The organism is Kitasatospora sp. NPDC093806 (assembly GCF_040683335.1).
Taxonomy (GTDB): Bacteria; Actinomycetota; Actinomycetes; order Streptomycetales; family Streptomycetaceae; genus Kitasatospora.
Genome location: NZ_JBFBDO010000005.1, coordinates 57,672 through 112,206, shown reverse-complemented (window position 1 = coordinate 112,206; position 54,535 = coordinate 57,672). Strand labels below are relative to the sequence as shown.

General features: G+C 70.0%; 63 protein-coding genes (2 of these 63 only partly in view). 10 read left to right on the top strand and 53 right to left on the bottom strand.

Annotated elements, in window-relative coordinates; translation table 11 throughout:
- Positions 1-897: the 5' portion of an alanine racemase gene (alr, locus tag AB0N76_RS05770; protein WP_363553503.1), read on the bottom strand. Its footprint begins 345 nt before the window's first position; the window shows 897 of its 1,242 coding nt (coding positions 1-897); it begins with the start codon at positions 895-897; its stop codon lies beyond the left edge, outside the window.
- A gap of 397 nt (positions 898-1,294) precedes the next feature.
- A complete protein-coding gene (locus AB0N76_RS05765) occupies positions 1,295-2,800 on the bottom strand; it encodes an NAD(P)H-hydrate dehydratase (protein WP_363553501.1) in 1,506 nt (501 codons plus the stop codon).
- Between the two features lie 179 nt (positions 2,801-2,979).
- On the opposite strand from AB0N76_RS05765, the gene AB0N76_RS05760 reads away from it, so the two are divergent.
- Positions 2,980-3,528 carry a Uma2 family endonuclease gene (locus AB0N76_RS05760; RefSeq protein WP_363553593.1) on the top strand — a complete coding sequence of 183 codons (549 nt, stop codon included), beginning with the start codon at positions 2,980-2,982 and terminating at the stop codon, positions 3,526-3,528.
- A gap of 41 nt (positions 3,529-3,569) precedes the next feature.
- Here AB0N76_RS05760 and glmS read toward each other — a convergent pair whose 3' ends face one another.
- Positions 3,570-5,426 (bottom strand): glutamine--fructose-6-phosphate transaminase (isomerizing), encoded by a 1,857-nt coding sequence (glmS, locus tag AB0N76_RS05755; RefSeq protein WP_363553499.1) that lies wholly within the window; start codon positions 5,424-5,426, stop codon positions 3,570-3,572.
- Between the two features lie 99 nt (positions 5,427-5,525).
- On the opposite strand from glmS, the gene coaA reads away from it, so the two are divergent.
- Positions 5,526-6,521: a type I pantothenate kinase gene (gene coaA, locus AB0N76_RS05750; protein WP_363553497.1), complete on the top strand. Its 996-nt coding sequence runs from the start codon at positions 5,526-5,528 to the stop codon at positions 6,519-6,521.
- 63 nt (positions 6,522-6,584) lie between these two features.
- Here coaA and glmM read toward each other — a convergent pair whose 3' ends face one another.
- The 41 genes from glmM to rfbB form a co-directional block, all read right to left on the bottom strand.
- A complete protein-coding gene (gene glmM / locus AB0N76_RS05745; RefSeq protein ID WP_363553495.1) occupies positions 6,585-7,949 on the bottom strand; it encodes a phosphoglucosamine mutase in 1,365 nt (454 codons plus the stop codon).
- A gap of 169 nt (positions 7,950-8,118) precedes the next feature.
- On the bottom strand, positions 8,119-8,622 hold the full coding sequence (gene rpsI / locus AB0N76_RS05740) for a 30S ribosomal protein S9 (RefSeq protein ID WP_363553493.1): 504 nt from the start codon (positions 8,620-8,622) through the stop codon (positions 8,119-8,121).
- A 46-nt stretch (positions 8,623-8,668) separates the two neighbouring features.
- Positions 8,669-9,112, bottom strand: a complete 444-nt coding sequence (gene rplM / locus AB0N76_RS05735; protein ID WP_030055846.1) for a 50S ribosomal protein L13 — start codon at positions 9,110-9,112, stop codon at positions 8,669-8,671.
- A 210-nt stretch (positions 9,113-9,322) separates the two neighbouring features.
- Positions 9,323-10,996, bottom strand: coding sequence for an ATP-binding cassette domain-containing protein (locus tag AB0N76_RS05730; protein ID WP_363553491.1), 1,674 nt, complete (start codon positions 10,994-10,996; stop codon positions 9,323-9,325).
- 42 nt (positions 10,997-11,038) lie between these two features.
- Positions 11,039-11,947, bottom strand: a complete 909-nt coding sequence (gene truA / locus AB0N76_RS05725; RefSeq protein ID WP_363553489.1) for a tRNA pseudouridine(38-40) synthase TruA — start codon at positions 11,945-11,947, stop codon at positions 11,039-11,041.
- 97 nt (positions 11,948-12,044) lie between these two features.
- Positions 12,045-12,530 carry a 50S ribosomal protein L17 gene (rplQ, locus tag AB0N76_RS05720; protein ID WP_363553487.1) on the bottom strand — a complete coding sequence of 162 codons (486 nt, stop codon included), beginning with the start codon at positions 12,528-12,530 and terminating at the stop codon, positions 12,045-12,047.
- 125 nt (positions 12,531-12,655) lie between these two features.
- Positions 12,656-13,678, bottom strand: coding sequence for a DNA-directed RNA polymerase subunit alpha (locus AB0N76_RS05715; protein ID WP_030232516.1), 1,023 nt, complete (start codon positions 13,676-13,678; stop codon positions 12,656-12,658).
- Between the two features lie 130 nt (positions 13,679-13,808).
- The gene (rpsK, locus tag AB0N76_RS05710; RefSeq protein ID WP_030232513.1) at positions 13,809-14,216 is read right to left on the bottom strand and encodes a 30S ribosomal protein S11; all 408 of its coding nucleotides are present in this window, start codon (positions 14,214-14,216) and stop codon (positions 13,809-13,811) included.
- Positions 14,217-14,288: 72 nt separating this feature from the next.
- Complete coding sequence (gene rpsM, locus AB0N76_RS05705) at positions 14,289-14,669, bottom strand: 30S ribosomal protein S13 (RefSeq protein WP_030259703.1); 381 nt, start codon at positions 14,667-14,669, stop codon at positions 14,289-14,291.
- A 176-nt stretch (positions 14,670-14,845) separates the two neighbouring features.
- A complete protein-coding gene (rpmJ, locus tag AB0N76_RS05700) occupies positions 14,846-14,959 on the bottom strand; it encodes a 50S ribosomal protein L36 (RefSeq protein WP_003956441.1) in 114 nt (37 codons plus the stop codon).
- A 33-nt stretch (positions 14,960-14,992) separates the two neighbouring features.
- The gene (infA, locus tag AB0N76_RS05695; protein ID WP_003956442.1) at positions 14,993-15,214 is read right to left on the bottom strand and encodes a translation initiation factor IF-1; all 222 of its coding nucleotides are present in this window, start codon (positions 15,212-15,214) and stop codon (positions 14,993-14,995) included.
- Positions 15,215-15,395: 181 nt separating this feature from the next.
- Positions 15,396-15,824 carry a large conductance mechanosensitive channel protein MscL gene (mscL, locus tag AB0N76_RS05690; RefSeq protein WP_363553485.1) on the bottom strand — a complete coding sequence of 143 codons (429 nt, stop codon included), beginning with the start codon at positions 15,822-15,824 and terminating at the stop codon, positions 15,396-15,398.
- Positions 15,825-15,954: 130 nt separating this feature from the next.
- The gene (gene map, locus AB0N76_RS05685; protein WP_363553483.1) at positions 15,955-16,794 is read right to left on the bottom strand and encodes a type I methionyl aminopeptidase; all 840 of its coding nucleotides are present in this window, start codon (positions 16,792-16,794) and stop codon (positions 15,955-15,957) included.
- A gap of 144 nt (positions 16,795-16,938) precedes the next feature.
- On the bottom strand, positions 16,939-17,592 hold the full coding sequence (locus tag AB0N76_RS05680) for an adenylate kinase (protein WP_363553481.1): 654 nt from the start codon (positions 17,590-17,592) through the stop codon (positions 16,939-16,941).
- Positions 17,592-18,902: a preprotein translocase subunit SecY gene (secY, locus tag AB0N76_RS05675; protein ID WP_363553479.1), complete on the bottom strand. Its 1,311-nt coding sequence runs from the start codon at positions 18,900-18,902 to the stop codon at positions 17,592-17,594. The genes AB0N76_RS05680 and secY overlap by 1 nt, the downstream gene beginning before the upstream one ends.
- A gap of 333 nt (positions 18,903-19,235) precedes the next feature.
- Positions 19,236-19,691, bottom strand: coding sequence for a 50S ribosomal protein L15 (rplO, locus tag AB0N76_RS05670; RefSeq protein WP_363553591.1), 456 nt, complete (start codon positions 19,689-19,691; stop codon positions 19,236-19,238).
- Complete coding sequence (rpmD, locus tag AB0N76_RS05665) at positions 19,691-19,873, bottom strand: 50S ribosomal protein L30 (protein ID WP_363553477.1); 183 nt, start codon at positions 19,871-19,873, stop codon at positions 19,691-19,693. The genes rplO and rpmD overlap by 1 nt, the downstream gene beginning before the upstream one ends.
- Positions 19,873-20,496: a 30S ribosomal protein S5 gene (gene rpsE, locus AB0N76_RS05660; RefSeq protein WP_363553475.1), complete on the bottom strand. Its 624-nt coding sequence runs from the start codon at positions 20,494-20,496 to the stop codon at positions 19,873-19,875. The genes rpmD and rpsE overlap by 1 nt, the downstream gene beginning before the upstream one ends.
- Before the next feature lie 48 nt (positions 20,497-20,544).
- Positions 20,545-20,928, bottom strand: coding sequence for a 50S ribosomal protein L18 (gene rplR, locus AB0N76_RS05655; protein ID WP_030232494.1), 384 nt, complete (start codon positions 20,926-20,928; stop codon positions 20,545-20,547).
- Positions 20,929-20,931: 3 nt separating this feature from the next.
- Positions 20,932-21,471, bottom strand: a complete 540-nt coding sequence (gene rplF / locus AB0N76_RS05650; protein WP_363553473.1) for a 50S ribosomal protein L6 — start codon at positions 21,469-21,471, stop codon at positions 20,932-20,934.
- Positions 21,472-21,493: 22 nt separating this feature from the next.
- On the bottom strand, positions 21,494-21,901 hold the full coding sequence (gene rpsH, locus AB0N76_RS05645; RefSeq protein ID WP_363553471.1) for a 30S ribosomal protein S8: 408 nt from the start codon (positions 21,899-21,901) through the stop codon (positions 21,494-21,496).
- A gap of 284 nt (positions 21,902-22,185) precedes the next feature.
- A complete protein-coding gene (locus AB0N76_RS05640; protein WP_030393303.1) occupies positions 22,186-22,371 on the bottom strand; it encodes a type Z 30S ribosomal protein S14 in 186 nt (61 codons plus the stop codon).
- 4 nt (positions 22,372-22,375) lie between these two features.
- The gene (rplE, locus tag AB0N76_RS05635; RefSeq protein ID WP_030300393.1) at positions 22,376-22,945 is read right to left on the bottom strand and encodes a 50S ribosomal protein L5; all 570 of its coding nucleotides are present in this window, start codon (positions 22,943-22,945) and stop codon (positions 22,376-22,378) included.
- Complete coding sequence (rplX, locus tag AB0N76_RS05630) at positions 22,945-23,256, bottom strand: 50S ribosomal protein L24 (protein WP_030055828.1); 312 nt, start codon at positions 23,254-23,256, stop codon at positions 22,945-22,947. The genes rplE and rplX overlap by 1 nt, the downstream gene beginning before the upstream one ends.
- Before the next feature lie 15 nt (positions 23,257-23,271).
- On the bottom strand, positions 23,272-23,643 hold the full coding sequence (gene rplN, locus AB0N76_RS05625; protein ID WP_030393301.1) for a 50S ribosomal protein L14: 372 nt from the start codon (positions 23,641-23,643) through the stop codon (positions 23,272-23,274).
- A gap of 102 nt (positions 23,644-23,745) precedes the next feature.
- A complete protein-coding gene (gene rpsQ, locus AB0N76_RS05620; RefSeq protein ID WP_030055826.1) occupies positions 23,746-24,018 on the bottom strand; it encodes a 30S ribosomal protein S17 in 273 nt (90 codons plus the stop codon).
- Positions 24,018-24,242 (bottom strand): 50S ribosomal protein L29, encoded by a 225-nt coding sequence (gene rpmC, locus AB0N76_RS05615; RefSeq protein ID WP_363553469.1) that lies wholly within the window; start codon positions 24,240-24,242, stop codon positions 24,018-24,020. The genes rpsQ and rpmC overlap by 1 nt, the downstream gene beginning before the upstream one ends.
- On the bottom strand, positions 24,242-24,661 hold the full coding sequence (gene rplP, locus AB0N76_RS05610) for a 50S ribosomal protein L16 (RefSeq protein ID WP_030393299.1): 420 nt from the start codon (positions 24,659-24,661) through the stop codon (positions 24,242-24,244). The genes rpmC and rplP overlap by 1 nt, the downstream gene beginning before the upstream one ends.
- A gap of 5 nt (positions 24,662-24,666) precedes the next feature.
- On the bottom strand, positions 24,667-25,494 hold the full coding sequence (gene rpsC, locus AB0N76_RS05605; RefSeq protein WP_363553467.1) for a 30S ribosomal protein S3: 828 nt from the start codon (positions 25,492-25,494) through the stop codon (positions 24,667-24,669).
- Positions 25,494-25,841, bottom strand: coding sequence for a 50S ribosomal protein L22 (gene rplV, locus AB0N76_RS05600; RefSeq protein ID WP_045304593.1), 348 nt, complete (start codon positions 25,839-25,841; stop codon positions 25,494-25,496). Before rplV ends, rpsC begins: the two co-directional genes overlap by 1 nt.
- A 50-nt stretch (positions 25,842-25,891) precedes the next feature.
- The gene (gene rpsS / locus AB0N76_RS05595) at positions 25,892-26,173 is read right to left on the bottom strand and encodes a 30S ribosomal protein S19 (RefSeq protein WP_030055821.1); all 282 of its coding nucleotides are present in this window, start codon (positions 26,171-26,173) and stop codon (positions 25,892-25,894) included.
- Between the two features lie 11 nt (positions 26,174-26,184).
- Positions 26,185-27,021 carry a 50S ribosomal protein L2 gene (gene rplB / locus AB0N76_RS05590; protein WP_363553465.1) on the bottom strand — a complete coding sequence of 279 codons (837 nt, stop codon included), beginning with the start codon at positions 27,019-27,021 and terminating at the stop codon, positions 26,185-26,187.
- Between the two features lie 36 nt (positions 27,022-27,057).
- Positions 27,058-27,381, bottom strand: coding sequence for a 50S ribosomal protein L23 (gene rplW, locus AB0N76_RS05585; RefSeq protein WP_093861719.1), 324 nt, complete (start codon positions 27,379-27,381; stop codon positions 27,058-27,060).
- Positions 27,378-28,055: a 50S ribosomal protein L4 gene (gene rplD / locus AB0N76_RS05580; protein ID WP_045937810.1), complete on the bottom strand. Its 678-nt coding sequence runs from the start codon at positions 28,053-28,055 to the stop codon at positions 27,378-27,380. Before rplD ends, rplW begins: the two co-directional genes overlap by 4 nt.
- 4 nt (positions 28,056-28,059) lie before the next feature.
- Positions 28,060-28,707 (bottom strand): 50S ribosomal protein L3, encoded by a 648-nt coding sequence (gene rplC, locus AB0N76_RS05575; protein WP_360184161.1) that lies wholly within the window; start codon positions 28,705-28,707, stop codon positions 28,060-28,062.
- Between the two features lie 14 nt (positions 28,708-28,721).
- Positions 28,722-29,030: a 30S ribosomal protein S10 gene (gene rpsJ, locus AB0N76_RS05570; RefSeq protein ID WP_012785157.1), complete on the bottom strand. Its 309-nt coding sequence runs from the start codon at positions 29,028-29,030 to the stop codon at positions 28,722-28,724.
- Positions 29,031-29,490: 460 nt separating this feature from the next.
- Complete coding sequence (locus AB0N76_RS05565; RefSeq protein WP_363553463.1) at positions 29,491-31,293, bottom strand: hypothetical protein; 1,803 nt, start codon at positions 31,291-31,293, stop codon at positions 29,491-29,493.
- Between the two features lie 261 nt (positions 31,294-31,554).
- A complete protein-coding gene (locus tag AB0N76_RS05560; RefSeq protein ID WP_363553461.1) occupies positions 31,555-32,331 on the bottom strand; it encodes a glycosyltransferase family 2 protein in 777 nt (258 codons plus the stop codon).
- Positions 32,328-32,729, bottom strand: coding sequence for a DUF2304 domain-containing protein (locus tag AB0N76_RS05555; protein ID WP_363553459.1), 402 nt, complete (start codon positions 32,727-32,729; stop codon positions 32,328-32,330). Before AB0N76_RS05555 ends, AB0N76_RS05560 begins: the two co-directional genes overlap by 4 nt.
- 92 nt (positions 32,730-32,821) lie before the next feature.
- A complete protein-coding gene (locus AB0N76_RS05550; RefSeq protein WP_363553457.1) occupies positions 32,822-34,123 on the bottom strand; it encodes a hypothetical protein in 1,302 nt (433 codons plus the stop codon).
- Positions 34,120-35,094 (bottom strand): dTDP-glucose 4,6-dehydratase, encoded by a 975-nt coding sequence (gene rfbB, locus AB0N76_RS05545; protein ID WP_363553455.1) that lies wholly within the window; start codon positions 35,092-35,094, stop codon positions 34,120-34,122. The genes AB0N76_RS05550 and rfbB overlap by 4 nt, the downstream gene beginning before the upstream one ends.
- 106 nt (positions 35,095-35,200) lie before the next feature.
- On the opposite strand from rfbB, the gene rfbA reads away from it, so the two are divergent.
- The 5 genes from rfbA (at position 35,201) to AB0N76_RS05520 (ending at position 40,089) form a co-directional block, all read left to right on the top strand.
- Entirely contained in the window at positions 35,201-36,076 is an 876-nt protein-coding gene (gene rfbA / locus AB0N76_RS05540) for a glucose-1-phosphate thymidylyltransferase RfbA (protein WP_363553453.1), read from the top strand.
- Entirely contained in the window at positions 36,073-36,672 is a 600-nt protein-coding gene (rfbC, locus tag AB0N76_RS05535) for a dTDP-4-dehydrorhamnose 3,5-epimerase (protein ID WP_363553451.1), read from the top strand. Before rfbA ends, rfbC begins: the two co-directional genes overlap by 4 nt.
- A gap of 153 nt (positions 36,673-36,825) precedes the next feature.
- Positions 36,826-37,728, top strand: coding sequence for a glycosyltransferase (locus tag AB0N76_RS05530; protein ID WP_363553449.1), 903 nt, complete (start codon positions 36,826-36,828; stop codon positions 37,726-37,728).
- Positions 37,729-37,806: 78 nt separating this feature from the next.
- Entirely contained in the window at positions 37,807-38,763 is a 957-nt protein-coding gene (locus tag AB0N76_RS05525) for an NAD(P)-dependent oxidoreductase (protein ID WP_363553447.1), read from the top strand.
- A 105-nt stretch (positions 38,764-38,868) separates the two neighbouring features.
- On the top strand, positions 38,869-40,089 hold the full coding sequence (locus AB0N76_RS05520) for an acyltransferase (protein ID WP_363553445.1): 1,221 nt from the start codon (positions 38,869-38,871) through the stop codon (positions 40,087-40,089).
- Here AB0N76_RS05520 and AB0N76_RS05515 read toward each other — a convergent pair.
- The 9 genes from AB0N76_RS05515 to AB0N76_RS05475 form a co-directional block, all read right to left on the bottom strand.
- Entirely contained in the window at positions 40,073-40,540 is a 468-nt protein-coding gene (locus tag AB0N76_RS05515) for a GtrA family protein (protein ID WP_363553443.1), read from the bottom strand. The genes AB0N76_RS05520 and AB0N76_RS05515 overlap by 17 nt on opposite strands.
- A gap of 18 nt (positions 40,541-40,558) precedes the next feature.
- Complete coding sequence (locus AB0N76_RS05510; RefSeq protein ID WP_363553441.1) at positions 40,559-42,970, bottom strand: hypothetical protein; 2,412 nt, start codon at positions 42,968-42,970, stop codon at positions 40,559-40,561.
- Positions 42,971-43,066: 96 nt separating this feature from the next.
- Positions 43,067-44,014, bottom strand: coding sequence for a glycosyltransferase family 2 protein (locus AB0N76_RS05505; protein WP_363553439.1), 948 nt, complete (start codon positions 44,012-44,014; stop codon positions 43,067-43,069).
- Between the two features lie 262 nt (positions 44,015-44,276).
- A complete protein-coding gene (locus tag AB0N76_RS05500) occupies positions 44,277-45,473 on the bottom strand; it encodes an acyltransferase (RefSeq protein WP_363553437.1) in 1,197 nt (398 codons plus the stop codon).
- A gap of 208 nt (positions 45,474-45,681) precedes the next feature.
- Positions 45,682-46,875: an elongation factor Tu gene (gene tuf / locus AB0N76_RS05495; RefSeq protein ID WP_313764195.1), complete on the bottom strand. Its 1,194-nt coding sequence runs from the start codon at positions 46,873-46,875 to the stop codon at positions 45,682-45,684.
- Positions 46,876-47,070: 195 nt separating this feature from the next.
- Positions 47,071-49,176 (bottom strand): elongation factor G, encoded by a 2,106-nt coding sequence (gene fusA / locus AB0N76_RS05490; RefSeq protein WP_363553435.1) that lies wholly within the window; start codon positions 49,174-49,176, stop codon positions 47,071-47,073.
- Between the two features lie 39 nt (positions 49,177-49,215).
- Entirely contained in the window at positions 49,216-49,686 is a 471-nt protein-coding gene (gene rpsG / locus AB0N76_RS05485; RefSeq protein WP_030055803.1) for a 30S ribosomal protein S7, read from the bottom strand.
- Between the two features lie 2 nt (positions 49,687-49,688).
- On the bottom strand, positions 49,689-50,060 hold the full coding sequence (gene rpsL, locus AB0N76_RS05480; RefSeq protein WP_014144289.1) for a 30S ribosomal protein S12: 372 nt from the start codon (positions 50,058-50,060) through the stop codon (positions 49,689-49,691).
- A gap of 449 nt (positions 50,061-50,509) precedes the next feature.
- Complete coding sequence (locus AB0N76_RS05475) at positions 50,510-51,136, bottom strand: DUF1707 and DUF4190 domain-containing protein (protein WP_363553433.1); 627 nt, start codon at positions 51,134-51,136, stop codon at positions 50,510-50,512.
- 291 nt (positions 51,137-51,427) lie between these two features.
- On the opposite strand from AB0N76_RS05475, the gene AB0N76_RS05470 reads away from it, so the two are divergent.
- The 3 genes from AB0N76_RS05470 to AB0N76_RS05460 all read left to right on the top strand — a co-directional run.
- Entirely contained in the window at positions 51,428-52,243 is an 816-nt protein-coding gene (locus tag AB0N76_RS05470) for an ABC transporter ATP-binding protein (protein WP_363553431.1), read from the top strand.
- Positions 52,240-53,895 carry a transporter gene (locus tag AB0N76_RS05465; protein WP_363553429.1) on the top strand — a complete coding sequence of 552 codons (1,656 nt, stop codon included), beginning with the start codon at positions 52,240-52,242 and terminating at the stop codon, positions 53,893-53,895. Before AB0N76_RS05470 ends, AB0N76_RS05465 begins: the two co-directional genes overlap by 4 nt.
- A gap of 213 nt (positions 53,896-54,108) precedes the next feature.
- Positions 54,109-54,535, top strand: partial view of a DUF2786 domain-containing protein gene (locus AB0N76_RS05460; protein WP_363553427.1) — the 5' portion only. It continues 872 nt past the right edge of the window; the window shows 427 of its 1,299 coding nt (coding positions 1-427); the start codon lies at positions 54,109-54,111; its stop codon lies off the right edge, out of view.

The following is a 54,535-nucleotide window of genomic DNA, read 5'->3' as shown; positions in this document are numbered from 1 at the left end:
CGGGACCAGGCCCAGCGTGGTCGGGCCGGGGGTGGTGTAGTGGTGGCCGTAACTGACGCCGTGCCCGCCGGGGACGTGCTTCACCAGGGCCAGCCGGGCGGTCAGCGACATCACCGGGCGCAGGCCGAAGTCGGCCGGCGAGCCGACCTCCGGGACCGGCGAGAGCCCGTACATCGCCAGGCCGGTGCGGACCATGTCGAAGTGCGACTGCGGGAGCAGCAGGGTGGCCGGCGAGTTCGCCAGGTGGCGGACCTCGGGGCGCAGGCCGGCCGCCTCGGCGACGGCCAGCGCGACGTGGAAGGCGTCCAGCTGGGCCTGGATGGAGGGGTGGCCGGGCTCGTCGGCGGCGGCGAAGTGCGACCAGACGCCGACCACGGTCAGCAGGCCGTCCAGTTCGGCGCGGCGGGCGGCGGCGACCAGCTCGGGCCAGTCGTGCGGCTGGCAGCCGTTGCGGCCCAGGCCGGTGTCGGCCTTCAGGTGGACCCGCGCCGGCAGGCCGGTGGCGCGGACGGCGGCGAGCAGCTCGTCCAGCGCCCACCGGCCGCTGACCGAGATGTCGAGATCGGCGAAGAGGGCCTCGTGCCAGGGGCCGCCGGGGGTCCACAGCCAGCAGAGGATGCGGGCCTGGTCGGGGCGGATGCCTCCGGCGCGCAGGGCGAGCGCCTCCTCGGGCGTCGCGGTACCGAGCCAGCCGATGCCTGCGGCGACCGCCTCGCGGGCACACCGGACCGCGCCGTGGCCGTAGGCGTCCGCCTTGACCGCGGCCATCACCGTGGTCCCGCCGATGCGCTCGCGCAGCGCGTCGAGGTTGCCGCGCAGGGCGGCGAGATCGATGGTCGCCTCGGCCCGCGCTCCTTCGGTGAGCGTGGCCATCACGGTCGTCTTCGCAGTTGTCATCAGGGTCAGTCTCCCAGACGTCCCAGGGTCCTCGCCGAACGGCCCGTCGGCACGCCGCCCCACACCACCCACCACCCCCTACCGGACGCCCACGAAGAACCCCCGGTTCCATCCCACCCATCCAGGGGGAAATATGCAGACCGGTCTACATACTCCACCGTTCGCATCCGCGCACAGGAAGTCGGCCCCGCCGACTTCCTGCTCCGAAACTCCCCGCCCCGCCTTGCCCGGGCGCGAAAATATGCAGACCGGTCTACTTAATCGATGCCCTCCGGGAGCCCCCGTGCACAGGAAGTCGGCCGGTCCGACTTCCTGTGCACGCCCACACGCCCCACACGCCCCACACCGCACCCGCCGCTCCACACCGCACCGACTATGTAGACCGGTCGGTATATTCCTACTCCGCCGGCGGCGCCGAGCGGACGTCGTTCCAGGCGGCCGGGAGGGCGGCGGCCACCTCCAGGGCGGTGAGGGGGGCGCCGGGAGTGCCGGCGGCGTGGCGGGCCGCGAGGCCGTGCAGGTAGGCGGCCACCGAGGCGGCGTCCAGCGGGGAGAGGCCGGCGGCCAGCAGGGAGCCGGCCAGTCCGGCCAGGACGTCCCCGCTGCCGGCCGTCGCCAGCCACGAGCTGCCGGTCGGGTTCACCCGCACCGGGCCACCCGGATCCGCGATCACCGTGGTGGACCCCTTCAGCAGCACCGTCGCCCGGTACGCCGCCGCCAGCCGGCGCGCCGTGGCCAGCCGGGTCGCGGCCGGCTCGTCGGCGGCCGGCGGGCGGGCCGCATCACCGGACGCCGGTCCGGCCGCCCCCGCCAGCAGCCACGCCGCCTCCCCCGCGTGCGGGGTGAGCAGCGTCGGCGCCGTCCGCCCGGCCAGCGCCCGCGGCCCGAGCCGGGCCAGCTCGGTCAGCCCGTCCGCGTCGACCAGCACCGGCACGTCGCTCGCCAGCGCCTCCGCCAGCGCCCGCCCCGCCCCCTCGCCGCCGCCCGGTCCGACCACCCAGGCCTGCACCCGCCCCGCCCCGGCCGGCCCGCCCTCGGTGACCAGCGCCTCCGGGAACCGCCGCACCACCTCCTCCGCCGCCGTCCCCACGTACCGCACCGCCCCCGCGCCCCCGCGCAGCGCCCCGGCGACCGCCAGCAGCGCCGCCCCCGGGTAGCGCGCCGACCCGGCCGCCACCCCCACCACCCCGCGCCGGTACTTGTCGCTCTCCGCCCCCGGCACCGGCAGCAGCCCGGCCACCTCCGCGTGCTGCAGCGCCGCGACCCCGGCCGGCGGCAGCTCCAGCCCGATCCCCACCAGCTGCACCACCCCGGCGTACGAGGCACCCGGGTCGATCAGCAGCCCGGGCTTGTACGTGCCGAAGCACACCGTCACGTCCGCCCGCAGCGCCGCCCCCGGGACCTCGCCGGTGTCGGCGTCCACCCCGCTGGGCACGTCCACGGCCACCACCACCCCGGCCCGGTCGGCCCGCGCGTACGGCTCGGCCTCCGGCCGCAGTCCGCCGCGCCCGCCGATGCCGACGATGCCGTCCAGCACCAGGTCCGCGCGCGAGAAGTCGGCCAAGCCGGCTTCCCGCTCCAGCACCACCCGCCCGCCCGCCGCCCGCAGGGCCGCGAGCCCCCCGGCATGCGCCCGCGCGGGCGCGAGCAGCACCGCCGTCACCCGCGCCCCGCGCCGGGCCAGCGCGGCCCCGGCGTACAGCGCGTCACCCCCGTTGTCCCCGCTGCCCGCCAGCACCACCACCCGGCTGCCGTACACCCGGCCGCGACGGCGCGTCAGCAGCCGCGCGCAGGTCGCGGCGAGCCCGACGGCGGCCCGCTGCATCAGGGTGCCCTCCGGCAACCGGGCCATCAGCTCGGCCTCGGCGGCCCGGACGACTTCGACGCGATGGGCGTGACGCATGCGGGGACTCCTTCAGCGGTCGGTTACCGCCGACGCTAGCCCGCGTCACCGCCCCACGGGGGCCGGGCCTGCGGCACACTTTCGAGTGACAACCACTTCGATCCCCCACCGGTGTCGGTCCGGATGCCTACCGTATGGCTCGGCACGGACCCACAGGAGGGAGAAGGGCCATGGTCGCCATGCCAGCTGTCGAGCACCCGCTGGGCGAGGACAGCCTCCTCCAGGCGTTCCTGGAGCTGGACACCCCGCTGGGAAGCAAGGCCGAATTCATCGAAGGGGAGATCGTCGTGACCCCACCACCGGACGGCGACCACGAGGACGCGCTCGCACGGTTCGGCCGTGTCATCGCGCGGGAGGCCGCCGAGGAGCTCTACGTCAGCGGAGGAAAGGGGCTGATCACGCCCAAGGGTCGCTTCGTTCCCGACGCGACCGTCGCTCCGGTGGGGCATTTCCGGGCGCAGGAGCCGTGGGCGCCCACCACGGGCATCGCGCTCGTCGCCGAGGTCACCTCGACCAACCCGCACAAGGACCGCGAGCCCAAGCGCAGGGGCTACGCCGCCGCAGGAATCCCCTGCTACCTGCTGATCGACCGCAGCGAAGGCACGGTCACTCTGTTCACCAACCCCGAGGACGACGACTACGCCACCCGGACCAAGGTCGAGTTCGGCAAGTCGATCGACCTCCCCGCCCCCTTCTCCTTCACCCTCGACACAGGGCCCCTGCGGTAGGACGCAGCCACCGCAGGGGCCCCGGGACGGAGCGGGTCCGACTACTCGACGGTGACCGACTTGGCCAGGTTGCGGGGCTGGTCGACCTCGTGGCCCTTGGCCGTTGCCAGCTCGCAGGCGAAGACCTGCAGCGGCACCGTGGAGACCAGCGGCTGCAGCAGGGTCGGGGTGACCGGGATGCGGATCAGGTGGTCGGCGTACGGGACGACCGCCTCGTCGCCCTCCTCCGCGATCACGATGGTCCGCGCACCGCGGGCCCGGATCTCCTGGATGTTGGAGACGATCTTGTCGTGCAGGATCGAGCGCCCGCGCGGCGACGGGACGACCACGACGACCGGCAGCCCCTCCTCGATCAGCGCGATCGGCCCGTGCTTCAGCTCGCCGGCCGCGAAGCCCTCGGCGTGCATGTAGGCGAGCTCCTTGAGCTTGAGCGCGCCCTCCAGGGCCACCGGGAAGCCGACGTGCCGGCCCAGGAACAGCACCGAGCGCGCGTCCGCGAGCGAGCGGGCCAGCTCGCGCACCGGCTCCATGGTCTCCAGCACCTGCTCGACCTGGCGCGGCGCGTCACCGAGCTCGCGGATGACGGCGAGGATCTCGTCGCCCCACTTGGTGCCGCGCACCTGGCCCAGGTACAGCGCCACCAGGTAGCAGGCGACCAGCTGGGTCAGGAACGCCTTGGTCGAGGCGACGGCGACCTCGGGCCCGGCGTGGGTGTACAGCACCGCGTCGGACTCGCGCGGGATGGTGGAGCCGTTGGTGTTGCAGATCGCCAGCACCTTGGCGCCCTGCTCGCGCGCGTGCCGCAGCGCCATCAGGGTGTCCATGGTCTCGCCGGACTGCGAGATGGCGATGACCAGCGTGCCCGGGCCCATGATCGGGTCGCGGTAGCGGAACTCGGACGCGACCTCGACCTCGCACGGGATCCGGGTCCAGTGCTCGATCGCGTACTTGGCGATCATGCCCGCGTGGAACGCGGTGCCGCAGGCGACGATGACGACCTTGTCGACCGAGCGCAGGTCGGCGTCGGAGATCCGCAGCTCGTCGAGGGTGAGCCGGCCGTCGGTGCCGATCCGGCCGAGGAGGGTGTCGGCGACGGCCTTCGGCTGCTCGGCGATCTCCTTGAGCATGAAGTAGTCGTAGCCGCCCTTCTCGGCGGCCGAGGCGTCCCAGTCGACGTGGTACTCGCGCACGTCGGCCGCGGTGCCGTCGAAGTTGGTGACGGTGACCGCGTCCCGGCGCAGCTCGACGACCTGGTCCTGGCCCAGCTCGATCGCCTCGCGGGTGTGCGCGATGAACGCGGCCACGTCGGAGGCGAGGAAGTTCTCGCCCTCGCCGCGCCCGACCACCAGCGGCGAGTTGCGACGGGCGCCGACCACCACGTCGGGCGCGTCGGCGTGCGCCGCGACGAGGGTGAACGCGCCGTCGAGGCGGCGGCAGACGATCCGCATGGCCTCCGCCAGGTCACCCTCGAACACCTCGCCGAGCAGGTGCGCGACGACCTCGGTGTCGGTCTCCGAGCGCAGCGTGTGGCCGCGCTCGGCCAGCTCCGCGCGGAGCTGGGCGAAGTTCTCGATGATGCCGTTGTGGACGACCGCGACCTTGGCGGCGTCGTCCAGGTGGGGGTGGGCATTGGCGTCCGTCGGGCCGCCGTGGGTGGCCCAACGGGTGTGGCCGATGCCGGTGGTGCCGCCGGGAAGAGGGGTCTCGGCGAGCGACTTCTCCAGGTTGGCGAGCTTTCCGGCCCGCTTGTCGGTGGCGAGGCTCCACTGCCCGTCGGAGCCCTGCACCTGCACCGCGACACCGGCGGAGTCGTAACCCCGGTACTCCAGTCGCTGCAGGCCTGCGATTACTACGTCAAGGGCGGGCTGGGAGCCCACGTATCCAACAATTCCGCACATGCGTGCCAGCATAAGGGCGCTCGGAACGCCCCTTTCGCACGGTTCGCCCACGGGCCGTGACCGACACCACAGCCACCGTGAACGGCGCTACGGCTCACAATGGAGCATGTGCTGACCGAACTCTGTACGCGGGGCGCCGCCACGCCCGGCCCGTCCCCGTCCCCCTACGTGGACCTCAGCCGGGCCGAGTGGAGCGCGCTGCGCGAGCGTACGCCGCTGCCGCTGACGGCCGAGGAGGTGGAACGGCTGCGCGGTCTGGGCACCGCCCTCGACCTGGACGAGGTCCGTGACGTCTACCTGCCGCTGTCCCGGCTGCTGAACCTCTACATCCACGCCACGCACGACCTGCGCGGCGCGCTGGGCACCTTCCTGGACACCCCGGACACCGAGCGGACCCGCACCCCGTTCATCATCGGCGTGGCCGGCTCGGTCGCCGTCGGCAAGTCGACCACGGCCCGGCTGCTGCAGGCCTTGCTGGCCCGCTGGCCGGAGCACCCCCGGGTCGAACTGGTCACCACCGACGGCTTCCTGCTGCCCAACGCGGAGCTGCGCCGGCGCGGCCTGATGGCCCGTAAGGGCTTCCCCGAGTCGTACGACCGGCGGGCGCTGATGCGCTTCGTCGCGGACGTGAAGGCCGGCAAGGAGCGGGTGACCGCCCCGGTCTACTCGCACCTGGTGTACGACATCGTGCCGGGCGAGCGGCTCACCGTGGAGCGCCCGGACATCCTGATCGTCGAGGGCCTGAACGTGCTCCAGCCGGCCCTGCCCGGCACCGACGGCCGCACCCGGCTCGCGGTGGCCGACTACTTCGACTTCTCGATCTACGTCGACGCCCGCACCGACGACATCGAGAGCTGGTACCTGGACCGGTTCCGCAAGCTGCGGCACACCGCCTTCCAGGACCCGAACTCCTACTTCCGCCGCTTCACCGAGGTCCCGGAGGAGGAGGCGATGGAGTACGGCCGCCAGGTGTGGCGCACCATCAACCGGCCGAACCTGCTGGAGAACGTGCTGCCCACCCGCGGCCGGGCCACCCTGATCCTGCAGAAGGGCCAGGACCACAAGGTCCGCCGGGCACTGCTGCGCAAGCTCTGAGCACAGGACGGAGAAGGCCCCCGCCGCGCGAACCGCGCGACGGGGGCCCCGGAGGAACCGGGCTCAGCCCAGGTACGTCCGGACCGCCTCGGCCAGCCGCTCGGCGACCGCCTGCGCCTGCGCCTCGTCGGCGGCCTCGACCATCACCCGGACCAGCGGCTCGGTGCCCGACGGGCGCAGCAGCACCCGGCCGGTGGCGCCCAGCTCGGCCTCGGCCGCGGCGACCGCGGCGCCCAGCTCCTCGCTGGTCTTCACCCGGCTCTTGTCGACGCCCTTGACGTTGATCAGGACCTGCGGCAGCCGGGTCATCACGGCGGCCAGGTCGGCCAGCGGCTGCTTGGTGGCGGCCAGCCGGGCACCGAGCATGAGGCCGGTCAGGGTGCCGTCGCCGGTGGTCGCGTGGTCCAGCAGGATGACGTGGCCGGACTGCTCGCCGCCGAGCGCGAAGCCCTGCTCCTTCATCGCCTCCAGCACGTAGCGGTCACCGACGGCGGTCTCGATCAGCTCGATGCCCTCGCGCTCCATGGCCAGCTTGAAGCCCAGGTTGGACATCACGGTGGCGACCGCGGTGTTGCGGCGCAGCGTGCCGGCCTCCTTCATGGCGACGGCCAGGATCGCGATGATCTGGTCGCCGTCGACCTCGTCGCCGGCCGCGTCGGCGGCCAGGCAGCGGTCGGCGTCGCCGTCGAGGGCGATCCCGAGGTCGGCGCTGTGCTCGCGCATCGCGGTCCGCAGCCGGTCCAGGTGGGTGGAGCCGACGCCGTCGTTGATGTTGAGGCCGGTGGGCTCGGCGCCCAGGGTGTGGACGACCTCGGCGCCGGCCCGGGCGAAGGCCTCGGGGGCGACGTAGGCGGCCGCGCCGTGCGCGCCGTCGATGACGACCCGGATGCCGTCGAGGCGGTTGGGCAGCACGCCGATCAGGTGGGCGACGTACTTGTCGAAGCCCTCGGTGTACTCGCGGACCCGGCCGACGGCGGCGCCGGTGGGGCGCTTCCACTCGTCGCTGCCGACGGAGTACGTCCGGTAGTGGGTCTCGATCGCGTCCTCGATCCGGTCGTCCAGCTTGTGGCCGCCGCGGGCGAGGAACTTGATGCCGTTGTCCGGCATGGCGTTGTGACTGGCGGACAGCATCACGCCGAAGTCGGCGCCGAGCACGCCGGTGAGGTAGGCCACCGCCGGGGTGGGCAGCACACCGACCCGCAGGACGTCGACTCCCGCGCTGGCCAGGCCGGCGATGACCGCGGCCTCCAGGAACTCGCCCGAGGCGCGCGGGTCGCGACCGACCACCGCGACCGGCCGGTGGCCGTCGAAGGCCCCCGCCTCACCGAGCACGTGCGCCGCCGCGACCGACAGCCCGAGCGCCAGCTCGGCCGTCAGTCCTTCGTTGGCCACACCGCGTACGCCGTCCGTACCGAAGAGTCGTCCCACTGTCCCGTCCTCCATCGCCGCAATGCCTTGCAGTGAATCCGATCGAATCCCCGGCCTCCGCACAATGGCCGGGGAGCACGACGCCCCGGAGTACACGAGGTACTCCGGGGCGTGAGAGCGCATCCAGGGGTGTGCACCACCAGGGCGGTACGCACCCCCGGGGGCGCAATTAGCGCTTGCTGTACTGCGGCGCCTTGCGGGCCTTCTTCAGACCGGCCTTCTTGCGCTCGACGGCGCGGGCGTCACGGGTCAGGAAGCCGGCCTTCTTGAGGGCGCCGCGGTTGTTGTCCACGTCGGCCTCGTTCAGGGCACGGGCGACGCCGAGGCGCAGCGCGTAGGCCTGACCGGACACGCCACCGCCGCTGATGCGGGCGACGACGTCGTAACGGCCATCGAGCTCAAGGAGCTTGAAGGGCTCGTTCACGGTCTGCTGGTGCACCTTGTTGGGGAAGTAGTTCTCCAGGGTGCGACCGTTGATCTTCCACTGCCCGGTGCCCGGGACGATGCGCACGCGGGCGATCGCCTCCTTGCGACGGCCGAGGCCGGCGCCGGGGACGGCCTCGCCGAAGCGGCCGGCCAGGGACTCGGAGGTGTAGCTCTCCTCGGAGGTGTACTCGCCCTCGACGACAGTCTCGTCGAACTCGACCTCAAGGGTTTCGGTGGTCTCGGCCACGGTGTTCCTCAGCTCTTTTCAGTGTTGGGGGGCTTGGTGGCCGGAATTACTGCGCGACCTGGGTGATCTCGAACGGCACCGGCTGCTGGGCAGCGTGCGGGTGCTGGTCGCCCGAGTAGACCTTCAGCTTCGAGAGCATCTGACGGCCCAGGCTGTTCTTGGGGATCATGCCCTTGATGGCCTTCTCGACGGCCTTCTCCGGGTTGTTGGCCAGGAGGTCGTCGTAGCGGACCGAGCGGAGACCGCCCGGGAAGCCGCTGTGGCGGTACGCCAGCTTCTGGGTCTTCTTGTTACCCGACAGGTGCACCTTGTCCGCGTTGATGATGATGACGAAGTCACCGGTGTCAACGTGCGGCGCGTAGATCGCCTTGTGCTTGCCCCGGAGGAGGTTGGCGGCCTGGGAGGCCAGGCGGCCCAGCACGACGTCGGTCGCGTCGATGACGTGCCACTGACGCTGGACGTCGCCGGGCTTGGGGCTGTACGTACGCACGGTCGTAGCCTCTGCTTTTCAGTGAGTGAGTCCTGACAGGAGCACCCGGTCGAGGGCATCAGCCTGGCCGCCTTGGACGCAATTCAAGGGGAGCCGCTGGGTAGTCGACCTGGTATCTCCGGCGTACCGACCTCTCACGTGAGATAGAGCGAGCCAATACGCACATCAAGCGCCCAGCCTACCGGGCGTCTCCGTACGGGTCAAAAACGGTCAGCGGTCCCGCTCGACCCGGGTGACGTCCCAGACCGGTTCGGCGGACTCGAACACCCGGCCGTCGGCGCCGAACACCAGGAAGCGGTCGAAGGTCTTGGCGAACCAGCGGTCGTGCGTCACGCACAGCACGGTGCCGTCGAAGGCCTCCAGACCGGCCTGCAGCGCCTCGGCGCTCTCCAGGTCCAGGTTGTCGGTCGGCTCGTCCAGCAGCAGCGCCGTGACGCCGGAGAGCTCCAGCTTGAGGATCATCAGCCGGGCCTGCTGCCCGCCGGACAGCGACTCGAACTTCTGCTCCTCCTGCCGGTCCAGCTCGTACCGGCGCAGCGCGCCCATCGCGGCGCCGCGGCTGAGCGCGTGCTCCTGCTCGACGATCTCGCGGACGGTGCGGCCGAGCAGCTCCGGGTGCGCGTGGGTCTGCCGGAAGTGGCCGGGCACCACCCGGGCGCCGAGCTTCCACGTCCCGGTGTGCGCGACCGACGCGTCCCCGGCGAGCAGCCGCAGCAGGTGCGACTTGCCGGCGCCGTTGGCGCCCAGTACGCCGACCCGCTCGCCGTAGAAGACCTCCAGGTCGAAGGGCTGCATCAGGCCGGTGAGCTCCAGCCGCTCCATGGTGAAGGCGCGCACGCCGGTGCGCCCGCCCTTGAGCCGCATGGTGATGCTCTGCTCGCGCGGCGGCGCCTCCGGCGGGCCGGCGTCCTCGAACTTCTTGAGCCGGGTCTGCGCGGCCGAGTAGCGGGAGGCCATGTCGTGGCTGACCGAGGCGGCCTGGCGCAGGGTGACGACCAGCTTCTTGAGCTTGGCGTGCTCCTCGTCCCAGCGGCGGCGCAGCTCCTCGAAGCGCTCGAAGCGGGCCTTGCGGGCGTCGTGGAAGGAGTCGAAGCCGCCGCCGTGCACCCAGACGCTGGAGCCGGCCGCGCCGGCCTCGACGCTGATGATCTTCTCGGCGGTGCGGGAGAGCAGCTCGCGGTCGTGCGAGATGAACAGCACGGTCTTCGGGGTGGCCTTGATGGCCTCCTCCAGCCAGCGCTTGCCCGGGACGTCCAGGTAGTTGTCCGGCTCGTCGAGGAGCAGCACCTCCTCCGGGCCGCGCAGCAGCGCCTCCAGGACGAGACGCTTCTGCTCGCCGCCGGAGAGGGTGTTCAGACCGCGCCACTGGGCCTTGTCGAAGGGCACGCCGAGGGCGGCCATGGTGCAGACGTCCCAGTCGGTCTCGTAGTCGTAGCCGCCGACGTCGGCCCAGTCGGAGAGCGCCTGGGCGTACGCCATCTGGGTCTTCTCGTCGTCCTGGGCGATCATCGCCAGCTCGGCGGCGTCGACCGCGCGGGCGGCCTTGGCGATCCGCTCGGGGGCGACCGAGACCAGCAGGTCGCGGACCGAGGCGTCGCCGGGCAGCGCGCCCGGGCCGCTCTCGTCGTCCGCGGCCTTCTGCTCCTCGCGGCCGGTGGTGCCGACGAACTGGCGCATCACGCCGAGCCCGCCGCTGATCGTCACCGAGCCGCCGTGCGGCTGGAGGTCGCCCGCGATCATGCGCAGCAGGGTGGTCTTGCCGGCGCCGTTGGCGCCGACCAGGGCGACCGCGGCGCCCTCGCCGACCCGGAAGGACGCGTCGTCGAACAGCACCCGCCCGTCCGGCAGGTAGTACTCAAGGTGCGAAATCTCGACGTGTCCCATGGGGGGAATTGTCGCAAGCCGCCCGCCCCAGGCCCAAACGGATTAACCAGCGATCGGGACGCCCGGCAGGGTGCGCATCCGGCGGGCGGCGCGGTTGCGCTCGGCGAGCTGGTCGTCGGCCGGGTAGCCGACCTCCTCCAGGGTCAGCCCGTACGGCCGGATCACGTTCACGGCCGAGTTCCGCACACCGCCGGCCAGCACCTCGCCGGGGAACTCCACCGGCCGGTGCCCGTCGCCGACCAGCAGCATCGCCCCGACCAGCGCCCGCACCATGTTGTGGCAGAAGGCGTCGGACCGGACGGTGGCGACCGCGAGCGAACCCTCCTGGGCGGCGTAGGTGTCGACCGGGACCCGGTCCCAGTGCAGCTCCAGCAGGGTGCGGATGGTGGTCGCGCCCTCGCGCTTCTTGCAGTACGCGGCGAAGTCGTGCTCGCCGAGCAGCAGCTCGGCGGCCGCGTTCATCCGCTCGACGTCCAGCGGCCGGTCGTGCCAGAGCACGTGGCCGCGCAGCAGCGGGTCGACGCCGCCGGGGTGGTCGGCGACCCGGTAGGCGTAGCGGCGCCAGATCGCCGAGAAGCGGGCGTCGAAGCCGGCCGGGGCCTCGCCCAGCCGGTAGATCCGGACGTCCCCGGGCAGCCGCCCGGCGAGCCGGCGGAGCAGCTTCGCGCCGTGCTCGGCCCAGAGCTCGGCGGGCAGGTCGACGTGGGCCACCTGGCCGCGGGCGTGCACCCCGGCGTCGGTGCGCCCGGCCACGGTCAGCGGGTAGAGCTCCTGGCTGCGGGTGACGATCTGCAGCGCGGTCTCGATCTCCTCCTGGACCGTCCGGCGGCCGCCCTTCTGGCGGGCCCAACCGGAGAACTCGGCACCCTGGTAGGCGAGGTCGAGCCGGATCCGGACGTACCCGTCGGCCGGGCCGTCCTTGACCGGCGGGCGCTCGGCGCAATCGTTCACTGCAACTCCCACTGCATCTCCCCGAGGGTCCGGGCGGAAAGGAACGGGCCCGCTCCCCCATCGCTGGGGAAGCGGGCCCGCATCACACCTGGAGGTGTCAGGCCTGCTCGGCGGCCTCGGCCTCGTCGGCCTTGGTCTCGGCAGCGGCCTCCGCCTTGGCGTCGGCCTCCTTGACGGCGCGCTTGGTGGCGGCCTCGGCCTCGCCGACGGCGTTCTGCGCGACGGTCAGCGCCTCGACCAGCTCGATCACGGCCATCGGGGCGTTGTCGCCACGACGGGGACCGATCTTGGTGATACGGGTGTAGCCACCCGGGCGGTTCTCGTAGCGCGGCGCGATCTCGGTGAAGAGGGTGTGCAGCACCGACACGTCGGTGATGGTCTTGCGCACCAGGCGACGGTTGTGGATGTCGCCCTTCTTCGCCTTGGTGATCAGCTTCTCGGCCAGCGGGCGCATCCGACGGGCCTTGGCCTCGGTCGTGGTGATGCGGCCGTACTGGAACAGCTCCCGGCACAGACCGGCGAGCAGCAGCGGCTCGTGGTGCGGGCCGCCGCCGAGGCGGGCACCCTTGGTGGGACGCGGCATGGATTACTCCTCGAATCTCCGACCACGGCCGTACCAGGTACCGCGGCGGGCGTCCGGGCACTGTGCCCGGACGACTTTCATGATGCCGGGGGCGGCTCCGGAGAACCGCCCCCGCCAGCAAATCTCTAGTACTGCTCGGTCTCCGCGTAACCCGCGTCGTCCAGGTCGTCGGCGCCGAAGGCGTCGGCGGCGGCGGTCGGGTCGAACCCGGGCGGGCTGTCCTTGAGGGCCAGGCCCATGCCGGCCAGCTTCGCCTTGACCTCGTCGATCGACTTCGCACCGAAGTTGCGGATGTCGAGCAGGTCGGCCTCGGAGCGGGCGACGAGCTCACCCACGGTGTGGATGCCCTCGCGCTTGAGGCAGTTGTAGGAGCGGACCGTGAGCTCCAGCTCCTCGATCGGCAGCGCCAGGTCGGCGGCCAGGGCGGCGTCCGTCGGGGACGGGCCCATGTCGATGCCCTCGGCGTCGATGTTCAGCTCGCGGGCGAGACCGAACAGCTCCACCAGGGTCTTGCCGGCCGAGGCCATGGCGTCGCGCGGACGCATGGCGGGCTTGGTCTCGACGTCGACGATCAGCTTGTCGAAGTCGGTCCGCTGCTCGACACGGGTGGCCTCGACCTTGTAGGTGACCTTCAGCACGGGGCTGTAGATCGAGTCGACCGGGATGCGGCCGATCTCCTGGCCGGAAGCCTTGTTCTGCACGGCGGAGACGTAGCCGCGACCGCGCTCGACGGTCAGCTCCATCTCCAGCTTGCCCTTGCCGTTCAGCGTGGCGAGGACCAGCTCGGGGTTGTGCACCTCGACACCGGCCGGCGGCGCGATGTCGGCGGCGGTGACCACACCCGGGCCCTGCTTGCGCAGGTACATCACGACCGGCTCGTCGTGCTCCGAGGAGACGACCAGCTGCTTGATGTTCAGGATGAGGTCGGTGACGTCCTCCTTGACGCCCGGCACGGTGGTGAACTCGTGCAGGACGCCGTCGACGCGGATGCTGGTGACAGCGGCACCCGGGATCGACGACAGGAGCGTACGGCGCAGGGAGTTGCCGAGGGTGTAGCCGAAGCCCGGCTCGAGCGGCTCGATCACGAACCGCGAGCGGAACTCGTCGACGACCTCTTCGGTCAGCGAGGGGCGCTGAGCGATCAGCATGTTTCCAGATCCTCCAGTGATCTTCGGCACCCACTATTTGATGCCGAACAGAACCAGCGTACGGGGTCCCGCGCGAAACGGGACCCCGTACGAGGTTTAAAACAGGTACCGCGGGCCCGAAGGCGCTGCGTCAGACGCGGCGGCGCTTCGGCGGACGGCAGCCGTTGTGCGGGGTGGGGGTGACGTCCTGGATCGAGCCGACCTCCAGGCCGGTGGCCTGGAGCGAACGGATCGCGGTCTCGCGGCCGGAGCCCGGACCCTTCACGAAGACGTCAACCTTGCGCATGCCGTGCTCCTGCGCGCGACGGGCAGCGGCCTCGGCGGCCATCTGCGCGGCGAACGGGGTGGACTTGCGCGAGCCCTTGAAGCCGACGTGGCCGGCGGAGGCCCAGGAGATCACGTTGCCCGCGGGGTCGGTGATCGAAACGATGGTGTTGTTGAACGTGCTCTTGATGTGCGCGTGGCCGTGAGCGACGTTCTTCTTTTCCTTGCGGCGGATCTTCTTCGCGCCGGCAGCCTGACGACCCTTGGGGGGCATAAGTCTGTTCTCCTACTGAGGTGGTCGGTCCGCTGACCCGCGGGCCGGAGGGATGTCCGGTTACGGGACGGACTACTTCTTGCCCGGCTTCTTCTTGCCGGCGATCGCGCGACGCGGGCCCTTGCGGGTACGCGCGTTGGTGTGGGTGCGCTGACCGCGGACCGGCAGGCCACGGCGGTGACGCAGACCCTCGTAGCAGCCGATCTCGACCTTGCGGCGGATGTCGGCGGCCACCTCACGGCGGAGGTCACCCTCGACCGTGTAGTTGGCGTCGATGTACTGGCTCAGCTTGACGAGGTCTTCCTCGGTGATGTCGCGAACGCGGACATCCGGGTTGACACCGGTCTCGGCCAGGGTCTGCTGGGCGCGGGTACGGCCGATGCCGTACACGTAGGTGAGGGCGATCTCGATCCGCTTCTCACGGGGGAGATCAACGCCGGCGAGGCGTGCCATTCAAGGCTCCTGTGGTTCTTCAGAGGTCTCGCGTGCTACCTACTCCGACACCTCACGGTGAGGGAGCCCCGGCCTCTGACCGGGGGTGGCAGTCCGTCCTCGAACGGACGGATCGGGTAACCCGCTTATGACGTTTTCGCGTCGCGCGAAGTACTACGAGAAATGCTGGGGAGAGATCAGCCCTGGCGCTGCTTGTGGCGCAGGTTGTCGCAGATCACCATGACCCGGCCGTGACGGCGGATCACCTTGCACTTGTCGCAGATCTTCTTGACGCTCGGCTTGACCTTCATGTTTCAGGTTCTCCGGGTCTAGATCTGACGTTCTTACTTGTAGCGGTAGACGATCCGGCCGCGCGTGAGGTCGTAGGGGCTGAGCTCCACCACGACCCGGTCGTCCGGCAGGATGCGGATGTAGTGCATGCGCATCTTGCCACTGATGTGCGCGAGGACCTTGTGACCGTTCTGCAGCTCGACCTTGAACATCGCGTTCGGAAGAGACTCGATCACGGTGCCCTCGATCTCAATGGCGCCTTGCTTCTTAGCCATGAACTGCGAGATCCACCTTCCGGGACCGGCTACCGTATGCGGCACGCTCGTGCGAACCTGGGTCCACCCCGACCCCCGGAGGGGAAGAGGGCGTGCTGAAGCACGCTACGAGTGAGCCGACGGTCCATCCTACGTCAGCGCACGGGATCGGCCAAAACGGGGCCCGGCCGACACCGCCCGGTCAGCGGGTGGCGGCGGGCACGGCCAGCGGCTCGACGTGGGCGGTGCAGGCCGAGCAGCGGCGGGCCGCCTCGGGGATCTCGGTCAGGCACTCCGGGCAGGGGCGCTTCGGGGTCTTCGGCTTCTTCGGCAGGTACCGCGCGGTGGCCTTGGTCACCGGCAGGACGACGCAGAAGTAGAGCACGGCCGCGGTCATGAAGAACGCGATCAGCACGTTGAGGAACTGCCCGTACGGGAAGGTCACCCCGGCGATCGTGGCCTTGTACGAGCCGAAGTCGCCGGCCGCGCCGACCACGACGCCCACCAGCGGGGTGAGGAAGGCCGACACGAAGCCGGTCACCACCCCGGTGAACGCGGCACCGATGACCACACCGACCGCCATGTCGACGACGTTGCCGCGCATCATGAAGTCGCGGAATCCCTTGAACACTGTCTCTCCTCGCTCGGACGAACCCTGCCAGCCGATAAAAATAGGACAAAAGCCCTGGAGGTCCAAACCTCCAGGGCTCTGATCCCTTGTCAGCGACGGCAGTTGACCGCCGCCACGACCGGGCCGGCGACTAGGCCAGCGGGTCCGGCGCGGCCGTCACACCCAGCTTGGCCAGCGCTTCCTTGCCGCCGTCGAAGGCGGTGAGGACCAGCGGGCCCTCCTCGGTGACGGCCACCGAGTGCTCCCAGTGCGAGGCCCAGGAGCCGTCGTTGGTCACCACGGTCCAGTCGTCCTCCAGGACGGCGGTGTGCGGGGTGCCCAGCGAGACCATCGGCTCGATCGCCAGCACGGTGCCGGGGATCAGCTTCGGGCCCTTGCCGCGGCCGCGCTCGACGTAGTTCAGCACGTGCGGCTCCATGTGCATCGCGGTGCCGATGCCGTGGCCGCCGTAGCCCTCGGTGATGCCCCACTTGCCCTTCGGCGGCAGCGGCTGGCGGCGGATGAAGCCCTCGATCGCCTTGGAGACGTCGACCAGGCGGTTGCCCTTCTTCATCTGCGCGATGCCGGCCCACATCGAGCCCTCGGTCACCCGCGACAGCATCTCGACCTCGGGCCGGACCTCGCCGACCGGGACCGAGATCGCCGCGTCGCCGTGCCAGCCGTCCAGGATGGCACCGCAGTCGATCGAGATGAAGTCGCCCTCCTGGAGCACCCGGTCGCCCGGGATGCCGTGCACGACCTCGTTGTTCACCGAGGCGCAGATCACGCCGGGGAACCACAGGCCGCCGTGGTGGGCGCGGAAGTTCGAGGTGGCGCCGTGGTCGGTGATGACCTTGTCGGCGATGTCGTTGAGCTCCTGGGTGGTAATCCCGGGGGCGACCGCCTCGCGGCACGCCTTGAGCGCCTCGGCGACGACCAGCCCGGCCGCTCGCATCTTCGCGATCTGCTCGGAGGTCTTGATCTCCACCATCTGGTCACGCCTTCCTTGGTTGCCCACCCGGTCCTTGCCGGGCGGCCGTGCACTCGTTCCACCGTACGACGCCGTACGGCCGTGCCGCCCGGGAGCGGGCGGCACGGCCGTACGTACGCAGTCAAAAACTCAGCCGGGCGAAGCTCAGCTGTTCTGCTTCAGCGCCTCGATCGCGCGCTGGGTGACCTCGTCCACCTTGCCGAGGGCCGGGATCGTGGCGATCAGACCCTGCTCGCGGTAGTAGTCGATGATCGGCTCGGTCTCCGTGTGGTAGACCTCCAGCCGGGTCCGCACCTTGTCCTCGGTGTCGTCCGAACGCTGGTACAGCTCGCCGCCGCACTCGTCGCAGACGCCCTCGGTCTTCGGCGGGTTGTAGTCCACGTGGAAGACGTGGCCGCCGTCGTTGCGGCACAGGCGCCGGCCGGCGATCCGGCGGACGACCTCGTCCTCCGGGACCTCCAGGTCCAGCACGCCGTCGAGCTTGATGCCCTGCTCGGCGAGGAACGCGTCCAGCGCCTCGGCCTGGCCCAGGTTGCGCGGGAAGCCGTCCAGCAGGAAGCCGTTGGCGGCGTCCTCCTGGAGCATCCGGTCCTTGGCCATCCCGATGGTGACCTCGTCGGGCACCAGGCGGCCCGCGTCCATGTAGCTCTTGGCCTCGACACCCAGCGGGGTGCCCTGGCCGATGTTGGCGCGGAACAGGTCGCCGGTGGAGATGTGGGGGATGGACAGGGTCTTGGCGAGCAGGTGCGCCTGAGTACCCTTCCCTGCCCCGGGGGGCCCGACGAGGACGATACGCATCAGCGGAGGAACCCTTCGTAATTGCGCTGCTGGAGCTGGCTCTCGATCTGCTTCACAGTTTCGAGTCCGACGCCGACGACGATGAGCACGCTGGTGCCGCCGAACGGGAAGTTGGTCTGCTGTCCGAAGGCGACCAGGGCGATCATCGGGATCAACGCGATCAGGCCCAGGTAGAGCGAACCCGGCCACGTGATGCGGGTGAGCACGTAGTTCAGGTACTCGGCCGTCGGACGGCCGGCCCGGATACCCGGGATGAACCCACCATACTTCTTCATGTTGTCGGCAACTTCTTCGGGGTTGAAGGAGATGGCGACGTAGAAGAAGGCGAAGAAGACGATCAGCAGGAAGTAGGTGGCCATGTAGATCGGGTGGTCACCGCGGACGAAGTGCTGGTTGATCCACACCGCCCAGCCCGCCTGGCTGTTGGTCAGCTGGACGACCAGGGCGGGGATGTACAGCAGCGACGAGGCGAAGATGACCGGGATGACACCGGCCTGGTTCACCTTCAGCGGGATGTAGGTCGACGTTCCGCCGAAGGCCCGGCGCCCGATCATCCGCTTCGCGTACTGGACCGGGATCCGGCGCTGCGCCTGCTCGACGAAGATGACCAGCATCACAACGATGACGCCGATCGCGATGACGGAGAGGAACTCGACCCAGCCGCCGCCGATCGTGCCGGACTGCTTGATCGCCCACATCGAGGTGGGGAACTGCGCGGCGATCGAGGTGAAGATCAGCAGCGACATGCCGTTGCCGATACCGCGGTCGGTGATCAGCTCGCCCAGCCACATGATCACCGTGGTGCCGGCGGTCATGGTCAGGACCATCACGGCGATCCGGAAGACGCCGGTGTCCGGGACGATCTGGTTCGCGTAGACGCAGCCCGAGAACAGCGCGCCGCTGGAGGCCGTCGCCACGATGCCGGTGCCCTGGAGCACCGCGAGCGCGATGGTCAGGTACCGGGTGTACTGGGTGATCTTCGCCGTACCGGCCTGGCCCTCCTTCTTCAGCGCCTCCAGTCGCGGGATCACGACGGTGAGGAGCTGGAGGATGATGCTCGCCGTGATGTACGGCATGATGCCGAGGGCGAAGATCGTCAGCTGGAGGAGCGCGCCACCGCTGAACAAGTTGACCAGACCGAACAGGCCGTTGTTCTTGGTCTCCTTGATACAGGCGTGAACCGCCTGGAAATCGACCCCGGGGACGGGGACGTGCGAGCCCAGCCGGAACAGCACCATGATGCCCAGCGTGAACAGCAGCTTCTTGCGCAGGTCGGGCGTCTGGAACGCCCGCGCGAACGCACTGAGCACGGTGCCTCCTGCGCCTCCCGCACGTCGTCGGCGGGAGGGTCGGTCCTGAATGGGGAGTTTGCGGTTCGGGCTCCCGTACAGACGGCACAGGCGAGCCTACGCGCAGCCTACAAGGGAACTCCACGGACTCTAACAGTGCGCGGCCACTCGAAAGAAGCGCGTACGGCCCCTCCCCCACTCACGGGGTACGGGATGCCCGGTTTTGCCACACAAAAGAACGAGGGCCGGATCGCCGGAATCAGGACGCGCCCGAAGGGAAACGGGGAAGTCCGGAAATGGCGCGAGCCCCGCACCTCCCGGAGGGGAGATGCGGGGCTCGCGATGTCAGCGGGCTCAGACGAGCTCGGTGACGGTGCCGCCGGCGGCGGTGATCTTCTCGGCGGCCGAGCCGGAGACGGCGTCGACCGTCACCTGCAGGGCAACCGAGATCTCGCCGGTGCCGAGCACCTTGACGAGGGAGTTCTTGCGAACCGCGCCCTTGGCGACCAGGTCCTCGACCGTGACCGCGCCACCCTGCGGGTAGAGCTCGGCCAGCTTGTCGAGGTTGACGACCTGGAACGTGATCTTGAACGGGTTCTTGAAGCCCTTCAGCTTCGGCAGGCGCATGTGGAGGGGCATCTGGCCACCCTCGAAGCGCTGCGGAACCTGGTAGCGGGCCTTGGTGCCCTTGGTACCACGACCAGCGGTCTTACCCTTGGAGCCTTCACCACGACCCACACGGATCTTGTCGGTCTTGGCACCCGGGGCGGGACGCAGGTTGTGGATCTTGATCGGGTTGTCGCCCATGATCAGTCCACCTCCTCAACCGTCACCAGGTGACGGACCGTGTGGGCCATCCCGCGGATCTCGGGACGGTCCTCCTTCACCACGACGTCGTTCATGCGCTTGAGACCAAGCGTACGAAGGGTGTCACGGTGGTTCTGCTTGCTGCCGATGTACGACTTGGTCTGCGTGATCTTCAGGCGAGCCATCAGGCGCTCACCCCTGCAGCACGCGCCCGCAGCAGAGCGGCGGGAGCCACGTCCTCCAGCGGCAGGCCACGACGCGCGGCGATCTCCTCGGGGCGCACGAGGCCCTTCAGAGCGGCCACGGTGGCGTGCACGATGTTGATCGCGTTGTCGGAGCCGAGCGACTTCGACAGGATGTCGTGGATACCGGCGCACTCGAGCACGGCACGCACCGGGCCACCGGCGATAACACCGGTACCGGGGGCAGCCGGCTTCAGGAGCACGACGCCGGCAGCCTTCTCGCCCTGGATCGGGTGCGGGATGGTGCCCTGGATGCGGGGGACCTTGAAGAAGCTCTTCTTGGCCTCCTCAACACCCTTGGCGATGGCGGCCGGAACCTCCTTCGCCTTCCCGTAACCAACACCCACGGTGCCCTCGCCATCGCCCACCACGACCAGCGCGGTGAAGCTGAAACGACGACCACCCTTGACAACCTTGGCGACACGGTTGATCGCAACGACACGCTCGACGTAAGCGGTCTTCTCGACGGCGGGGGCGTTGCCCCGGTCGTCACGCTTACGGTCGCGCCGCTCGCCACCGCCGGTGCCGCCGCCGGCGCCGCTACCGCGGCGCTGGGGTCCAGCCATTGGAATTACCTCTCTCGATTACGTCCGTCGACTGAGCCGACGAGCGGCTTAGAAGTCGAGCCCGGCCTCACGGGCAGCATCGGCCAGAGCGGCGATGCGGCCGGCGTACCGGTTGCCCGCGCGGTCGAAGACGACCGCCTCGATGCCGGCGGCCTTGGCGCGCTCGGCGACCAGGCTCCCGACCTTCTTGGCCAGCTCGGTCTTGTCGCCCTCGGCGCCCTTGATGGACACGTCGAGGGTGGACGCCGACGCCAGGGTGTGACCCTTGGCGTCGTCGATGACCTGGGCGACCATGTGGCGGTTCGAGCGCGTCACGACGAGGCGCGGACGCACCTCGGTGCCGACGACGCGCTTGCGAACGCGGATGGCGCGGCGCTTGCGAGCGGCGCTCTTGTAGGCGTTGCCCTTGCCGATCTTGACAGAGACACTCATCGCTTACTTACCACTCTTTCCGACCTTGCGGCGGATGACCTCGCCCGCGTACTTGACACCCTTGGCCTTGTACGGGTCGGGCTTGCGCAGCTTGCGGATCTTTGCAGCGACCTCGCCGACCTTCTGCTTGTCGATGCCGTCCACGTGGAACTTGGTGGCCGACTCGACGACGAAGGTGATGCCCTCGGGGGCCTCGACCAGGATCGGGTGGCTGTAGCCCAGCTGGAACTCCATGTTGGAGCCCTTCGCCAGAACTCGGTAGCCGACGCCGCTGATCTCCAGCGACTTGCGGTAGCCCGCGGTCACGCCGGTGATCATGTTCGCCACCAGCGTGCGGGAAAGGCCGTGCAGGGCCTTCGACAGACGCTCGTCGTTGGGGCGGGTGACGAGCAGCGTGCCGTCCTCGCCCTTGCCGATCTCGATCGGCGCGGCGACGATGTGGGTGAGGGAGCCCTTCGGGCCCTTCACCGAGACCGCCTGGCCATCGATGGTGACGTCCACGCCGGCGGGAACCGGGATGGGCAGCCGTCCAATGCGCGACATTGCTGTACCTCCGTTTCCCGAATTACCAGACGTAGGCGAGAACTTCTCCGCCTACGCCCTTCTTGGCAGCCTGCTTGTCGGTGAGGAGACCGGAGGACGTGGAGATGATCGCCACGCCCAGGCCGCCGAGCACCTTCGGCAGGTTGGTGGACTTTGCGTAGACCCGCAGGCCCGGCTTGCTGATCCGCTTGATGCCAGCGATCGAGCGCTCACGGTTGGGGCCGAACTTGAGCTCGATGGTCAGCTTCTTGCCGACCTCGCCCTCAGCCGGGTCCTCAACCTTGTAGGAGGAGATGTACCCCTCCTGCTGCAGGATCTGGGCGACGTGCGCCTTGATCTTGCTGGCCGGCATCGCCACGGTGTCGTGGTACGCCGAGTTCGCGTTACGCAGACGCGTGAGCATGTCTGCGATGGGGTCGGTCATGGTCATGATGGCCTCAGGCCTCTCTCGCCGTGGTTTCTCCGCGCCAGGTCCCCCCGCCGCACTCCGAGGAGTGCGGCGGGGGCACAGACGCAGGGGACCTGCGGCGTCGTAAGACTGGGTGCGAGCCCTCCGAAGAGGGTCGTCGACCGCTATGGAGCGGCCGCGACAGGGGGCCCGACCCCACTACCTTACGGGATTCCGTACGGTTGCCCAAAAATGAGCGCTGTGGGATCGGGCACCTCTGCTCACTGGCTGTGTGCCTAAAGCTCCGGCCCTCTACTGAGAGAGGACTACCAGGAGCTCTTGGTCACGCCCGGCAGCTCGCCGCGGTGCGCCATCTCACGGAGGCAGACACGGCAGAGGCCGAACTTGCGGTACACCGAGTGCGGACGACCGCAGCGCTGGCACCGGGTGTAGGCCCGGACGCCGAACTTCGGCTTCCGCTCGGCCTTCGCGATGAGGGACTTCTTCGCCATTGGCTCACGCCTCCTTGAACGGGAAGCCCAGAGCACGCAGGAGCGCCCGGCCCTCGTCGTCGGTCTGAGCGGTGGTCACGACGGTGATGTCCATACCGCGCTGACGGTCGACCTTGTCCTGGTCGATCTCGTGGAACATAACCTGCTCGGTCAGACCGAAGGTGTAGTTGCCACGGCCGTCGAACTGCTTGGGGGAGAGACCACGGAAGTCACGGATACGCGGCAGGGCCAGCGACACCAGACGGTCCAGGAACTCCCACATGCGGTCACCACGGAGGGTGACGTGGGTGCCGATCGGCTGGCCCTCGCGCAGCTTGAACTGCGCGATGGACTTGCGGGCCTTGGTCACGGCCGGCTTCTGACCGGTGATCGCGGTCAGGTCGCGGATCGCGCCCTCGATCAGCTTGCTGTCACGGGCGGCCTCGCCGACACCCATGTTGACGACGACCTTGACCAGGCCGGGCGTCAGCATGACGTTCTCGTACGAGAACTGCTCCTGCAGCTGACCCTTGATCTCGGAGTTGTAACGCTCCTTGAGACGGGGGGTCACCTTCTCAACAGACGTCTCAGACATCAGATGTCCTCACCGGTTCGCTTGGCAACGCGGATCTTGTTGCCCTCGTCGTCGAAGCGGTAGCCAACGCGGGTGACGACCTTCTTGCCGTCCTTCTCCACGACCAGCTGGACGTTGGAGACGTGCACCGGGGCCTCGACGGTGACGATGCCACCCTGGGTGCCCGGGCCCGGCTTGGTGTGCTTCTTGACCCGGTTGACACCCTCGACCAGGACCTTGTTCTCGGCGGGCATGGCCTGGATGACCTTGCCCTGCTTGCCGCGGTCCTTGCCGGTGATGACCTGAACCAGGTCACCCTTCTTGATCTTCATGCTGTTCGCCATGAGTTAGAGCACCTCCGGCGCAAGCGAGATGATCTTCATGAACTTCTTGTCACGCAGCTCGCGGCCCACCGGGCCGAAGATGCGGGTACCGCGCGGGTCGCCATCGGTGTTCTTGAGGACGACGGCGGCGTTCTCGTCGAACCGGATGTACGAACCGTCGGGACGACGGCGCGACTTCACGGTGCGGACGACGACGCACTTGACGACGTCACCCTTCTTGACCGAACCGCCGGGGATCGCGTCCTTGACGGTCGCGACGATGACGTCCCCGATGCCGGCGTAGCGGCGACCGGAACCACCGAGAACGCGGATGCAAAGGATTTCCTTCGCGCCCGTGTTGTCGGCGACTCGCAGTCGCGACTCCTGCTGGATCACAGCTTTCTCCTGATCGTCAACGAGAGTCGACGGGCCGGCCGCTGCTCACACCGGCGTCCCGGGGGGACCCGCTGCACATACGGCCGTACCACATCGGCTTCGTTACTTGGCCTTCTCGAGGATCTCGACGACGCGCCAGCGCTTCGTCGCGGACAGCGGGCGGGTCTCCGCGAGGAGGACCCGGTCGCCGATGCCGCAGGCGTTCGCCTCGTCGTGCGCCTTCAGCTTGTTCGTACGGCGGATGACCTTGCCGTACAGCGCGTGCTTGACGCGGTCCTCGACGGCGACGACGACGGTCTTGTCCATCTTGTCGCTGACGACGAGACCCTCACGGGTCTTGCGGAAACCGCGCGTCTCGTTGGTGTTCTCAGTCATCAGGCGTTCTCCACCGTCTCGATGCCCAGCTCGCGCTCGCGCATCAGGGTGTAGATCCGCGCGATGTCCTTACGGACGGACTTGAGCCGTCCGTGGTTGTCGAGCTGCCCGGTCGCCGCCTGGAAGCGGAGGTTGAACAGCTCCTCCTTGGCCTCACGGAGCTTGGCAACGAGACCCTCGTTGTCCAGCTCGCGGAGGTCAGCAGCCTTGGTGCCGGCCGACATCAGCTCTCACCTGCCTCGCGCCGGATGATCCGGCACTTCATCGGGAGCTTGTGAGCTGCGCGGGTCAGCGCCTCACGAGCCACCTTCTCGTTGGGGTACGACAGCTCGAACATGACCCGACCCGGGTGCACGTTCGCGATCCACCACTCGGGCGAACCCTTACCGGAACCCATGCGGGTCTCGGCCGGCTTCTTGGTGAGCGGACGGTCCGGGTAGATGTTGATCCAGACCTTGCCGCCACGCTTGATGTGACGGGTGACGGCGATACGAGCGGACTCGATCTGCCGGTTCGTCACGTAGGCCGGGGTAACGGCCTGGATGCCGTACTCGCCGAAGGCGAGCTCGGTGCCACCCTTGGAGGCGCCGCGGCGCTTCGGGTGGTGCTGCTTGCGGTGCTTGACCCGACGGGGGATCAGCATTGGGGTCAGGCCTCCGTTCCGGTGTTCTCGGCAGCAGCCGGAGCCTCGACGGCCGCGGCCGCGGGGGCCTCGGCAGCGGCGGGACGACGGCCACGGCCACCACGCTCGCCACCACGGCGCTCGCCACCGCGGGCGGGACGACCACCCTCGGGACGGGCCGGGCGGTTGCCCGAGCGGGCAGCGGCGTTCTCAGCGCGGACCTCGGCGATGTTCTTGACGTCGCCCTTGTAGATCCAGACCTTCACGCCGATGCGGCCGAAGGTGGTCTTGGCCTCGAAGAAGCCGTAGTCGACGTTCGCGCGCAGGGTGTGCAGCGGCACACGGCCCTCGCGGTAGAACTCCGAACGGCTCATCTCGGCGCCGCCGAGACGACCGGAGCACTGGACCTTGATGCCCTTGGCGCCGGACTTCATGGTGCCCTGCATCGACTTGCGCATGGCACGACGGAAGGAGACGCGGGAGGACAGCTGCTCCGCGACGCCCTGAGCCACGAGCTGGGCGTCCAGCTCGGGGTTCTTGACCTCGAGGATGTTCAGCTGGACCTGCTTGCCGGTCAGCTTCTCCAGGTCGCCGCGGATGCGGTCGGCCTCGGTGCCGCGGCGACCGATGACGATGCCCGGACGAGCGGTGTGGATGTCGACGCGGACGCGGTCGCGGGTGCGCTCGATCTCGACCTTGGAGATGCCGGCGCGCTCCATGCCCTTCGTCATCATGCGACGAATGGCAACGTCTTCCTTGACGTAGTCCTTGTACAGCTTGTCGGCGTACCAGCGGGACTTGAAGTCCGTGCTGATGCCGAGGCGGAACCCGTGCGGGTTAACCTTCTGGCCCATTACCGGGTCCCTTCCTTGCTGCTGACGACCACGGTGATGTGGCTGGTCCGCTTGCGGATCCGGTAGGCACGGCCCTGGGCGCGCGGACGGAACCGCTTCAGGGTCGGGCCCTCGTCAACGTAAGCCTCGCTGATGACGAGGTCATCCACGTTGGAGTGGTTGTAGTTGTGCGCGGCGTTGGCAATGGCGCTGTCGAGCACCTTGCCGACCGGCACGGTCGCGGCCTGCGGAGCGAAACGCAGGACCGCCTGGGCCTCCGTGGCGTTCAGGCCACGGATGAGGTCCACCACGCGGCGGGCCTTCATGGGCGTGACGCGGATGTACCGCGCCTGGGCCCTGGCTTCCATGGTTGTCCCCTTGCTGGTGTAAGTCATTGAGTCGGTAATCTCGCTGGCGACTAGCGACGCTTCGACTTGCGGTCGTCCTTGACGTGACCGCGGAAGGTACGCGTCGGCGCGAACTCGCCGAGCTTGTGGCCGACCATCGACTCGGTGACGAACACCGGGACGTGCTTACGGCCATCGTGGACCGCGATCGTGTGGCCGAGCATGGCCGGGAAGATCACGGAGCGACGGGACCAGGTCTTGATGACGTTCTGGGTACCCGCCTCGTTCTGCGCGTCCACCTTCTTGAGAAGGTGGCCGTCGATGAAGGGGCCCTTCTTGAGACTGCGCGGCATCTGACCTGCTCCTAGCGCTTCTTGTTGGTCTTGCGGCGGCGCACGATGAGGGCGTTCGAAGCCTTCTTCGGGCTACGAGTGCGACCCTCCTTCTGGCCCCACGGCGAGACCGGGTGGCGACCACCGGAGGTCTTACCCTCACCACCACCGTGCGGGTGGTCGATCGGGTTCATGGCCACACCACGCACGGTCGGGCGAACGCCCTTCCAGCGCATACGGCCGGCCTTGCCCCAGTTGATGTTCGACTGCTCGGCGTTGCCGACCTCGCCGACGGTCGCGCGGCAGCGCGCGTCGACCAGGCGGATCTCACCGGAGGGCATGCGCAGGTGCGCCATCTTGCCCTCACGCGCCAGCAGCTGAATGCCGGCACCGGCGGAGCGGGCCATCTTGGCACCGCCACCGGGACGCAGCTCCACCGCGTGGATGGTCGTACCGACCGGGATGTTGCGAAGCGGCAGGTTGTTGCCCGGCTTGATGTCGGCCGCGGGGCCGTTCTCGACCCGGTCACCCTGCGCGATGCCGCGCGGCGCGATGATGTAGCGCTTCTCGCCGTCCGCGTAGTGCAGGAGCGCGATGCGCGCGGTGCGGTTCGGGTCGTACTCGATGTGCGCGACCTTGGCCGGCACGCCGTCCTTGTCGTGACGACGGAAGTCGATCACACGGTAGGCGCGCTTGTGCCCGCCACCCTGGTGGCGAACGGTGATCCGACCGGCGTTGTTACGGCCGCCCTTGCTGTGCAGGGGGCGAACCAGCGACTTCTCCGGCGTGGACCGCGTGATTTCGACGAAGTCGGCCACGCTGGAGCCACGGCGGCCCGGCGTAGTCGGCTTGTACTTGCGGATACCCATTTTCGTCCTCGTCTTGATCGACGATCACGGCCTCCGTCAGGAGGTCGGACCACCGAAGATGTCGATACGGTTGCCCTCAGCCAGCGTCACGATGGCGCGCTTGGTGTCCTTGCGCTTGCCAAAGCCCGTCTTGGAGCGCTTGCGCTTGCCCTGACGGTTGAGCGTGTTGACGGACTCGACCTTGACCGAGAAGACCGCCTCGACGGCCTGCTTGATCTGGGTCTTGTTGGCACCGGGCGACACGACGAACGTGTACTTGTTCTCGTCGAGGAGCGAGTAGCTCTTCTCCGAGATGACCGGCTTCACCAGGACGTCACGGGGGTCCGTGAACGTCTTGCTCGTGATCTCTGCAGCCATCAGGCGGCGCTCCCTTCGAGCTCGCCCTCAGCAGCCACGGCCTTGGCGGACGCGGCGGGACCCGCCACGAAACGCTCGAAGGCGGCCTGGGTGAAGACCACGTCGTCGGAGACGAGCACGTCGTAGGTGTTCAGCTGGCCGGCGTCCAGGATGTGCACGTGCGGCAGGTTGCGGGCGCTCTTGAGACCCAGCTCGTCGGCACGCTCGACGACGAGGAGGATGTTCTTGCGCTCGGTGATCTTGCCGAACAGGCCCTTGGCGGCCTTGGTCGACGGCACCTCGGCCGCGATCACGTCGGTGACGACGTGGATGCGGTTGTGGCGGGCCCGGTCGGTGAGCGCGCCACGCAGAGCGGCGGCGATCATCTTCTTGGGCGTCCGCTGCGAGTAGTCGCGCGGCACGGGACCGTGCACGACGCCACCGCCGGCGAACTGCGGAGCGCGGGTCGAGCCCTGACGGGCGCGGCCGGTGCCCTTCTGGCGGTACGGCTTCTTGCCGCCACCGCGGACCTCGCCACGCGTCTTGGTCTTGTGGGTGCCCTGACGGGCCGCAGCGAGCTGCGCCACGACGACCTGGTGCATCAGCGGAACGCTGACCTTCGCGTCGAAGATCTCGGCCGGCAGCTCGAGGCTGCCGGTCTTGTCGCCCGAGGGCGACAGGATGTCAATGGTGCTCATATCCTCACAGCCCCTTCGCCGCGGTGCGGACGAGGACGAGGCCGCCGTTCGGGCCCGGGATTGCGCCCTTGATCAGGAGCAGCCCCTTCTCCGCGTCAACGGCATGGATGGTCAGGTTCTGGGTGGTCACGCGCTCGTGGCCCATCCGGCCGGCCATCCGTACGCCCTTGAACACACGACCCGGGGTGGCGCAGCCACCGATCGAGCCGGGCGAGCGGTGCTTGCGCTGCACACCGTGACCGGCGCCGAGGCCCCGGAAGTTGTGGCGCTTCATGACACCGGCGAAGCCCTTGCCCTTGGAGGTGCCGGTCACGTCGACCTTGACACCCGCCTCGAACAGCTCGGCGGTGATCTCCTGGCCCAGGGTGTACTCGGACGCGTCCGAGGTACGCAGCTCGACCAGGTGGCGGCGCGGGGTGACACCGGCCTTGGCGAAGTGACCCGCGAGGGGCTTGTTCACCTTGCGGGGGTCGATCTCGCCGAAGCCGATCTGCACGGCGTCGTAGCCGGCCGGGCTGTCGGCGGTGTGGACCTGGGTCACGACATTGGGCCCAGCCTTGACGACGGTCACCGGAACGATCCGGTTGTTCTCGTCCCAGACCTGGGTCATGCCGAGCTTCTCGCCCAGGATGCCCTTAATCTGCTTAGCCATCTTCGGTGCGCCTCTCAGAGCTTGATCTCGATGTCGACGCCAGCCGGCAGGTCGAGACGCATGAGCGAGTCAACCGTCTTCGGCGTGGGGTCGAGGATGTCGATCAGACGCTTGTGAGTACGCATCTCGAAGTGCTCGCGCGAGTCCTTGTACTTGTGCGGCGAGCGGATGACGCAGTACACGTTCTTCTCAGTGGGCAGCGGCACCGGGCCCGCGACCTGCGCACCAGTACGAATCACCGTCTCGACGATCTTCTTCGCCGAGGAGTCGATGACCTCGTGGTCGTAGGCCTTGAGCCGGATGCGGATCTTCTGTCCCGCCATGGCTACTTTGTAGTCCTTTTGTCCTAGTCACTACTCGGCCGTCCTCCGACCCCCGCGCTCGGGCGTGTCGCCCTCTCGCTTGCAAAAAACCGGCGAATCACTTCGCCAGTCTCCATTTGGGTGGGGAACCCGTCGGTTCCGTGGACGCCGGGTCGAGGCCCCGCTCACGCTTCCCGGAAGATTCCCGTACTTTCGCCCCGCAGCTGCCGCGGTGTCGACTTCACACCACTGCGTTCACACACTGTCCGTGAACACATGAACGGCCATCACGGGAACGACGAGTACATGGGACTCGCTTCCGGTCCTCCCGGCGGGAGGCGCGCAGCATCGGCAACTCAACCGAGCAACTTGGACATACTGCCACAGGAAACCACCCGAATGCCAATCGGGGCCGGTGAGGCGTACCTCACCGGCCCCGAACGGGGTGCTCCGACGGAGCGGGGTCACCGCTCCCCCGGCGCTACTTCTTCGGCGGGCGGCCGCAGACCTGCTCCCAGGCGGGGCCGGTGTTGGCGCACCAGAGCTTGAACTCGTCCGGCCCGAAGGTGTACTCGGCGAGGTCCTTGTTCACCGGGTTGCACGCCTGCTTGCCCTTGTACGGGGAGTACTTCGGGCAGTCGCCGTTCTCCAGCGCCTGCAGGTGGGCGCGGAGCGCGTCCAGGCCCATGTCCTCGACGCCGGGGTTGGTCGACGGCATGAAGCGGTTGGCCGACCAGGAGCCGCCCATCGTGGTGAACAGCGCCACGGCGCAGATCAGGCCGGCGGCCAGCTGGGCCAGGACCCGCGGCGAGATCCGGGCGGCCCTGGCCGGGGCCACGTCGGCCAGCGTCGAGCGGACCCAGCCGAAGCCGCGCTCGTAGGTCAGCATGATGCCCATCACCGTCAGGATGATCAGGCAGTAGAAGATGATCCAGGTGGTGCGCGGGTACAGCTGGACGGCCTGGTTGTGCTCCATGTGCGAGGCGAACCAGAAGCGCAGCAGCCAGGCGCCGATCAGCACGAACCCGGTGGTGCGGACCACGATGTTGCGCAGGCCGAGGCCGACGCCGAGGCCCACGCCGAGGAGCAGCAGCAGCGCGAAGCCGGTCTGGCCGGCCAGCTCGCCGGACTCCGGCCAGTTGTGGTAGGTCAGCGTGCCGGAGCGGTCCGAGGCCCAGCCCAGGACGTACGCCGGGTCGATGTAGGTGTTGATGTACGCGTAGCGGTCCATGGTGGACGCGCCCAGCTTGACCAGCTGGTAGAGCAGCGGGGCGCCGATCACCGCGGCGGTGACCAGCATCGCGCCCAGGAAGACCAGCGCGCGCTGGAGCGCGCGCTTGCCGCGGCGCCACGGGAAGATCAGCAGCGCCAGCAGGAACGAGCCCGGCGCGGCCCACAGGTACCAGCCCGAGTACCAGACGAACATCACACCGAAGGCCACGCCGAAGCCGAGGCCGCGCAGCGCCGCCGAGCGCGCCGACAGCTCGTCGGAGCGGCGGATCTCGCGGAAGCAGGCGGCCAGCAGCGGCAGCAGGACCAGCATCGAGCCGTGGCTGTACGGGCGGATCGGGTCCAGGAAGACGATCGAGGTGGGGACGGCGACCGCCATCGCCCAGAACGGCCGGAGCAGCATCCGCCAGGACAGGTAGGCCATCGGGCCGACCAGCGCGCTGAGGATCAGCTGGAGGTCCTTGAGCGCGTGCCCGACGCCGGGGATGCCGCCGTGGAAGAGCTTGGCCCAGACCGCGAGCAGCGCCGGGAAGAGCGGCGGGTAGACGCCCGGCAGGCCCTTGCCGCGGATCATGTCGTTGGCCATGCCCATGAGGTTGCCCGGGTCGCCCTCCTGGCCGCCGAGGCCCCAGGGGGTGCCGTGCAGCGCGACCGCGATGCCGCCGGCGACCACGCCGGTGGACAGGCCGGCCAGCGCGGCGCAGACCAGCCGCTGGGCCACCTGGTAGTAGCGCAGGGTGCCGCGGTAGGCGAGGAAGAGCAGGGCCGCCAGCACCGGGATGCCGATCAGCGCCGCGTACTGCTGGATCTTGGCGAGGCCGCTGACCTGGCCGATCCGGTTGGTCGGGTTGACGCTGATGTGCGTGCAGAGCAGCATGAAACCGAGACCCGCGGCGACACTGACCAAGACCTCGGCGCCGCGCATGAACCAGCGGTTCGCGGTCCAGCGGGCCAGCGCGCCGGAGCGGCCGACCGCCGCGTCGCCGGCTTCGGCCTTGGTTTCGTGTGGAGCTGTGGCGGGGCCGCCGACGACGTCCGGGGCCAGATCCGTCATGTGAAATCGCTTCCGTGAAGCGGCAGCCTGCCGCGGTTCGGGCCGTCTCGCGGGTCGGGGCGAGAGCAGCGGGCGCGGACCGGTCGGGCGCCGGGTGCGCGGTCGTCTTCAGTTCGGGCCGTCGGGTACGAACGGAGCGGCCGTCCCCGACACGCTAGCAAGGCGGGCCGATGCCGTGCCGCCCCCCTTGCGACCGTGAATCTGCGGCAGTGCCCGGTACGCGTGACGCGTACCGGGCCTGAGGCGTTCTGTGCGGGGCGGTCAGGCCTTGCCGACCAGCTCGCGCTGCCGGGCGGCCGACTTGCTGGCCGGCTGGATCAGCTTCAGGTGCGGCGGCATCCGGCGGATCATCGCCAGCAGCAGCACCAGACCGGCCCGGGCCAGGTAGATCGTGGCCTTGATCGGGGAGGCGCTGGGGGTGCCGGTGGTCCGCTCCCGCATCGCGACCGGGACCTGCCGGATCACGAAGCCGCAGCGGGCGGCGCCGACCATGCTCTCGATCGTGTCACCCAGGTACTCGACCGGGTACCACTGCGAGAAGAACTCGATCATCGGCTTGTTGCAGGCCTTGAAGCCCGAGGTGGTGTCGGTGAGCTTGGTGCCCGCCGTGCGGGACAGCACCACCGACAGCAGCTTCATCGCCCAGGAGCGCGGGCCGCGCACCTTGTACGAGCCCTCGCCGGCGAACCGGGCGCCGATGACCAGGTCGGCCTCGTCCAGCTTGGCGATCAGGGTCGGGACGTACGACGGGTCGTGCTGGCCGTCGGCGTCGCACTGCAGCGCGATGTCGTAGTCGTGCAGGTGCGCGTAGCGGTAGCCGAACCGCATGGCGCCGCCGACGCCCAGGTTGTACGGCAGCTGGGCGACCTTCGAGCCGTGCGCCGCGGCGACGGCGGCGGTGTTGTCCACCGAGCCGTCGTCCACCACCAGGGTGTCCACGCCGGGCAGCTTCTGCTGGATCTCGCGCAGGATCTTGGGCAGACCCTCCGACTCGTTCCAGGCGGGAAGGATGATCAGTACCTTCTTGCCGTCGATCATGCCCTCACCTCGGGGTCGGTCGCGCTGCGCGCCTCGTTGTTCGCACCCGCGACCGGGAAGCCGTGGTGCTCGGCCAGGTGTGCCCGCATCATCGCGACGTCCTCGGCCAGGGTGCGGGTCTCCGCCTCCAGCCGGGAGGCCTCCCAGCTGAGGTGCAGCGAGACCAGCAGCACGAGCACGAAGCCCGCGAACAGCACGAGGCTCACGCCGGAGGCGATGCCGAGCCGACGCGCGGTCGAGTCCAGGATCGTGGGGAAGAAGCCGAGCGGCGCCACGACGACGCCGATGGCGAGCCAGATCGCCGCGTACTTCTCCCGGAGTTGCTGTCGGCGCAGCAACTCCAGGATGTAGACGAGCACCAGCACGCCGGTGATCGAGGTAATGACGGAGAGTTGCACGACTGGGAGCGCCTTTCAGCGGCAGTGGCGTGGCCAAATGGTATTGACATCTTAAAAGGCGTGGCGATGCCCCATGGCCGACGCCCCGTGTGCTAACGCGCCGCCAGAGGTGCCCGTTGCTCCGCCACCGCCGGTGCGGGGGCGGCCAGCGAGCGGGCCAGCGCCCATAGCATGGCAGCCGCGCTCACTCCGGCACCAGCCAGGTAGGCGAGTTCGACCCGGGTCGCGATGCTCCCGGGCCCCAGGGTGACGGTGACCAGCACCACGGTGCCGGCCAGCCAGGCCAGCAGCTGCCGCTGGTGGCGGCCCAGCGAGAGCAGCGCCTGACCGAACACGGTCGCCAGCATGTAACAGAGCGTGCCGGCCACCAGCCACAGGAAGTCCAGCGACCCCAGCACGTTCTGGGCCTTGAACAGCACCTGGATCGCCCACGGGCCGAGCACCACGGTCGGCAGCCCGGCCGCCGTGCACATCACCACCACGATCCCGCCGGTGCGCAGCAGCACCTTGCGGAACTCCGCCTGGTCGCCGGCGGCGGCCGCCCCGGACAGCGCCGAGACCAGCGAGGCCTGGATCGCCGCGTAGGCGAACAGCGGGACGCGGGCCAGCACCACGGCGTTGGCCAGCGCCGCGATCAGCGCCTTGGAGGAGGGCGACAGCGTGCCGACGCTCACCACCGCGGCGTTCACCATCAGCTGGGCGAGCAGCGTGGAGCCGGTCAGCAGGCCGAGGCCGGCGGTGACGTCCCGCCACGCCGGGGCCGGACCGCCGCGCCGGTCGGCGAACACCTTGCGCATCCCGATCACCGAGGCCGCCAGCGGCGCGACCACCAGGATCATCGCGAAGGCCGTCGGGGAGTGCGTGCCGAACACCGGGATCAGCGCGGCCAGGCCGATCCGCAGCCCGCCGTCGACGGCGAGCTGGGTGCCGTACGCGCCGAAGTGGCCGAGGCCGGCCAGCGCGCCGCGGGCGACCGAGCTGACCGCCAGGCCCACCAGGGCGCCGCCGAGCCCGGCGACCAGCCCGAGGTGGCCGTCGAAGAAGCGGTCGGCGATCGGCCGGGCCGCGGCGGCGACCACCGCGAGCACCACGGCCAGCACCACGGCGGTGGCCAGCAGCACCCGGCGGATCGCCGGCCCGGGCCCGTTGCCGGCCACGTCGCGGGCCGCGACCAGCCGGTTCAGCTCCAGCTCGACCGGGGAGAACAGCCCGTACCCGACGGACATGACCACGGTCCAGAGCATGTTGACGCCCGCGACCTGGGTGGTGTCCAAGCTGTGCCCGGCCAGTGCCAGGAAGATGTACGACGAGACACCGAGCACGACGGTGCCGCCGAGGACGAGCCGGACACCCGGGGGCAGCGCCCCGAGCAGCTTGGACACCGGGTTGGTCATCGCAGGGCGGCCTTGGCCTTCAGCGGCTCCCACCAGGCGCGGTTGTCGCGGTACCAGGCGATGGTGGCGGCGAGGCCGTCCTCGAAGCGGACCTGCGGCGCGTAGCCGAGCTCCTCGCTGATCTTGGTGATGTCCAGCGAGTAGCGCAGGTCGTGGCCCAGGCGGTCGGCGACCGGCTCGACCATCGACCAGTCGGCGCCGGCGGCCTCCAGCAGCAGGCCGGTCAGCTCCTTGTTGGTGATCTCGGTGCCGCCGCCGATGTTGTAGACCTCACCGGCCCGGCCCTTGCGCATGGCCAGCTCGATGCCGCGGCAGTGGTCCGAGACGTGCAGCCAGTCGCGGATGTTGCCACCGGTGCCGTACAGCGGCACCTTCCGGCCGTCCAGCAGGTTGGTGGTGAACAGCGGGATGACCTTCTCCGGGAACTGGTAGTGCCCGTAGTTGTTGGAGCAGCGGGTGACCACCACGTCCATGCCGTGGGTGCGGTGGTAGGCCAGCGCCAGCAGGTCGGAGCCGGCCTTGGAGGCCGAGTACGGGGAGTTCGGGGCCAGCGGCCACTCCTCCGTCCAGGAACCCTCGGAGATCGAGCCGTACACCTCGTCGGTGGAGACGTGCACGAAGCGGGCCACGCCGTGCTTCTTCGCCGAGTCCAGCAGCACCTGGGTGCCCAGGACGTTGGTCACGACGAACGGACCGGCTCCCTCGATCGAGCGGTCCACGTGCGACTCCGCCGCGAAGTGGACGACCACGTCGTGGCCGGGCATGACCGCGTCCACGGCCTCGGCGTCGCAGATGTCGCCGCGCACGAAGGCGTAGCCGCTGTGGTCGGCGACGGGCGCCAGGTTGGCCTCGACGCCCGAGTAGGTGAGCTTGTCGAAGACGGTGATCTGATCCGTTGCGTCGGCGCCGAGCAGCTGGCGGACGAACTCTGAACCGATGAAGCCGGCGCCGCCGGTGACGAGGATGCGCATAGTGCGGGAAGTCTACCCGGGCACCGCGGGCCGACCGCCCGGGGGCGGAGGCCGCGGAAGGCCTCGCCCGACCGGCCCGCCCCGCACGTCACATAAGCTTCGCGCCATGCGTGGAATCCTCTTGGCGGGCGGTACCGGGTCACGACTGTGGCCGCTGACCCGAGCAGTCTCGAAGCAGCTCCTCCCCGTCTTCGACAAGCCGATGATCTACTACCCGCTGTCGACCCTGGTCATGGCGGGCATCAGCGAGATCCTGATCATTACCACCCCCCAGGACCAGGAGCAGTTCCAGCGGCTGCTCGGCGACGGCTCCCAGTTCGGGCTCAAGCTCGAGTACGCCGTCCAGGAGAAGCCCGAGGGCATCGCCCAGGCCTTCGTGCTGGCCGCCGACTTCATCGGCGACGAGCCGGTCGCGCTGATCCTCGGCGACAACATCTTCCACGGCAGCGGCCTCGGCACCCGCCTCGCGCAGCACACCGAGCCGGTCGGCGGCCGCGTCTTCGCCTACCCCGTCGCCGACCCGACCGCGTACGGCGTGGTCGAGTTCGACGACAACGGCCAGGTCATCTCCATCGAGGAGAAGCCCACGCAGCCGAAGTCCCGCTACGCCGTCCCCGGCCTGTACTTCTACGACAACCGCGTGGTCGAGATCGCGGCCGGCCTCAAGCCGAGCGCCCGCGGCGAGCTGGAGATCACCGCCGTCAACGAGGAGTACCTCAAGACCGGCGAGCTGCACGTCACCATCCTCGACCGCGGCACCGCCTGGCTGGACACCGGCACGTTCGTCTCGATGGTCCAGGCCTCCGAGTTCGTCCGGGTCATCGAGGAGCGCCAGGGCTTCAAGATCGGCTGCATCGAGGAGGCCGCCTGGCGGGCCGGCCTGATCGGCTCCGAGCAGCTGCGCGAGCTGGCCGAGCCGCTGCGCAAGAGCGGCTACGGCGACTACCTGATCGCGCTGCTCGACGAGGAGGCCGGGCGGTGAAGTTCCGCGAGCTCTCCATCGCCGGCGCCTTCGAGGTCACCCCGCAGCAGCACGGTGACCCGCGCGGCCTGTTCATGGAGTGGTACCGCTTCGACCACCTGTCCGAGGTGGTCGGCCACCCGCTGCGGCTGGCCCAGGGCAACCTGTCGGTCTCCGCGGCCGGCGTGGTCCGCGGCATCCACTTCGCCGACGTCCCGCCCGGCCAGGCCAAGTACGTCAGCTGCGTGCGCGGCGCCGTGCTGGACGTCGTGGTCGACCTACGGGTCGGCTCGCCGACCTTCGGCAAGTGGGAGTTCGTCCGCCTCGACGACGTCGACCGCCGGTCGGTCTACATCCCCGAGGGCCTGGGCCACGGCTTCTGCGCGCTGAGCGACGACGCCACGCTCTCCTACGTCTGCTCGGAGACCTACAACCCGACCGGCGAGCACGCCGTCCACCCGCTCGACCCGGACCTCGGGATCGAGTGGCCGGTCGAGGTCCCGCAGCTGTCCGCCCGGGACGACGCCGCCCCGTCGCTGGCCGAGGCGCTCGCCTCCGGCCTGCTCCCGGACTACCAGGCCTGCCAGGAGTTCACCGCGGGTCTGCGCACCGTCTGACCCCGCCCGATGCCCGGGTCCGTCCGCCTTCGGACGGACCCGGGCATCGGCGTACCCGCGGCGGGCCGGGGGCCCCGAACGGCTCAGTATGATGGGCCCGCCGCAGGGTCTCCCCTGCTCCGGCCCCGACTCCGACCAGCGGATGTGCCCCACATGACGACACTGGAAATCCTGCTTCCGTACTACGGCGACGTCGCGCTGATGCAGGCCGCGGTGCGCAGCGTGCTGGCCCAGACCGACGGCGACTGGCGGCTGACCGTCGTCGACGACGGCAAGGAGCCCGGGGTCCCGGAGTGGTTCGCGGAGCTCGACGACGACCGGGTGCGGTACTTCCGCAACGAGCAGAACCTCGGCGTCACCGGCAACTACCGCAAGTGCCTGGGCCTGGCCGAGCACGAGCACATGGTGTTCATGGGCACCGACGACATCATGCTGCCGAACTACGTGGCCACCGTCCACTCGATCCTGGAGCAGTACCCGCGGGTCGCGATGGTGCAGCCCGGCGTCGAGGTCATCGACGGCGACGGCAAGCCCAGCAACACCCTGGTCGACGAGGCCAAGCGCCGGCTGTACGCGCCCAAGGTGCAGGGCCGCCGGCTGCTCGGCGGCGAGGAGCTCGCGGTCAGCCTGCTCAAGGGCAACTGGCTGTACTTCCCGTCGATCTGCTGGCGCACCGAGGCCGTGAAGACCACCGGCTTCCGGGACAACCTGGAGATCATCCAGGACCTCGCGCTGGTCATCGACCTGCTGCAGGCCGGCGAGCACATGGTGGTCGACGACGCCAAGGCCTTCCAGTACCGCCGGCACGCCGTCTCCATCTCCTCCTCCTCGGCGTTCAGCGGCACCCGCTTCACCGAGGCCCGGCGCTACTTCCTGGACGCCGCCGACCGGCTGGACGCGCACGGCTGGCACCGCGCCGCCAAGGCCTCCCGGCTGCACCTGTCGGCCCGCATCCACGCGCTCACCCTGGTGCCGGGCGCGGTCCGGGCCGGCCAGTGGGACGGCGCCAAGACCCTGCTGCGCAACGTCACCAGCACGGCCGGCCAGCCCCGCTGAGCCCGGCCGCCCCGCCGCACCCCGCCACCCGCCGAGCCCCGCCACCCGCTGAGCCCGTTCCCTAGGGAGTCCCCTGCCATGACCACCCCGCACGCGGCCCCGGCCCGGATCGCCGTCCTCGGCGGCACCGGCTTCATCGGCCGACTGCTCGGCGCCAAGCTCCAGGAGCAGGGCCTCGACGTCCTCAGCCTCGCCCGCAAGGCCCCCGAGCTGCCGGCCCCCGGCCGCTTCGTCGCCTTCGACCTGTCCACCGCCGAGCCCGCCGCGCTGACCGAGCTGCTCGAAAGCGAGCGGATCGACACCGTGGTCAACGCCGCCGGCGGCATGTGGGGCCTCACCGACGAGCAGATGTACGAGGCCAACGTCGTGCTCACCGAGCGGCTGGTCGAGGCGCTCGCCGCGATGGCCGCGCCGGCCCGGCTGGTCCACCTCGGCACCGTCCACGAGTACGGCCTCGCGCCGATCGGCGTCAGCCAGCGCGAGCAGGACCAGGCCGCCCCGGTGATGGAGTACGGCAAGCTCAAGCTCGCCGCCACCGAGGCCGTGGTGCGCGCGGTCGAGGCCGGCCGGCTGGACGCCGTCGTGCTGCGGCTCGGCAACGTGGTCGGCGCCGGCCAGCCCGGCCACAGCCTGCTCGGCGTGATGGCCGCCAAGCTCGACGCCGCCCGGCTGGCCGGGGAGACCGCCCAGCTGTCGCTGCAGCCGCTCACCGCCCAGCGCGACTTCGTCGACCTGACCGACACCCTGGACGCCGTCCTGCTCGCCGCCGAGGCGCTGGCCGCCGGCCGCACCGTCCCGCCGGTGCTCAACGTCGGCACCGGCGCGGCCTCCTCCGCCCGGTACCTGGTCGAGCTGCTGATCGAGGAGAGCGGCGTGCCGACCGAGGTCACCGAGGTCCCCGCCCCGGACGGCACCGGCCCGGAGACCGAGTGGCAGCAGCTGGACGTCACCGCCGCCCGCGACAGCCTGGGCTGGGAGCCCAAGCGCTCGCTGCGCGAGGCCGTCCGCGAGCTCTGGCTGGCCCAGGCCGGCTGAGCCGCTCCCTGACCGACGGTGCGCGGGCCGCCCACCCCGGCCCGCGCACGGGGCCCGTCCACCGGACGGGCCCTTCCCCGTGCCACCCTCACCCGTCGGGGAACCATGAGCCCGCGCGCCCCGCGCCACCCCCTGCTCCACCCGCTGCTCCACCCGCGCGGCACCCTCGCGCAGCTCACCACCGGTCGCGGCAACGCCTTCGGCGCGCTGCGCCTGCTGCTCGCCGTGACCGTGGTCGTCTCGCACGTCTGGCCGGTCGGCTGGGGCCGGCTGGACCCGCTCTGGGACTGGAGCGACCACCGCACCGACTTCGGCAAGACCGCCGTCCTCGGCTTCTTCGCGCTGTCCGGCTTCATGATCACCGGCAGCGCCGCCAAGCTCCGCCCGCTCCGCTACGCCTGGCACCGGGCCCTGCGCATCCTGCCCGGCCTGCTCGTCTCGCTGCTGTTCTGCGCGCTCGTCCTGACCCCGCCGCTCTACCACTGGCAGCACGGCACGCTGGCCGGGTTCTGGAGCCGCCCGGACGGCCCGGCCGGGTACTTCACCAGCCTCGGCAGCGTCAACCCCACGGCCGGCTGGGACGTCTCCGGGGTGATCGCCGAGGGCGTCCGCCGCGGCACCAACTTCGACCGCAGCCTCAACGGCGCGCTCTGGTCCCTCAAGTACGAGGTGCTCTGCTACCTCGGGGCCGGCCTGCTCGCCGCGTTCGGCGCGCTGCGCCGCGACCGCCGGCTGGTGCTGGCCGCGACCGCCGCCCTCTGGCTGCTCACCGTCTCCGGCCTGGCCGACCTGCCCTACCCCGCCAGCCCGCTGGCCGGCCCCTCGGTCGCCGTGCCCGGACTCGGCCGGCTGAGCGGCTACCTGCTGCTCCACCTCGGCTTCGTGTTCCTGCTCGGCGGCGTGCTGCGGCTGTGGGCCGAGCGGGTGCCGGTGCACGACGGGCTGGCGCTGGCCGCGGCGCTGGTGGTCCCGGTGACCGTCCGCTGGGGCGGCTACCCCGAGCTCGGCCACCCCGCGCTGGTCTACCTGCTGCTCTGGGCGGCGGCCCGGCTGCCCGGCTGGTGCCGGCGGATCGGGCGGCGCGCCGACTACTCCTACGGGGTGTACATCTACGGCTTCCCGGTCGAGCAGGCGCTGGCGCTGCTCGGCGCCGCGAGCCTCGGCAAGGCCGGCTTCCTGGCCTGCGCGCTGGCCGCCACCGGCCTGCTCGCGGTGTTCTCCTGGCACTGCGTGGAGGAACCGGCGCTACGGCTGCGGGACCGCGCCCGGCCGTGGCCGCGGTCCCGCACCCGGAGCGCCGAGGCCCCCGTCAGTCCTTGTCCTTGAAGACCCAGACCTTCATCAGCAGGAACCGCACGATGGTGGCCAGGCCGTTGGCCACGATCAGGCCGCCCAGCTCGACCACCTTGGAGGCGTGCGGCGCGGCCAGGTCCAGCAGCTTCAGCACCCCGGAGCTCAGGCCGAGCCCGATCAGGAAGGCCACCGCGCCCTGCGCCTGGTGCTTCAGCGCCCCCTCGCTGCCGGTGATGCCGAAGGTGAAGCGCCGGTTGGCGGCGGTGTTGGCGACCGCGCTCACCGCCAGCGCGATCAGGTTGGCCGCCTGCGGGTCGACGGCGAACCGCGCCACCCAGTACAGGCCCAGGTAGAACAGCGTGCTCAGCACGCCGATGATCGCGAACGCCGGCAGCTGGCGCTTGACCGTGCCGGCCGGCTGCCCCGCCTGCTCGCCGGGTTCGGCGGCGGGGGGCTTTTCGGTGGAGACCATCTGGTTGCCCATGCTTCTTCGGTCGTCGGGTCAGGACAGCTCGTAGACGGCCATCCGGCCGTTGTCGAACACCTGCTTGGCGAGCGTCTTCAGGACCGGGGACTCGGGCCCGGTCTTGCGGTTCACCACGACGTAGCGAACGTGGTACTGGTCGTGCAGTCGGCCGAGGATGTCGGCCGTCGGATTGTAGACGGCGTCGTCGTTCAGCTTGAGCAGCGCCTGGTCCCAGAAGGTGCCGGACTTCTCCGACATCAGCCGCGGCGAGTAGGCCCATCCCTCGACCAGCACCGAGCGCTCCGAATAGGCGCTCAGGTCGAAGGCCAGGGAGTTCCAGCAGGTCGCCCCGGGCCGGTTGAAGTCGAACTCCGAGCGGCAGTGGGTGTTGGTGACCAGGACGTCCTCGGGGTCGCTGTGCGAGCGGACCCAGCGCGCGGCCTCGACCTGGCTGGCCGGCAGCGGCCAGGCGCCGTCCCACGGCACCTCCCGGGACTGCTGCACGTCGAGCAGCAGCGAGGGCGCGCCCGCCGCCAGCGACGCGGTCAGCAGGACGATCCCGCCGCGCCGCCGCAGCGCCGGCACCAGCGTCCGGCCGGCCGCCCACCAGAGCATGCCGCAGACCGCGGCGATCGCGGCCAGCGCCGCCGCCGCGGCCAGCGCGGGCACCAGCGCGCTGTAGGACTTCGTGCCCTTTTCGTCGCCGATCGCCTTGCCCGCGAAGGTCGCCCAGTCACCCGCGTAGTGGTGGATCCCGTAGGTCAGCAACAGCACGAAGGCGACCGTGCCGACGGCCAGAACGGCCTTGCCCCAGGCCGACAGGGCGGCACGGTCGAAGGCCTCGCCGTAGCCCCAGGCGGACAGCAGCACGCCGAAGGAGAGCCCGGCCAGGGTGAAGTAGCTCGCGTTGAAGCCGTTCACCACCAGGTACGCGGCCGGGCCCGCGATGGCCCCGCCGAGCAGGAACCACTGGACCGGCTCCAACCGCAGCCGCCGGCGCCAGATCAGCGGGATCATCCCGGCCATCCGGAGCTGGTGGTTGAGCAGGTAGGCCACCACGGTCGCGGCGACCACCGCGCCCTGGGTCACCGCGGTCCGGGTCTGCTGCGGGTCGGCCCAGTACTTCTCGATGTTGCCGAAGGGCACCACCTCGAGGCCGTAACTCTCGAACCGGAACATCACCGCGGTGGCGAAGACCTGGGCAGCGGCGACGATCGCACCGAGGCCGACGATCGTCCACGGGATGCGCCGGGTGCCGATCAGCACCATCAGGCCCGCGAAGGCCAGCCCGGCCAGCGTCACCGGCAGCGAACTCGCCTTGGCCGCGCTGGAGGCCAGCGCGAACAGGGCGGTGAGCACGAAGGCGCCGCGGCCGAGCGCCGGGATCCGGGCGCTCGCCCCGGTGTCCGCTCCGTCCGGACCACCGCGGCCGCGCAGCGCGTCGCCGACGACGCCGATCAGCGCCATCAGCAGCGGCTGGCTGTAGGTGAGCGACAGGCTCGCCCAGGACATCAGCGGCACCGCCGGGGCGCCGAAGGTCCAGCTCCCGACATTGTTCGGGTAGATCGCGTTGAACTCGCCCACCGCGAAGATCAGCAGGGCGGCGACGGGGCCCGCCCAGGCCCGGCCGGTCAGCCGGTGCGCCACCACGGCGGTGATCAGCATGCCGAGGGCGGCCAGCGCGGGCACCATCAGCCGCATCTGGATCACCGGCAGGTCGATGTGGCCGACCAGGTCACCCATCGCCATGTGGACGAAGGTGAACCAGTGATAGTGCAGCGGCTCGCCGGCGGCCTGCGGGAAGGTCAGCGGGGCGTTGTACTTGGCGTTCCCGGCCAGCGACAGCAGGTACGGCAGGTCGATGTACTGCAGGGTGGTCTCGGAGTTCGGCAGTACCGGGTTCTTGCGCAGGAACACCGCGTACATGTAGGCGCTGGTGAACGCGACCGTGCCGGCCACCGACCAGGACCAGCCCGCAGACATCCGGCGGTAGCCGCGCGGGAACCAGTGTCGCCGCAGCCCCGGTACCGCGAGGAACGGCACCACCACCGCCAGCGGCCAGGCCGTGGCGACCGATTGCAGGCCGAGGCCGACCAGCACGGCCCAGGCGACCAGCTCCAGGACGAGGCCGACCACCGCACCGAAGGCGAGGTCCTCCAACAGGGTGTGCGGACGCCGACGGAGCGAACGGAAGACCAGCGTGCCCGGGAGCAGGACGCCCCAGACCGCGTAGCCGGTGTACCGGGCGATGTCGCTGAGCGAGGTGTCGGCGGCCGTGAGCAGGGCGACCAGGAAACCGTAGGCCGCGAGGGCGGGCAGGAACCTCAGCAGCCGGTCGACGGCCGAGAGCGGGGCACCGTCGCCGTCCGGAGCGGAGTCGGCGCCACGTCGCCCGGCCGTCGCGGTCGGCCCACCCAGGGTGGGTGCGGTGCTGTCAGTAGTGCCCATCACTCTTCTTTTTCTCCTGCGACCATGCGTCGACTCCCTGGCTGGCGATGACCGGTCCGTCCCACGGCGGTCGGCCGCCGTGGGACGGATTCGGGGTCATGCCACGTACTCGGAGACCTTCCGCGACCGCGCGACGGCCTCGTCGGCCGAGTCGTAGCCGACGAAGTACGCCGGGCGGGCCTGGGACGCCGAGTAGATCCGGCCGACGTACTCGCCCAGCAGACCGATGCAGATCAGCTGGACGGCGCCCAGGAAGAGCATGCCGACGAACAGCGAGGACCAGCCGGGAACGGTCTTGCCGAGCGCGTACTCCACCGTGGTGTAGACGCCGAGGCCGACGCAGAGCACGAAGCTCAGCAGGCCGAGCCAGGTGGCCAGGCGCAGCGGGCTGGCGGAGAAGTTGGTGATGCTGTCGATCGCGAGCCGGAGCATCTTGGAGAGCGGGTAGTGGGTCGAGCCGGCGACCCGCTCCTCGCGCACGTAGACGACCTCGCCGCTGGGGAAGCCCAGCCACGGGACCAGCAGGCGGTAGACCGGCTGGTGCTCGGGCAGCGCCTTGAGCGCGTCCACCGCGGCGCGGCTGAGCAGGCGGAAGTCGCCGGCCTGGTTCGGCATCTTCTTGCCGACCAGCTTGCGCATCAGCCAGTAGTAGGCGCCGGCGGTGCGGCGCTTGAAGACGGTGTCGGTGCCGCGGTCGCCGCGGACGCCGTAGACGATGTCGAGGTTCTGCGCCTGGGCGAGCGCGAGCATCTCGGGGATCTTCTCCGGCGGGTCCTGCAGGTCGGCGTCGATGGACACCACGTAGTCGCCGAAGGCGCGGTGGATGCCGGCGGTGAGCGCCGCCTGGTGCCCGGAGTTGCGGGCGAAGCGGACGATCCGGAACTCCGGCCAGTCCTGGTGGATCTTCTGCATGATCGCCGGGGTGGCGTCGGTGCTGCCGTCGTCGATGCCGACGACCTCGTAGTCGATCCCCAGCCCGTCCAGGATCGGACGCAGTCGCTGGACCGTCAACGGCAGGGCTTCCTGCTCGTTGTAGATCGGCATCACGACCGACAAGAGCGGCGCCGGCGAGGCGGCCGGGTGCTCTGCCGATACTGTTGCGTTGTACATCAGTTGTCGCCCGTCCCTTGGGTCTTCGAGATCGATCGATCGGCATCGGGAATTCGCGCCGGAGAACCCGGCCAACCGAAACAGAGGATGCGAGGAGATGTGCGCGGCCGGGTGATGGCGGCCAGGCTAGCAGCAGGCCTTTACCTCTGCATGAATGCGTCTTGAGCTCCGCATTCACCTGGTTCCCCCGGCTTCGTCAGGGGTTCGCGGCGGGGGGCCCGTCCGAGGTCCGGCGCAGGGTCGCCATCGAACGGTCCAACGCGTTCTTGAGGATCGTGGACACCGGTCGCTCGACCAGGCGGTGGATCAGCCAGGCCGTCACGAGCATCGCCACGAGGGTGGTGGCCAACGCCGCTTCCACACCGAAGTCCTTGGTGAGCAGGTAGTGGATCAGCGTCCAGCCGATCTCCTGGTGGATCAGGTAGAGCGGGTAGGTGAGTGCCCCGGCAATCGTCAGCCACTTCCACTGCACCCAGTCGAACAGCCCGAGCGCGGCACCGAGCACGAGGGCGAACGCGAGGGTCACCACGGCGGCCATGACGTTCCACGACAGCGGGTGACCCAGGACGTTGACGTAGACCTCCTGGATCGCCCGGAGCCGGGTCAACGCGAGGATCCAGGAGAAGCCGACGATTCCCCAGAGCAACAGGTTCTGACCGAACTTGTACATCAGGAACATGCCGACGCCGGCGATGAAGAACGGTGACTCGTTCGGCATCACCATCGTGGTCAGCAGCGGTATCCCGGCCTGCGGAGCGAGTACCGCGAGGATCGTCCAGACCCCGCAGAACGCGACCACCTTGCGGTAGGTGAGGCCGGTCGCGACAACCAGGGCGAACAGCAGGTAGAACCTCATCTCCACCCACAGCGTCCAGTAGACGCCGTCCACGTGCCGCATCCCCAGGGGGGTCTGCAGCATGGTGAGGTTGCCCAGGATGACGTGGAGGTCGAGACCGTCCGCCGCTCCCCACCGGGCGAACTGCTTGAAGTTGAGCACCACCAGGCTGGTCAGCGCGATACCGGCCCAATAGCCCGGGTAGAGGCGGACCACCCGGGAGACGAAGAACTCGCCCGGCCGCTTTCCCCAGCAGCTCATGCAGATCACGAAGCCGCTGATGACGAAGAACAGCTCCACCCCCAGCCAGCCGTAGGCCGCCACCCGGTTCAGCAGTGGCAAGGCCTCCTTCGGGGTGACGCCCTGCCACACCCCGGCGATGCCGACGTAGGCCGTCCAGTGGAAGGAGAGCACGCTCAGTGCCGCGAAGAGACGCATCCCGTCGAGGGCGTAGAGCCGCGGGCGTTTCGTCCGGCCCGCCCCGGACGACCCGCCTTCGGGGCGGGCCGAGCGACGCCGGAGCAGCGAGGGCTTCGTCAGAAGCGGGGCAGAGGTCATTCCGGAGCGCTTTCGGCGAGTGGGGCGGAGAGCCTCGGTCAGCCTCGCTCTAGCGACGGCTGCGGGTGGTTCAGTCTATCCGGCCCGAGCGAGCCCTATACACAGCGCCCCCCGCCGGTTCCACCCGACACGCCGAAGGGCCCCGCACACCTGGGGTGTGCGGGGCCCTTCGGATCGCCTGTTCGGTACAGGCAGGTCAGATCGTCAATTACTTGAGGATCTTGGTGACCTGGCCGGCGCCGACGGTGCGGCCACCCTCACGGATGGCGAACTTCAGGCCCTCCTCCATGGCGATCGGCTGGATCAGCACGACGGTCATGGCGGTGTTGTCGCCCGGCATGACCATCTCGGTGCCCTCGGGGAGGGTCACGACGCCGGTCACGTCCGTGGTACGGAAGTAGAACTGCGGGCGGTAGTTGTTGAAGAACGGGGTGTGACGGCCACCCTCGTCCTTCGACAGGATGTACGACTGGGCCTCGAACTCGGTGTGCGGGGTGACCGAACCGGGCTTGATGATGACCTGGCCGCGCTCGACGTCCTCGCGCTTGATGCCACGGAGCAGCAGACCGACGTTCTCACCGGCCTGGCCCTCGTCGAGCAGCTTGCGGAACATCTCGATGCCGGTGACCGTGGTGGTGGTCTTGGTCTCCTTGATGCCGATGATGTCGACAGTCTCGTTGACCTTGAGGATGCCACGCTCGATACGACCGGTGACGACGGTGCCACGACCGGTGATCGTGAAGACGTCCTCGATCGGCATCAGGAACGGCTGGTCCACGGCGCGGGCCGGGGTCGGGATGCTCTCGTCGACCGCGTGCATCAGGCCGAGGAGCTTCTCGCCCCACTCCTTGTCGCCCTCCAGCGCCTTCAGCGCGGAGACGCGGACGACCGGCAGGTCGTCGCCCGGGAACTCGTACTCCGAGAGGAGCTCGCGGACCTCGAGCTCGACGAGCTCCAGGATCTCCTCGTCGTCCACCATGTCGGCCTTGTTCAGGGCGACGACGATGTAGGGGACGCCGACCTGGCGGGCCAGGAGGACGTGCTCCTTGGTCTGCGGCATCGGGCCGTCGGTGGCGGCGACGACGAGGATCGCACCGTCCATCTGGGCCGCACCGGTGATCATGTTCTTGATGTAGTCCGCGTGACCCGGGCAGTCGACGTGGGCGTAGTGACGCGCCTCGGTCTGGTACTCGACGTGCGCGATCGAGATGGTGATACCGCGCTGCCGCTCCTCCGGCGCCTTGTCGATCTGGTCGAACGGCGTGAAGGGGTTGATCTCCGGGTACGCGTCGTGCAGCACCTTGGTGATGGCCGCGGTAAGGGTCGTCTTACCGTGGTCAATGTGACCGATGGTGCCGATGTTGACGTGGGGCTTCGTCCGCTCGAACTTCGCCTTCGCCACTGCAGTCCTCCTGAGGACAGTTCTGTACGCCGTGCTGACGTCAGTTGGTCTTTGATCGGGTTTGGGTACGGAGTGCCGAGGCACTCCATGCCGTCCCGCGGGTGGGGGCCGGAGGTCCCCGGGAGGATCCGTCGGATCCTCCCGGGACGCCTCCTAATAGCCTAAGGGGTCCTAATCATCCCGATTGTCGGGACGTTACTCGCCCTTGGCCTTGGCGATGATGTCGTCCGCCACGTTCCGCGGAACCTCGGCGTACGAGTCGAACTGCATCGAGTAGCTCGCGCGACCAGAGGTCTTGCTGCGCAGGTCACCGACGTAGCCGAACATCTCGGAGAGGGGCACCAGCGCCGTGACGACGCGGGCACCGTGACGCTCGTCCATGGACCGGATCTGGCCACGGCGAGAGTTGATGTCGCCGATCACGTCGCCCATGTAGTCCTCGGGCGTGGTGACCTCGACGGCCATCATCGGCTCCAGGAGGACCGGCTTGGCCTTCCGGGCGCCTTCCTTGAAGGCCATCGAACCGGCGATCTTGAACGCGAGCTCGGACGAGTCGACGTCGTGCGCCGCACCGTCGAGGAGCTTCACGCGAACGCCCTGGAGCGGGTAGCCGGCGAGGATACCGAACTCCATGGCCTCCTGGCAGCCGGCGTCGACCGACGGGATGTACTCCCGGGGGACGCGGCCACCGGTGACCAGGTTGACGAACTCGTAGCCCTCGGCCTGCTCGAGCGGCTCGATCGCGATCTGCACCTTGGCGAACTGACCGGAACCACCGGTCTGCTTCTTGTGGGTGTAGTCGATGCGCTCGACGGCCTGACGGATCGTCTCGCGGTACGCGACCTGCGGCTTGCCGACGTTGGCCTCGACCTTGAACTCACGGCGCATACGGTCGACGAGCACCTCGAGGTGCAGCTCGCCCATACCCGCGATGATGGTCTGGCCGGTCTCCTCGTCCGTGTTGACCTGGAAGGACGGGTCCTCCTCGGCGAGACGCTGGATGGCGACACCCAGCTTCTCCTGGTCACCCTTGGACTTGGGCTCGATCGCGACGCGGATGACCGGGGCCGGGAAGTCCATGGACTCCAGGATGACCGGGTTCTTCTCGTCGGACAGCGTCTCACCGGTGGTGGTCTGCTTCAGGCCCATGACGGCGATGATGTCGCCGGCGCCCACCGAGTCGATCTCCTCACGCTTGTTCGCGTGCATGCGGTAGATCTTGCCGATGCGCTCCTTCTTGCCCTTGACGGCGTTCAGCACCGAGGTGCCGGACTCCAGGCGGCCCGAGTAGACCCGGACGAAGGTGAGCTTGCCGAGGTGCGGGTCCGACATGATCTTGAACGCGAGGGCGGCGAGGGGCTCCTCGTCCGAGGCCTTGCGGGAGATCTTGACGGTGTCGTCGCCCGGCTTGGTGCCCTCGATGGACTCGATGTCCAGCGGGGACGGCAGGTACTTGACGACGGCGTCGAGCAGGGGCTGAACGCCCTTGTTCTTGAACGCGGTGCCGCAGAAGATCGGGGTGAAGTCCGAGTTCAGCGTGCCCTTGCGGATCGCGTCCTGCAGCAGCTCGACCGGGATCTCCTCGCCCTCGAGGGCGAGCTCCATGATCTCGTCGCTGTGGTTGGACACGGTGTCGATCAGCTGCTCGCGGTACTCCGCGGCCTGGTCCTGCAGGTCGGCCGGGATGTCGACGATGTCGTACATCTCGCCCTTGGCGGCCTCGGCGGACCAGACCAGCGCCTTCATGCGGACCAGGTCGACAACGCCCTGGAAGTCCGACTCGGCACCGATCGGCAGCTGCATGACCAGCGGGGTGGCGCCGAGGCGGTCCACGATGGTCTTGACGCAGAAGAAGAAGTTCGCGCCCGTGCGGTCCAGCTTGTTGATGAAGCAGATGCGCGGGACGCCGTAGCGGTCAGCCTGCCGCCACACGGTCTCGGACTGGGGCTCGACACCGGCGACACCGTCGAACACCGTCACGGCACCGTCGAGCACGCGCAGCGAACGCTCCACCTCGACGGTGAAGTCGACGTGGCCCGGGGTGTCGATGATGTTGATGGTGTGGTCGGCGTCGTCGACCGTCCAGTGACAGGTCGTCGCGGCCGACGTGATCGTGATGCCGCGCTCCTGCTCCTGCTCCATCCAGTCCATGGTGGCAGCGCCATCGTGGACCTCACCGATCTTGTACGAGACACCGGTGTAGAACAGGATCCGCTCGGTGGTGGTGGTCTTGCCCGCGTCGATGTGCGCCATGATCCCGATGTTGCGGACCTTGGCGAGGTCAAGGGAGGTTGCAGCCATGGTGGCTCGTTCTCTCTCTGTCTAGTGACGGGGTACGGACTACCAGCGGTAGTGCGCGAAGGCCTTGTTGGACTCGGCCATCTTGTGGGTGTCCTCGCGACGCTTCACGGAAGCGCCCAGGCCGTTGCTGGCGTCGAGGATCTCGTTCATCAGGCGCTCGGTCATGGTCTTCTCGCGACGGGCGCGCGAGTAGCCGACCATCCAGCGCAGCGCCAGGGTGCTGGCGCGGCCCGGACGGACCTCGACCGGAACCTGGTAGGTCGCGCCACCGACACGGCGGGACTTGACCTCGAGGGCCGGCTTGACGTTCTCCAGCGCGCGCTTCAGCGTCACGACCGGGTCGGAGCCGGTCTTCTCACGGACGCCCTCAAGGGCGCCGTAGACGATCCGCTCGGCGGTGGAGCGCTTGCCGTGCAGCAGGATCTTGTTGACCAGCTGGGTGACGACCGGGGAGCCGTAGACCGGGTCGATGATGACCGGGCGCTTCGGGGCGGGGCCCTTACGAGGCATTCTTACTTCTCCTTCTTGGCGCCGTAGCGGCTGCGGGCCTGCTTGCGGTTCTTGACACCCTGGGTGTCAAGCGAACCGCGGATGATCTTGTAGCGGACACCAGGAAGGTCCTTCACACGACCACCGCGAACCAGCACGATGGAGTGCTCCTGCAGGTTGTGGCCCTCGCCCGGGATGTAAGCGGTGACCTCGATCCCGCTGGTGAGGCGCACACGGGCGACCTTACGAAGCGCCGAGTTCGGCTTCTTCGGGGTGGTCGTGTACACACGCGTGCAGACCCCACGGCGCTGCGGGGAGCCCTTCAGCGCGGGAGTCTTGTTCTTCTCGACCTTGTCCTGCCGGCCCTTTCGGACCAGCTGCTGGATCGTAGGCACCGTTTCTCCGTTTTCTGTGTGCCAAGGCTTGGTGGAACTAACCTGCGGTGTCACCCTCCACACACGGCCCCGTGGTCGACCCACGCGGTCGGGTGTGTTGGGCTTATTCCGACACGGAATCCCATGAGCTGATGTACAGCGACGGCGCTCTACGCGCGGGGCGCTCGAAGGCGCTCCGGCTCGGCGCGGCGACCGGTGTGCATGCACGCACAAGGACCCGGGGACACCCCAGGCACAAGGTCAGAGCGTACCTAGCGCATCGGGCGCGGTCAAAACAAATGCAACGTCGCAGGTCGTGGCCGTCGACCGGGTGTCGCCGGGGTGTCCCGCGCACGGCCGCCCGGTGTCGGACCGTTCTCCTGCTGCTCTACCACACGCGCGGGGGCGGCGCCACTCGGGACGGTGGCCGGGGCCGCCGCCGAACGGGTGCCGGACGGGTGCCCGCGCGGTCAGCCGAAGAACAGCAGCGCCAGCAGGATCAGCCCCCAGAACGAGATCGACAGCCAGCCGAAGACGAGCCCGGTGACGGCCATGCCGTCGCCCTCCTCGTCCCGCTCCGCCACCTGCCGCCGTCCGAGGTGCCCGGTGATCACGGCCGGCACGCCCAGCAGCCCGCCGGTCGGCAGGCAGGCCAGGCCCAGCACCAGCGAGGTCACCGCCATGGCGTTGGTCCGTCGGGGTGGCGGCGGGGCCAGGAAGGTCGGCGGCACCACGGCCGCGGCGGCCGGCGGCGCCATCGGGACCGCCATCGGGGTCACCATCGGCCCGGCCGGCAGGTCGGCGACCAGCCGGGCGAGCTGGCCGTACGTCTGCGCGCCGCTCGCCGCCTCGAAGCGCTCGCCGTACTCGGCGGCGCTGAGCCGGCCCTCGGCGAAGGCGGCCTTCAGCACGTCCACCGTCCGCTCGCGGTCGGTGTTGGCCGCGCGCATCGCGGTCGGCGGCACCGCCGCCTGGGGCATCGCGGGCTGATGCGTCGTGGGCTGCGGCATCGGGGGCGGCGGCATCGGGGGCGGCGCGGCCGGTGCGGGCGGCTTGGCCATCCCGGAACCCTGCTCACCCCACGGCTGTACGGCCATCCGCCACCTCCCGGTTCCCCCGCCCGCCCAAGGCTTCTCCAGCCCTCACTGACTCTCATAGTGCAGGACGAACAGGGCGCCTGAGTAGTTGCCATTTCCCCGGATTCACCGGGATTCGTACGCGATGCGATCCTCCCGCCTCCTCCGCTTCACCCGTTTGGTCCAGACACGCCCGGGGCATCGGCACAGGAGACAGGCCCGGCCGGACGGTGGCAGGCTGTCGTCGGGCCGATGTCGATCATGAAACGATCATCAGCCGGACCAGCCCGCCCACCAGCAGAGAAGGCCGCCATGCAGGCGTCAGCGCCGCCGCCGTCCCCCGTCCCCGCCGTCCCCGCGGCCGTCCCCTCCGCCGTCTCCATCCAGGGGCTGTGGAAGCACTTCGGCACCCAGGCCGCCGTCGCCGGCCTCAGCCTGGAGCTGCCGACCGGGGCGTTCATCGGACTGGTCGGCCCCAACGGCGCCGGCAAGACCACCACCCTGTCGATGGTCACCGGCCTGCTCCGGCCCGACCAGGGCACCGTCCTCGTCCACGGCGCCGACGTCTGGGCCGACCCGGTCGCCGCCAAGGCCCGGATCGGCATCCTCCCCGAGGGCCTGCGGATGTTCGAGCGGCTCAGCGGCCGCGAACTCCTGCAGTACAACGGCCGGCTCCGCGGCCTGCCCGGCGCCGAGGTCGACCGCCGCGCCGAGGAGCTCCTCGCCGTCCTCGACCTCGCCGGCCACGCCGACAAGCTGGTCGCCGACTACTCCACCGGCATGCGCAAGAAGATCGGCCTCGCCGCCGCCCTGCTGCACAACCCGGACGTGCTCTTCCTCGACGAGCCCTTCGAAGGCGTCGACCCGGTCTCCGCGCAGACCATCCGCGGCGTCCTCAAGCGGTACGCGGCGGCCGGCTCCACCGTCGTCTTCTCCAGCCACGTCATGGAACTCGTCGAGCAGCTCTGCGACTGGGTCGCCGTGGTCAACACCGGCCGGGTCATCGCCCACGGCCCGCTCGACACCGTCCGCGGCGACCGCAGCCTGCACGAGGCCTTCCTCGACCTGATCGGCGTCCGCGAGGACGACGGCCAGTCCCTCGGCTGGCTCGGCGGGGGCGAGCGGTGAGCCCCTCCCCCGCGCCGGCCCCGGCCGCGACCGTACCGGGGCTCCCCGACGACCGGACCGTGGTCCGCACCCTCGTCTCGCTCAAGCTCCGGCTGCTCCGCAACGGCCTGCGCCGCAACCGCGGCCGCGCCGTCCTGTACGCCCTCGGCGCCGTCCTCGGCGTGCTGTTCGCCGCCGGGATCGCGCTCGCCGTCGCCATGCTGAGCAACGCCGCCGACCGCGGCTCGGCCGGCGACGCCGGGGTCGTCCTCACCGCCGCCCTCGCCGTCGGCTGGGCGGCGATCCCGCTCTTCCTGTTCTCCAGCGACGAGAGCGCCGACCCGACCCGGCTCACCATGCTGCCGCTGCGCCCCGGCCCGCTGCTGCGCGGCTCGCTGCTCGCCTCGCTGCTCGGCCCGGGGCCGCTGACCAGCCTGATCCTGCTGACCGGCGCCGCGATATCCGGCGCGGACGGCGCCGCCTCGGCGGTCGCCGGGGTGCTCGGCGTCCCGCTCGCCGTGCTCACCGTCGTCGTCCTCTCCCGCTCGGTCGCGGCCGGCAACGCCCGGCTGCTCTCCAGCCGGCGCGGCAAGGACTTCGCCATCTTCGGCGGCCTGCTGTTCGCGCTGCTGGTGCAGATCGCCAACGTCGGCTCGCAGAGCGTCTTCGGCAAGCCCGGTGAACACGGCCTCGACCTCAGCCCGCTCGCCCCGGTCGCCGCCGTCCTGCGCTGGATCCCGCCGGTCGGCGCGGTCGACGCCGCCCGCACCGCCGGCGAGGGCGACTACCCGCTCGCCGCGCTGCAGCTGGCCACCACCGCCGCCCTGCTCGTCCTCCTGCTGCGCTGGTGGCGCAACAGCCTCCAGCAGCTGATGGTCACCGCCGACGCCTCCACCCTGGAGGTCGTCCGCGGCGTCGAGGGCTCCCGGCGCGGCTGGCGCTTCCTGCCCGAGGGCCGGGTCGGCGCCGTGATGCAGCGCCACCTGCGGTACGCCTGGCGGGAACCGCGGGCCAAGGCCGCCGTCTTCACCAGCATCGGGATGACGCTCGTCATCTGCGTGCTGTCGATGGTCCAGGGCTGGGCGACGGTCTACCTGGTCGCGATGACCGGGATGTTCCTCGGCCTGCAGATGCTCAACCTGTTCGGCATGGACGGCTCGGCGTTCTGGATGGTCGCCGCCACCCTGCTCACCCCCGCCGACGCCCGCGCCGAACTGCGCGGCCGCGCGTACGCGATCCTCTCCTACGCCGTCCCGGTCACCCTGGTGCTCTCCGCCGTCCTCGCCGCCGTCACCGGCGACTGGGCCGGCCTGCCCTCGGCCCTCGGCCTGGCGTTCGCCCTGCTCGGCAGCGGCCTCGCGATCGGCGCGGTGCTCAGCGTGCTCGCGCCGTACACCATGCCGGCCGACAACAACCCGATGCGCAACGCCGCCCCCGGCCAGGGCGGCCTGGTGATGCTCAACAGCTTCGGCTCGATGTTCGGCAGCGCCCTGGTCGCCGGCCCGGTCATCGGCTACCTCGCCTGGGCCCTCGCCACCGACGCCCCCACCTGGCCCGTCCTCCTGGCCGGCCCCCTCTACGGCGCCCTGGTCGCCGTCCTCGGCCTCCGCCTCGCCGCCGGCCGCCTCCTGGAACGCCTCCCCGAGATCCTCACCAAGGCCGTCGAACGCTGACCCCTTCCCCGATCCCCGCCCCGGCGGCCCCTCCCACCCAGGAGGGGCCGCCGCCGTCTTCCCGCCCCACTCCGCGCCCCCATCGAAGCGGGAGCTGCCGCGGTCCGTCGGCGTCCGCCCGGGGCGAAGCCCCCCGGGCTTCGGCGAGGCGTGGGTGCTGGGGGCGGGTCCGGCATCATGGGGAGGAGGTATGGGAGCCCGGAGGTAGGCGGCGTGGGTAGGCGGAAGCAGGGTGGCGGCGGCGGGGACGCCGGGGGGCTGGTGGAGCAGGCGGTGCGGGCCGTGGTGGTGGCGCCGGAGGAGGGGCTTGACCTCGCGCTGGACACCGGGGCCTCGCTGCTGGCGGCCTCGCCCGGGCAGTGGCCGGCGGTGAGCCGGGCGGTGCTGGGGTACGCGGACACCGCCGTCGGCCGGTGCTGGGCGGCGGGCTGGCGGCCGGCCGATCTGGTGCGGGTGGTGCGGCGCGAGCTGAAGCCGGTGCACCTGGCGCTGGCCGTGGACCTGATCGCCGCCGAGAACCGCCGCTACCCCGCGGCCGCGCCGGACCGCCGCTGGCAGGAGCAGCTGCGCGAGCTGGAGGCGGCCGTCTGGTGGCCGTCGGACGAGGCGTTCCTGGCCGGGTTCGCGCAGCGGCACCGGC

What these genes read in the sequence shown, in the direction of transcription:
- AB0N76_RS05530 (WP_363553449.1), top strand. Translation starts at nt 36,826, where the DNA reads ATGACGACACTGGAAATCCTGCTTCCGTACTACGGCGACGTCGCGCTG.
- AB0N76_RS05515 (WP_363553443.1), bottom strand. Translation starts at nt 40,540, where the DNA reads ATGGGCAACCAGATGGTCTCCACCGAAAAGCCCCCCGCCGCCGAACCC.
- AB0N76_RS05760 (WP_363553593.1), top strand. Translation starts at nt 2,980, where the DNA reads ATGCCAGCTGTCGAGCACCCGCTGGGCGAGGACAGCCTCCTCCAGGCG.
- rpsC (WP_363553467.1), bottom strand. Translation starts at nt 25,494, where the DNA reads ATGGGCCAGAAGGTTAACCCGCACGGGTTCCGCCTCGGCATCAGCACG.
- infA (WP_003956442.1), bottom strand. Translation starts at nt 15,214, where the DNA reads ATGGCTAAGAAGCAAGGCGCCATTGAGATCGAGGGCACCGTGATCGAG.
- rplR (WP_030232494.1), bottom strand. Translation starts at nt 20,928, where the DNA reads ATGAGTGTCTCTGTCAAGATCGGCAAGGGCAACGCCTACAAGAGCGCC.
- rplB (WP_363553465.1), bottom strand. Translation starts at nt 27,021, where the DNA reads ATGGGTATCCGCAAGTACAAGCCGACTACGCCGGGCCGCCGTGGCTCC.
- rpmJ (WP_003956441.1), bottom strand. Translation starts at nt 14,959, where the DNA reads ATGAAGGTCAAGCCGAGCGTCAAGAAGATCTGCGACAAGTGCAAGGTG.
- rplF (WP_363553473.1), bottom strand. Translation starts at nt 21,471, where the DNA reads ATGTCGCGCATTGGACGGCTGCCCATCCCGGTTCCCGCCGGCGTGGAC.
- AB0N76_RS05640 (WP_030393303.1), bottom strand. Translation starts at nt 22,371, where the DNA reads ATGGCGAAGAAGTCCCTCATCGCGAAGGCCGAGCGGAAGCCGAAGTTC.
- AB0N76_RS05680 (WP_363553481.1), bottom strand. Translation starts at nt 17,592, where the DNA reads ATGCGTATCGTCCTCGTCGGGCCCCCCGGGGCAGGGAAGGGTACTCAG.
- rplP (WP_030393299.1), bottom strand. Translation starts at nt 24,661, where the DNA reads ATGCTGATCCCCCGTCGGGTCAAGCACCGCAAGCAGCACCACCCGAAG.
- rpsH (WP_363553471.1), bottom strand. Translation starts at nt 21,901, where the DNA reads ATGACCATGACCGACCCCATCGCAGACATGCTCACGCGTCTGCGTAAC.
- AB0N76_RS05765 (WP_363553501.1), bottom strand. Translation starts at nt 2,800, where the DNA reads ATGCGTCACGCCCATCGCGTCGAAGTCGTCCGGGCCGCCGAGGCCGAG.
- AB0N76_RS05565 (WP_363553463.1), bottom strand. Translation starts at nt 31,293, where the DNA reads ATGACGGATCTGGCCCCGGACGTCGTCGGCGGCCCCGCCACAGCTCCA.
- rplX (WP_030055828.1), bottom strand. Translation starts at nt 23,256, where the DNA reads ATGAAGATCAAGAAGGGTGACCTGGTTCAGGTCATCACCGGCAAGGAC.
- rpsG (WP_030055803.1), bottom strand. Translation starts at nt 49,686, where the DNA reads ATGCCTCGTAAGGGCCCCGCCCCGAAGCGCCCGGTCATCATCGACCCG.
- AB0N76_RS05500 (WP_363553437.1), bottom strand. Translation starts at nt 45,473, where the DNA reads ATGACCTCTGCCCCGCTTCTGACGAAGCCCTCGCTGCTCCGGCGTCGC.
- rplC (WP_360184161.1), bottom strand. Translation starts at nt 28,707, where the DNA reads ATGGCTAAGCAGATTAAGGGCATCCTGGGCGAGAAGCTCGGCATGACC.
- rpsJ (WP_012785157.1), bottom strand. Translation starts at nt 29,030, where the DNA reads ATGGCGGGACAGAAGATCCGCATCCGGCTCAAGGCCTACGACCACGAG.
- rplE (WP_030300393.1), bottom strand. Translation starts at nt 22,945, where the DNA reads ATGTCTGAGACGTCTGTTGAGAAGGTGACCCCCCGTCTCAAGGAGCGT.
- AB0N76_RS05505 (WP_363553439.1), bottom strand. Translation starts at nt 44,014, where the DNA reads ATGCCGATCTACAACGAGCAGGAAGCCCTGCCGTTGACGGTCCAGCGA.
- rpsM (WP_030259703.1), bottom strand. Translation starts at nt 14,669, where the DNA reads ATGGCACGCCTCGCCGGCGTTGATCTCCCCCGTGAGAAGCGGATCGAG.
- AB0N76_RS05715 (WP_030232516.1), bottom strand. Translation starts at nt 13,678, where the DNA reads ATGCTGATCGCTCAGCGCCCCTCGCTGACCGAAGAGGTCGTCGACGAG.
- AB0N76_RS05525 (WP_363553447.1), top strand. Translation starts at nt 37,807, where the DNA reads ATGACCACCCCGCACGCGGCCCCGGCCCGGATCGCCGTCCTCGGCGGC.
- rpsQ (WP_030055826.1), bottom strand. Translation starts at nt 24,018, where the DNA reads ATGACTGAGAACACCAACGAGACGCGCGGTTTCCGCAAGACCCGTGAG.
- rplD (WP_045937810.1), bottom strand. Translation starts at nt 28,055, where the DNA reads ATGAGCACCATTGACATCCTGTCGCCCTCGGGCGACAAGACCGGCAGC.
- map (WP_363553483.1), bottom strand. Translation starts at nt 16,794, where the DNA reads ATGGTGGAGATCAAGACCTCCGAGCAGATCGCGAAGATGCGAGCGGCC.
- fusA (WP_363553435.1), bottom strand. Translation starts at nt 49,176, where the DNA reads ATGGCTGCAACCTCCCTTGACCTCGCCAAGGTCCGCAACATCGGGATC.
- rpsS (WP_030055821.1), bottom strand. Translation starts at nt 26,173, where the DNA reads ATGCCGCGCAGTCTCAAGAAGGGCCCCTTCATCGACGGCCACCTTCTC.
- AB0N76_RS05470 (WP_363553431.1), top strand. Translation starts at nt 51,428, where the DNA reads ATGCAGGCGTCAGCGCCGCCGCCGTCCCCCGTCCCCGCCGTCCCCGCG.
- rpmD (WP_363553477.1), bottom strand. Translation starts at nt 19,873, where the DNA reads ATGGCTCGCCTGAAGATCACGCAGACCAAGTCGTACATCGGCAGCAAG.
- rfbB (WP_363553455.1), bottom strand. Translation starts at nt 35,094, where the DNA reads ATGCGCATCCTCGTCACCGGCGGCGCCGGCTTCATCGGTTCAGAGTTC.
- rplV (WP_045304593.1), bottom strand. Translation starts at nt 25,841, where the DNA reads ATGGAAGCCAGGGCCCAGGCGCGGTACATCCGCGTCACGCCCATGAAG.
- rfbA (WP_363553453.1), top strand. Translation starts at nt 35,201, where the DNA reads ATGCGTGGAATCCTCTTGGCGGGCGGTACCGGGTCACGACTGTGGCCG.
- rpsE (WP_363553475.1), bottom strand. Translation starts at nt 20,496, where the DNA reads ATGGCTGGACCCCAGCGCCGCGGTAGCGGCGCCGGCGGCGGCACCGGC.
- AB0N76_RS05560 (WP_363553461.1), bottom strand. Translation starts at nt 32,331, where the DNA reads ATGATCGACGGCAAGAAGGTACTGATCATCCTTCCCGCCTGGAACGAG.
- coaA (WP_363553497.1), top strand. Translation starts at nt 5,526, where the DNA reads ATGGAGCATGTGCTGACCGAACTCTGTACGCGGGGCGCCGCCACGCCC.
- rplQ (WP_363553487.1), bottom strand. Translation starts at nt 12,530, where the DNA reads ATGCCGCGTCCCACCAAGGGTGCCCGCCTCGGCGGCGGCCCGCACCAC.
- rpsK (WP_030232513.1), bottom strand. Translation starts at nt 14,216, where the DNA reads ATGCCCCCCAAGGGTCGTCAGGCTGCCGGCGCGAAGAAGATCCGCCGC.
- AB0N76_RS05520 (WP_363553445.1), top strand. Translation starts at nt 38,869, where the DNA reads ATGAGCCCGCGCGCCCCGCGCCACCCCCTGCTCCACCCGCTGCTCCAC.
- AB0N76_RS05510 (WP_363553441.1), bottom strand. Translation starts at nt 42,970, where the DNA reads ATGGGCACTACTGACAGCACCGCACCCACCCTGGGTGGGCCGACCGCG.
- AB0N76_RS05730 (WP_363553491.1), bottom strand. Translation starts at nt 10,996, where the DNA reads ATGGGACACGTCGAGATTTCGCACCTTGAGTACTACCTGCCGGACGGG.
- AB0N76_RS05475 (WP_363553433.1), bottom strand. Translation starts at nt 51,136, where the DNA reads ATGGCCGTACAGCCGTGGGGTGAGCAGGGTTCCGGGATGGCCAAGCCG.
- AB0N76_RS05550 (WP_363553457.1), bottom strand. Translation starts at nt 34,123, where the DNA reads ATGACCAACCCGGTGTCCAAGCTGCTCGGGGCGCTGCCCCCGGGTGTC.
- glmS (WP_363553499.1), bottom strand. Translation starts at nt 5,426, where the DNA reads ATGTGCGGAATTGTTGGATACGTGGGCTCCCAGCCCGCCCTTGACGTA.
- rpmC (WP_363553469.1), bottom strand. Translation starts at nt 24,242, where the DNA reads ATGTCGGCCGGCACCAAGGCTGCTGACCTCCGCGAGCTGGACAACGAG.